Source organism: Reyranella sp. (assembly GCF_004297265.1).
GTDB lineage: Bacteria > Pseudomonadota > Alphaproteobacteria > Reyranellales > Reyranellaceae > Reyranella.
In genome coordinates this window covers 53548-99793 of the sequence record NZ_SCUT01000026.1, presented here as the reverse complement: position 1 = coordinate 99793, position 46246 = coordinate 53548, and the positions used below count along the sequence as shown (strand labels likewise).

Sequence of the window (46246 nt, the reverse complement as noted above, 5' to 3'; positions counted from 1 at the left end):
GGTAGGCGACGGCCTGCTTGGAAAGGTCGTCATACACGATCACGGCATGCATGCCGTTGTCGCGGAAGTACTCGCCCATGGCGCAGCCGGTGTAGGGCGCCAGGAACTGCATCGGGGCCGGATCGGACGCGGTCGCCGCGACGACGATGGAGTATTCCAGCGCGCCGTTGTCCTCGAGCGTCTTCACGATCTGGGCGACGGTCGAGCGCTTCTGGCCGACGGCGACGTAGACGCAGTAGAGCTTGCGGCTCTCGTCGGTACCCTTGTTGATGCCCTTCTGGTTCAGGAAGGTGTCGATGGCGACGGCGGTCTTGCCGGTCTGGCGGTCGCCGATGATCAGCTCGCGCTGGCCGCGGCCGACCGGCACCAGCGAGTCGATCGCCTTGAGGCCGGTCTGCATCGGCTCGTTCACCGACTTGCGCGGAATGATGCCCGGAGCCTTCACCTCGACGAGGCGGCGCTCGGTCGACTGGATCGGCCCCTTGCCGTCGATCGGATTGCCGAGACCGTCGACCACGCGGCCGAGCAGGCCCTTGCCGACCGGAACGTCGACGATGGAGCCGGTGCGCTTGACCGTGTCGCCTTCGCGGATCGTGCGGTCTTCGCCGAAGATGACGACGCCGACATTGTCGCTCTCGAGGTTCAGCGCCATGCCCTTGATGCCGCCGGGGAACTCGACCATCTCGCCGGCCCGGACGCTGTCGAGACCATAGACGCGCGCGATGCCGTCACCGACGGAGAGGACCTGGCCGACCTCGGCCACTTCGGCCTCGGTGCCGAAGTTGGCGATCTGCTGCTTCAGAATGGCCGAGATTTCGGCGGCACGGATATCCATTAGGCAACTCCCTTCATGGCAAGCTGCAAGCGCTGCAGCTTGCTTCGGACGGATGAATCGAACAGGCGCGAACCGACCTTCACGACGAGACCGCCGAGAATGTCGGGTTCGACGCGCGCGTCGATGGAAACCTTGTTACTGCCCAGCACCGAGCGCAGCGCATCGCTGAGCTGCTGCAGCTGGGCGGGCGAAAGCGGAACGGCCGAGGTGACCTCCGCGGTGGTCTCGCCGCGGCGCGCGGCGAGTTCGGCCAGGAACGCCGAGGCCATGGCCGGCAGGTCGCGGGCGCGGCCATTGGCAGCCACAGTACCGACGAAATTGCGGGTCAAACCCGAAATACCGGCGGCATCGAGCACGGCCAGCAGCGCCTTGCCCTGCAGGGCGCGCGGAATGACCGGGCTGGCGATGAGCCGGGCGAGGTCCGTGCTCTCGGCGACCATCTTGCGGAAGGTGGCGAGGTCCTGCGCGACCTGATCGAGGGACTTGGAGCCGTCCGCGAGTTCAAAAAGGGCGCTGGCGTAGCGTCCGGCAACGCCGGTGGTTGCGGTGGTCACGTCGAGAGCCTCTCCCCTGCCGCGGAACGCGGCCGGCAAGCCATTGAATTTACTCGCTTTTCACCAGCAGAACGCCCCGCGTCGCTTGCCGCCCCACCCCGGAAAAGCGCGCGTTGCTACCATGCTGCATTTCCCGGCGCAACGTCGGCAAAGCACTGTTCTACAGCGGTTTTTCGGCGCGGGGGTCTCAGAGGAAGGAATAAGGGTCGACATCGACCTGCAGGCGAACTGATCCCGGAAGGCCAATTCGTTCGAGCCAGGCGTGCAGCAGAGGCTGCACGGCCGTGTCGCGGCCGGCCTTGAGCAGGAAACGCCGCCGGTGCCGTCCGCGCAGCAGGGCCATCGGTGCGACCGACGGCCCCAGGACCGTGATACCCTCCTGCTGCGGCGCACGGCGGGCCAGGGCAGCGCAGACATTGTCGACCGCCGCCGGGTCCGGCCCGGAAATGATCAGCGAGGCCAGCCGTCCGTAGGGCGGCATGCCCGCGGCCGCCCGATCGTGAAGTTCGACCTCGACGAAACGGTCGCGATCCCCGGAAACCAGCGCCTGCATCACCGGATGCTCGGGATTGTGCGTCTGGATCAGCGCCCGGCCGGGGCGCCCGTCGCGGCCGGCGCGGCCTGCGACCTGGTAGAGGAGCTGGAAGGTCCGTTCGGCCGCGCGCAGATCCCCGCCGTTCAGCCCGAGATCCGCATCGATCACGGCCACCAGGGTCAGGTTCGGGAAATGATGGCCCTTCGCCGCCATCTGCGTGCCGATCAGGATGTCGATCTCGCCCTTCTCCATGCGGTCGACGGCGGCCGACGCCTCGTCGCGGTTCATCAGGCTGTCCGAGGTGAAGAGTTCCAGTCGCGCCTCGGGAAAAAGCTCCAGCGCTTCCTCGGCCAGCCGCTCGACGCCGGGACCACAGGCGACGAACTGATCGACCGCGCCGCAGTGCCGGCAGGTGTGGGCCGGCGGCTCCGAGTAACCGCAGTGATGGCAGACCAGGGTGCGGCGAAACCGGTGCTCGACCAGCCAGGCCGAGCATTGCGGACATTCGAGTCCCGAGCCGCAGGCCCGGCACAGCGTGATCGGCGCATAGCCGCGGCGATTGAGGAACAGCAGCGTCTGCTCGCCGGCCGCCAGCGTCTCCTTCATGGCCTCGACGACCGGTGGCGACAGCCAGCGCCCGCGCGGTGGCGGCGTGCGCCGCAGATCGATTGCCGACAGGGTCGCAAGCTGCGCGCCGCCGTGACGACCCGGCAGGTGGACCTCGCTGTAGCGCCCACTCTTCACGTTGACGACGCTTTCGAGCGATGGTGTCGCCGATGCCAGCACGATAGGGGCGGAAGCGAGTCGGGCGCGCACCACCGCCATGTCGCGCGCGTTGTAGACGACGCCCTCGTCCTGCTTGAAGGAACTGTCGTGTTCTTCGTCGACGACGATGAGGCCGAGATTGGCGAAGGGCAGGAACAGCGCGGAGCGTGCCCCGACCACGACGCCCACCCTTCCCTCGGCGATGGCGCGCCAGGTTTCGCGGCGTTCCAGGCTGGTGAGGCCGGAGTGCCAGGGCGAGGGCAGCGCGCCGAAGCGATCCTCGAAGCGCTTCAGCCACTGCGCCGTCAGGGCGATCTCGGGCAGCAGCACCACCACTTGCCGGCCGGCGGCGAGGCAGGCCGCGATCGCCTCGAAATAGACCTCGGTCTTTCCGGCACCCGGAACGCCATCCAGCAGGGTCGCGGAGAAGGCGTGCGCCTTCACTTTCGCGACGAGCCCGTCGGCGGCGATTTTCTGCGCGGGCGACAAGGTCGGCCCCTCGTGCAGCCCGTCCGGCCTCGGAAAAGACCGGCGGACGATGCGCTCCGCAGTTTCCAGCAATCCGAGCGAGGCCATGCTCTTCACGACTGACGTGCCGACGCCCGCGAGGTGCGCCAGTTCAGCGGCGGCCATCGCCGGCCCATCCTTCAACTGCTCCAGCACGCGTCGGCGGGCGGCGGTGAGCTTGAGGGCTGTGTCCCCGGTCGGCGCGGCCGGGCGATAGACCAGTTCGGTCTTGGGCGCCTCGAGCGCCGAGGGCACGCTCATCGCCATGCGCAGCACGGCCCCTGCAGGCATCAGCGTGTAGGCCGACACCCAGTCGACGAAGCGGCGCATCGTATCGGCCATGGGCAATGCCGGAAGGACCGCGATCACGTCACGCAGCTTTTCCGGCGCGACATCGCCCGTGCCTGTGCCCCAGACGACGCCAATGGTTTCGCGCTTGCCCAGTGGCACGACGACGAAATGCCCCGGCATGACCGTCATGCCTTCCGGAACACGATAGTCGTAGGCATCGCCGAGCGGCAGCGGCAGCAGGACCTTGATCGTGTTTTCCACCGGTTCGAGACGCGACGACGCGCTCCCCTTGGCTTGTGGCTCCGAAGGGGAATCGCTAGAAATTGTGGCAACAGGCGAGTCCGAACCACTGGCCATTGGGGTATTTTATATGAAGTTCTTCGTCGATACCGCCGATGTCGCCGATATCAAGGATCTCGCGGCCTCAGGGCTTCTCGACGGGGTAACGACGAATCCCTCGCTGATCGCCAAGTCCGGCCGCCAGATGCTCGACGTGATCAAGGAGATCTGCGCCATCGTCCCGGGTCCGGTCAGCGCCGAAACCGTCGCGACCGACCACAAGACGATGCTCGAGGAAGGCCGCAAGCTCGCCAAGCTGGCAAAGAACGTCACCGTGAAGGTGCCGCTGACACCGGACGGTCTCAAGACCTGCAAGGCGCTGACCTCCGAGGGCACGATGGTGAACGTCACCCTGTGCTTCTCGGCGGCGCAGGCGCTGCTTGCCGCCAAGGCCGGCGCCACCTTCGTCTCGCCCTTCGTCGGTCGTCTCGACGATATCGGCCAGGACGGCATGCACCTGATCGGCGAGATCATGACGATCTACCGCCAGTATCCGCACTTCAAGACCGAGGTCCTCGTGGCCTCGATCCGGCACACCCAGCACGTGATCGCCGCGGCCAAGCTCGGCGCCCATGTCGGCACCCTGCCGCCCAACGTGCTGCGCCAGCTCTTCAAGCACACTCTGACGGACAACGGCCTCAAGGCCTTCCTCGACGACTGGGCCAAGACCGGCCAGTCGATCCTCTGACCCGGAGACGGGCGCATGGCCAATGACGGGACGATTCCGGCGCCCGACGGCTCGGGCCGGCAGGTGAAGCTGATCACCGCCGACGACGTCGTCGCCTATCTCAGGGCCCATCCCGACTTCTTCGACAAGCACGGCGAACTGGCGGCCGAGATGGGCATCACGCCGCGCGTGCAGGGTCCAGGCGTCATCGACATGCAGCAGGCGATCCTGAAGCGCCTGCGCGGCGAGATCGAGAAGCTCAAGGTCGAGCGCACCGAGATCATCGCCAACTCGAAGCAGAACCAGATCGTCCAGAACCGCATCCAGGCAGCGGTCATCAGCATCATCCAGGCGACGACGTTCGAGAAGATGATCCACGTCGTGACGCACGAGCTGCCCGAGCTGCTCGACGTCGACTTCATCACGCTCGCGATCGAGGCCAACGCCGACGCCCCCAAGCGCGTGCCGGTGCGCGGCGTCTACGTACTGGCGCCCGGCGCCATCGACGCGGCCATCGGCCCGGACAAGCATGCCCGCCTGCGCTCCAACATCGTTGGCGAGGAGGCGTTCTTCGGCGACGTGGCGCGCTTCGTGAAGTCCGACGTGCTGATGCGCCTGCAGGTCTCCTCGGGTTCGCCCGACGGCGTCATGTGTTTCGGTGCCCGCGATCCCGAGGCCTTCGGTCCGGAGATGGCGACCGAGCTGCTGTTCTTCCTGTCGAAGGTGCTGGAGAACACGATTCGCGCCTGGCTCGACCTGCCCGAGTAGCACCGCCGTGAGTGTCGCAGACGCACTGGCGGCGTGGCGCGACTGGCTGAAGAGCGAGCGCCGGCTCGCCGTCCACACGCTCATCGCCTACGAGCACGACGTCGCGACCTTCCTCGGTTTCATGGCGACCTATCTCGGCGAGACGCCGACTCTCGACGCCCTCACCCGCCTGAAGCCCGCCGAGTTCCGCGCCTGGCTGGCCGACCGCTCAAACCAGGGACTGGCGCGCGCCTCGACGGCCCGCGCCTTCTCCTCGGTGCGCTCCTTCTTCCGCTTCCTCGACAAGAACAGTCTCGCCCACAATGCGAGCATCGCCACCATCCGGACGCCCAAGCTGCCGCGCTCCGTGCCGAAGGCGCTGAGCGAGCGCGATATGGAGGACGTGCTCGCGGCCGAGCCCGACCAGGAGCGCGCGCCGTGGATCGACCTGCGCGATGCCGCCGTGCTGATCCTGCTCTACGGCGCCGGCCTGCGCATCGGCGAGGCGCTTTCGCTCACCAAGGCCGAGCTCGACGACCTGCTGAAGAGCGGCCGCGACACGCTCGCCGTGACCGGCAAGGGCAACAAGACGCGACGGGTGCCCTTGCTGCCACAGGCGCTGGAGGCGCTCCGGAAATACCGCGACGCGTGCCCGTGGCTCGCGGCGGCGAAGCCTTCGGACCGCGTCTTCATGGGCGCGCGTGGCGGCGCGCTCGATCCTGCCATCGTGCAGAAACGGGTGCGCGAGATCCGGCGCGACCTCGGCCTCGCCGAAAGCGTGACCCCGCACGCGTTGCGCCACTCCTTCGCCACCCACCTGCTGGGGGCCGGCGGCGACCTGCGCACGATCCAGGAGCTGCTGGGGCACGCTTCGCTGTCGACCACCCAGCGCTACACCGACGTCGATGCCGCCCGTCTCGCGGCGGTCTATCGCGCCGCCCATCCGCGCGCCAAGGGATGACCATGACCCAGCATATCGGCATCGTCGCCTGCTCCGCCGAGGGCGCGGCGCTCTGCTACAAGACAATCTGCGTCGAGGGCGCAGGCCTCCTGGGTCCGCACGCCCATCCCGAAGTCTCCCTGCACACCCATTCTCTGGCCGACTATGTCGAACGGCTCGATCGCGGCGACCGCGCGGGCGTCGCCGAGCTGATGCTGTCGTCGGCGCACAAGCTCGCGCGCGCCGGGGCCGATTTCCTGATTTGCCCCGACAATACCATCCATCAGGCGATATCATTCGTACTGCCGCACTCGCCATTGCCCTGGCTGCACATTGCCGAAGTCGTCGCTGCCGAAGCGAAGACGCGCGGCTACCGGAAGCTCGGCATCACCGGCACGCGCTGGCTGATCGACAGCGAGGTGTATCCGGAGAAGATCGAGGCCCAGGGACTCGCCTGGCTGCGCCCGACCGACGCCGAGCGCGACGAGACCGATCGCATCATCATGGACGAGCTGGTGCAGGGCGTGTTCCGGCCGGAGGCCGTCGCCGTCTATCAGCGCGTGATGGCGCGCATGAGGGATGCGGGATGCGACGCGGTCGTGCTGGGCTGCACCGAGATCCCGCTGATCATGAACGACGGCAACTCGCCCCTGCCGACCCTGGACTCGACGCGGCTGCTCGCACGCGCGGCGCTGCGGCGCGCCGTTACAGGGGCTTCCGGAAGATGATCTGTCCGTCTTCCTGGCGGCCCGTCTCTTCCCAGCCATTGAGTCGGTAGAAGCGCTCGGCCCGCGTGCCGGCGCCGGTCGTCAATATCGCCTCGGCGAACCCCGCGGCGCGCAGATCCTCGCAGGCCAGCGGCAGCAGGGCGCGGCCAAGGCCGCGGCCCTCGTAATCGGGATGGATGAAGAGGCCGAAGATCGTGCCGTCGCGCGGATCGGCGACCGAGAAGCCCTGCACTGCACCCGCCTCTTCCCAGACCCAGAAGGTCGCGTTCTCGAAGATCCAGTCGGCGGTCGTCTCGACCTTGCTCACCGAGGCCGCGCTGAGCTGGTTCTCGCGGACGGCGAGACGCACTTCCGAAATACGGGGTCGGTCGGTACTCGTCGCTTTACGAATCATCGAGGCCCCGTAGGTCGCGGAAACGCGCGACCTTACACGGCCCGTTGCAGAACTCTAGCGTCGCGCTCCTGCGGTAGAGATGGCAATTCGCGCTCGAGCCCGGAGATCTGCCGATCGATCTCCGCAACGACCGTCTTCGAGAACGGGCCGAGGTGCAGGTAGAGCATGAGCTGGATCACCACCACCTCCAGGGCGGCGGGATTGTGCCGGGCGATGTCGACGAAGGTCCGCCAGAAGTGCCGGGCGAGCAGGGGCCGGGTGATCGTCATGCGCCACATCAGGCGCAGGAGCGTATTGCGGTCGCGCGGCGAGACGACCGGTCTGGCCGTCACCGGATGGCTGGGCCGTCGCAGGTTGAGCCCCGATCGGCGGACGCGTTCGAAGTAGGCGGCCGGCCGATAGACGGCTTCGAGAATCGCCTTGTAGTCGCGCAGGATATCTATGCGCGGTCGGCGGGTCACGAAATTGAGCCCCGCGGTGCATTGATCACCGAGACCTTGATCGGCAAAGGGCAGCAGGCGGCCCTCCTTCTCGAGACGCCGGGTCAGCTGCGTGGTCGGCAGGGCGGTCAACAGACCGACCATGCAGACCGGGATGCAGGTGGCCTCAATGCACTCGATCATCGTCTCCGCCACGCGAAGCTCCTCGGTGTCGAAGCCGACGATGAAGCCGGCGATCACCATAATCCCCGCCGCATGGATCCTGTGGACGCTCTCGGCCAGGCTGCGGCGCGTGTTCTGCTTCTTGCGCGTCGAGACAAGTGTCGCGGTGTCTGGGCTCTCGATGCCGACGAAGATCGTGAAGAAGTTCGCGCGGCGCATCATGTCGAGCAACTCGGCGTCGTCCGCCAGGTTGATGGACGCCTCGGTCGAGAACATGAAGGGATAGCCGGTGCTCTTCTGCCAGGCCTCGAGCGCGGGAAGGAACTGCTTCAGCGCCTTCTTGTTGCCGATCAGATTGTCGTCGACGAAATCGACATGACCGCGATAGCCGGCGTCGTGTAGCGCCTGCAGCTCGGCCAGCATCTGCGGCACTGTCTTCGAGCGAGGCACGCGGCCGAACAGCTCGATGATGTCGCAGAACTCGCAATTGAAGGGACAGCCGCGCGAGAACTGCACGCCCACGAAGAGGTAATGATCGAAGTTGAGCAGGTCGAAGCGCGGGATCGGGCTCTTCGTGATGTCGGCCTTGAATTTTTCGCCCTCGAAGCGCCCTTTCCTTTCACCGGACTCCCACGCCTCGACGAACCGGTCGATGATGCCCTCCGCCTCGCCGATGACCAGGAAGTCGGCATGCTCGAAGAGTTCGGGACTTGACATGGCGTCCGGCCCGCCGACGACCACCGGCTTGCCCTGCGCCTGCGCCATCCGGATGACCTCGAGCGAATCGACGCGCTGCGGCAGCATCCCGCCGGTCATGACCATGTCGGCCCAGGCGAGATCGGCCGGGTCGAGCGACTCGGCATTGCGGTTCACCAGCTTGATGTTCCAGTCCGGCGGCAGCAACGCCGCCAGGGTGATGAGGCCGAGTGGTGGCGCCGGACACCGCACCCCGTGGAGGTCGCAAGCCGCCTGCAGACTCCAGAACGAGTTCGGATTGAAGCGCGGAAAGATCATGAGAACATTCGGTATCGTCACGGCCGCTCCTTCGCCTGGTATCAGGAAAAAGCATCAGCAATCGTCGATCGAATGGCGGTCCGTCCCCTTCGCTACACAGTGGAAGCGGCGAACTCTTGAAAGAATTTGAACACATGAACGCCACCGGCACAATCGCCGGCGTTCACTCCGTCCCCGCAGTCACGAGATGGTTCTACCTGACTGCTTCGTAGATCACGTGCAGCGCGCCGCCGCTGCGCGGCTCGCAGGACTTCAAGGCGAGCTTCAGTTCCGGCGTGCCCGGCGCGATGAGCGGAATGCCGTCTCCCAGCACGATCGGCACGATCGCCATCTCCAGCACGTCCAGCTTGCCGGCCGCGATCATGCCACGGATCACCTGTGCGCCACCTTCGACCCAGACCCGTGCATAACCGCGCGCCTCAAGCTCGGCCGCCACGACCGCGAGATCGCCCGAACGCGTCTCGACGGCGCTTGGCGCATCGACCAGCGGACGATGGGTCATGACGATCGTCGGCTTTTCGCCGTACGGCCATTCACCGAAGCCGCGCATGACCTCATAGGTGTCGCGTCCCATCAGGATGGCATCGATACTCGCCATCAGCGCGTCGAACCCGAATTCCCGCGGCGGGTAGCTTTCCAGCCAGTCGAAAGAGCCGTCGGCACGCGCGATCCGGCCGTCGAGCGACATCGCGATATGACATTGCCAGATCGTATTTCCCATCTGCCTCACACCGAAGCTAGAACAAGACCGTCACGCGCAGCGAGAAGACCGCCGCCATGGATTGGGTCGGCGTCAGGGCGGGCTGTAGATAGAGCTGCACGTCGGGCGTGATCAAGAGGTGCCTGACCGACCAGGACCAGTAGAGTTCGAACATCCCCTCGCTGGGATTCACATAGGTGTCGCCGTAGAGCGCCTGATTGACCCTGTTCCACGCGAAGCCCAGGCCGATCTGATCGAGCGGCGCGCGACCGAGCGGGTTGTTGTAGACCGCACCGCCGGCGATCGACGACTGGATGTACTGGCTGGAATTCCAGGCGGTGTTGGCGCGGACGAACAGCCCCCAGTGCTTGCCGATCGGCTGCGAGGCGTTGAACGAGAGGCCCGCGCTCGCCTGCGGCTGCATCTCGACGCTCGGCAGGTTGTAGTAGAACAGCGAATAGCTGCCGTTGCGGAGCATTCCCGAAAGGGGCGACCAGGCGCCGTAGACGAACCAGGAATACTGGCCCTGCGCCGCGCTGTTCAACTGGATGTAGTTTGAGGCCAGGACGTTGTTGGCGTCCTGGAAGCCCGCGGCGAGGGTGATCTCCCGGGTCGGATTGACCTGGATATAGGCGCCGAGACTGCCTTGCGAATAGTTTTGGCTGCCGTTCTGCGCCAGCGAATAGCCGATGAAGTTGACCTGCTCGTTGTTGGCATAGGCGTTGCCGTCGAAATTCGAGAAGGGGAACTGTCCCAGGGTCACCGACACGAAATGGCCCGGAAAGTCGTGGGTGTAGCTCACCTGCGCGAAGGTGAGCTGGTTGACCGGATAGTCGTTCACCGGGCTGTTGAGGTTGAGCCGGTTCTGCAGGCTGGCGCCGGTCTGCCCCGACCAGTACTGGGTCGCAAGGTAGGCGAACTGGAAGGAGCCGGCGCCGAACTCGGGATCGTTGTACGCCTTCCAGTTCACCGACGGCGAGAACTGGGCCTGCACGGCCCCATAGTCGCTCCCCGGCGCGCCCCACTGGCTGAGGACCGACGATGTCATCGAATAGAAGATGCCGGTCGACTTCTGGATCTCCTTCTTTGCCAGCGCATAGCGCCGCGAGGCATCGTCGAATTCCGCGTCCAGGAAGTATTCCTGGCGCGCCTCGGCCGCGCGCAATCTGTTGTGGATCTTGCCGACATGGCGCACCCCGTCGCTGCCGCTCGTCTCCTGGGCTTCGACTGCGGCAAACGGCAGGAACAGCGCCGCCAGTCCGCCAACCCATACCGTCGAACGCATGCCGCTCCAGCCGGCCCGGGTCTATGGCTTCAGTGCCTTGTCCAGGAACGCCTTCACGTCGACCACGAACTGCTTCCAGGCCGGTTCGTGGGCACCGTAATGCGCACCACAGCAACCGCCGGGCTTGCTGCGGTTGCCTACCCCTTCGAGATAGCGCACCGGCAGCCCGAGCGCATCGAAGCTGTGATGAGCGTTTTCATAAACTTTCGTTTCAACCAGCTCGCGGCCGCGCACGATCCTCTCCAGTACGGCACGGCACTGCGAGACCGGCGTCCAGTCGTCGAGCGCGCCCATCGCGAAGAAGGTCGGCTGCGGCACCGCGAGGCGCGGCCCCAGCGCGTCGGCCAGTGCACAGTCTGGATAGACCAGCACGACGGCGCGTGCCGCGGCCGGCGCCCGATCCTCGGGCTTGCCCGACAGGGCCCGCAGCATCGCCACGCCGCCGCCGTAGGAATAACCCATGTAGGCCAGCCGCCGCGGATCGATGCCCGGCTGCTTCGCAAGCCAGGCGAGCGTCGCATCGATGTCGCCGGCCCGCGCCTCGGCGGCGGCCTGTGTCGGCCAGTTACGTCCGCAGACATCCTTGAGGCCACGCGCCGAGAAACTGTCGACCACCAGCGCCGTATAGCCCCAGGAGGCGAGCAGCCCCGCCATGCGCGCCGTGTTCTGTCCCGGCCCGCCGCAGCCATGGAACAGCGCGACCGCCGGAACCGCCGCCGTGGCCTTAGCCGGACGAAACAGCTGTGCGGAAAGCTGGACCGTGCGCCCGCCCTGCTCTACGGGAACGCGGACATTCTGCTGGGCCGATGCGGGCATTGCGCAGAGCAGAGCAAGCAGAGCGATCAACCATGCCATCATCGCAGGACCGTAACCGATGCGATGAGGGAGACAACAGGTGGCTTCCCCGTGAACGACACGCTCTACACGATCTCCACCTGGGTGATCCCGGCCATCCTCGCCATCACGCTGCATGAAGCGGCGCACGGCTTCGTCGCCCTGCGTTTCGGGGACAGGACGGCGTGGCAGCAGGGCCGTGTGACCCTCAACCCCTTCAAGCACATCGATCCGGTCGGCACGATCCTCCTGCCGGGCCTGCTGATCTTCCTGCGCGCGCCCTTCCTGTTCGGCTATGCCAAGCCGGTGCCGGTGAACTTCCGGGCGCTGAACAATCCCAAGCGCGACATGGTGTGGGTCGCCGCGGCCGGGCCCGCCACGAACATTCTCATGGCCCTGGCGGCGGGCCTGCTGGCGCATCTTGCCTTCCTCCTGCCGCTGCCTGCCGCGAAATGGGCGATCCTCAACATCGAGAACGCGATCCTCATCAACGTCGTGCTCGCGGTCTTCAACATGATCCCGCTGCCGCCGCTGGACGGCGGGAGGGTCGCCGTCGGCCTGCTGCCCGACAGCCTGGCGCGGCCGTTCGCGCGGCTCGAGCCCTATGGCATGCCGATCCTGCTCGGCCTGATCTTCATCCTGCCCCTGATCGGCCGGCAGGTCGGCATGGACCTGAACGTCCTGGGCTGGGTCCTGGGTCAGCCGGTCGACTGGCTGGTGAACCTCGTCATCCGCCTGACCGGCAACGGCTGACGGCTCAGGTTCGAACGTCTTCCTGCAGGACGGGCGGCTCCTTCGCGTCCGTCCGCGGCGGCGCGAGGTTCATCGCCTGCCGCTCCTCGGCAATGCTGGCGACGGCGGCGCGGACGCCGGGGTGGCGCGCCATGAACTGGTTGAAGTCGCGCCGGTCGAGCACGAGGAACTGGCAGAAGTCGACGGCGATCACGTCGGCAGTGCGCCGCTCGCCGGTCAGCAGCGCCATCTCGCCGAAATAGGCGCCGGGCTCGAGGCGGATGACCCGGTCGGCGACATGGACTTCGACGGCGCCCGACGAGATGAAGTACATTCCGTCGGCCCGGTCGCCGCGACGGATGACGCGGTCGCCCGGCGAGGCCGATTTCGGACGGAACATCAGGAGGAGCGATTCCTGGTCCTGCCGCTCGACGAGCTGCAGCATCGGAAACAGCTCGAGCAGGCTGTTCAGCTTGAGATCCTGGGCCTTCGACCGCTCTTCCTGGCGGGCCTTGATGACGGCGAGCTGACGGCCCAGCGCCTCGTAGTGACGCTGGCCGTAGAAGGAAGCGCCGGCCGGCCGGGCGACGCGTTTCTGCAACAGCCCGACGGCATGGAAGACCAGCGGGTTCAGCATGATCGAGAAGAGCGCGCCTCCGACGACCAGATCCCGGCCTTCGTTCGGCACAAGCCCGGCCGAGATGCCCAGCGCGATCAGGATGAAGGAGAATTCGCCGATCTGTGCCAGGCTGGCCGACACCATGAGGCCGGTGCCGACCGGGTAGCGCAGCAGCATGATGATGGCGAAGGCGATCAGCGACTTGCCGAAGATGATCAGCGCCAGCACCGACAGGACCGCGCCAGGCGAGCGGTAGAGGATGGTCGGATCGAACAGCATGCCGACCGAGACGAAGAACAGCACCGAGAAGGCATCCTGCAGCGGCAGGGAATCGGCCGCCGCCTTGTGGCTGAACGAGGATTCGCTCAGTACAACGCCCGCGAAGAAGGCGCCGAGCGCGAAGGAGACGCCGAATATGTGCGCCGAACCGTAGGCGATGCCGAGTGCCACCGCGAGGACGGAGAGCGTGAACAGTTCGCGCGAGCCGGTGCGGGCGACGCGCGCCAGCATCCAGGGCACCACCTTGGGCCCGATCAGGATGGCGATGACGGCGAAGGCCGCCACCTTGGACAGGGTGACGGCGAGCTCCAGCGCGATCGGCATGCCCGACGGCTCGTGGCCCTGGAGCGGCTTGCCGCCCAGCACCTCGGCGAAGGCCGGCAGCAGCACCAGCGCCAGCACCATCGCGAGATCCTCGACGATCAGCCAGCCCACGGCGACCCGGCCGTTGGCACTGTCGATCAGGTTGCGCTCCTCCAAGGCTTTCAGCAGCACGACCGTGCTGGCAACGGACAGGCTGAGGCCGACCACGAGGCCGGTGCCGAAGCTCCAGCCCCAGAGCGAACACATGCCGATGCCCAGCAGCGTCGCCAGCACGATCTGCCCGATGGCGCCCGGAATGGCGATGCCTTTGACGGCCAGAAGATCGGACGCGGAGAAATGCAGGCCGACGCCGAACATCAGCAGGATCACGCCCACTTCGGCCAGCTGGGCCGAGAGCCCGGCATCGGCCACGAAGCCCGGCGTATAGGGGCCAATCAGGATGCCCGCCACGAGATAGCCGACCAGCGGCGGGAGGCGCAGCCGGTCGGCGACGTAGCCGAAACCGAACGCGAGCACGAAGCCGACGGCGATGGTGGAGATCAGTGCCGCTTCGTGATGCACGCGCAAAGCCCGTCGGTCGTTGAGGAGGAGCTCCGATTCTAAAGGGACGCGACAGGATTTGCACTTCTTGTGAACCACAGGCCCTCGTCGCATCTGCAGGTCGCGTGCGACGTCGTGAGAAATATCCGGACCCGTGTGGAATATTTCCGGCAGCCCGGCGTCTCTCTTCCTGCAGACCAACAGCTGCATGGGAGAAAGAGAATGCTGAAGTCGATCCTCGCCACCGCCGCCGCCCTGGCGCTTCTCGCCGCCGGCAGCGCCTTCGCCGCCGAGCCCGCCTCCGCGACCCCGCCCACGATGAAGAACGGCATGTTCGTCACCGCGAGCGGCATGACGCTCTACACGTTCGACAAGGACGCGACGCCGGGCAAGTCGGTGTGCAACGGCCCGTGCGCCACCAACTGGCCGCCGGCCCTTGTCGCCGACGGCGCCAAGGCCTCGGGTGACTGGACGATCATCACCCGCGACGACGGGCTGAAGCAGTGGGCCTACAAGGGCAAGCCGGTCTACGCCTTCGCCAAGGACACCAAGGCCGGAGACACGACGGGCGACGGCTTCCTGAACGGCGCCTGGCACATCGCCAAGTAGAGACGACTGGGAATGGCGCCGGTCCCGGTTCGGCCGGCGCCACCCTTCCGGTAGAGTGATCCCATGGCCGACGCGGAAGCCCTGCTCGAACCGCTGATCCCTGCGTTGCGCCGCTATGCCTACGCGCTGGTGCGCGACCACGATGCGGCCGACGACCTGGTGCAGGACACGCTGGAGCGCGCGCTGTCGCGCTGGACCTTGCGCCGGCGCGACGGCGATCTCAGGGCCTGGCTCTTCACCATCCAGCGCAATGTCTACATCTCGTCGCTGCGGCAGGACCGGCGGCGCGGACCGCATGTCGAGCTCGACGAATCGACGACGCCCTCGACCAGCGCCCTGCAGGAAAGCGGTATCGAAGCGCAGGACATCCTGGCGGCGCTCGACCAGTTGCCGGAGGAGCAGAAGTCGCTGCTGCTGCTGGTCGGCGTCGAGGATTTTTCATACGACGAAGCGGCGAAGATCATGGGCGTGCCGGCGGGCACGGTGATGTCGCGGCTGTCGCGCGGCCGCCAGCGGCTGCGCGCGCTGCTGGAGACGGGGCGCGCAACGCTCCTGCGGAGAGTGAAATGACGGGCCCGAATACGCCAATGAGCGAGTATCCCATCGGCGAGGACGAGCTGCAGGCGTTCATCGACGAGCGGCTGGATGGCGAACGCCGCGCTGCCGTCGAAGCCCATCTTGCCGCCCGTCCGGACGTTGCCGAGCGCATCGCGCTGGAGCGCCGCCAGCGCGCCATATTGCGCGGCCGCCTCGACGCCAAGTTCGCCGAGCCGATCCCTGGTCGTCTCCGGATCGCCAACCTGCGCGCGGTGCAACGCACCTCCTGGGTGCGCAGCTGGACCGCCGCTGCCGCGAGCGTGATCATCTTCGTGGCCGGCGCGACGGCCGGCTGGTTCGCCAACGAGATCGCGCCCGCGCCGCTGCCGGTCGCACCGACCGCCAGCGTGGCGCAGGGTGCGCACGCCGCCTACCGCACGTTCGTGGTCGAGGTCGCCCATCCGGTCGAGGTCGGCGTCCAGCAGGAAGCGCACCTGCTGCAGTGGCTCTCCAAGCGGCTCGGGCGCAAACTCGCCGCACCCGATCTTTCGGGCTTCGGCTACAGGCTGATGGGCGGTCGCCTGCTGCCCGGCGGCAACGGCGCCGCGGCCCAGCTCATGTACGACGATGCCAGCGGCAGGCGCCTCACCATCTATGTGCGTGCCGCCGACGGCACGGAGACGGCGTTCCGCTTCCAGAAGGAGGGCGAGGCGTCGACCTTCGCCTGGATCGACCAGGGCTTCGGCTTCGCGGTGACCGCAACGGCCAGCCGCGAGGAACTGCTGCCGATCGCCGAGGCGGTCTATCGCGGGTTTGAAGGGAAGAGTTAGCCTTGGAGGTTCGCATTCCTCCCCATTCAAATGGGGAGGTGGCGGCGTCTTACGCCGTCGGAGGGGTCATAGCCCAAAACGCCCATGACCCCATCGCCCCGTATGACGGGGCACTTCCCCATTTGAATGGGCAAGCAATCAAGGACGGGATCACTTCGACGGATCGGTGTGATCTTCGAATTTCTTGAGGTGGCGCGGCGCCCATTTGTGGTCGCGCGCCTTCACGATCCATTCGTCGAGCTTGGGCCAGCGGCGGCGCGCCGCTGTCACCCACCTGCGGCCGGTCTCGAACTCGGTGGCCAGCAGGTAGAGGGCCAGCACGAAGAAGATCCAGCCCTGCAGGATCGGAATGAACCCGCCCACCACCGACATCACGAGGCAGGCGGCGATCGCAAGCGCCATCAGGGTCTGGCGCATGGAGAGGCTACAGATGGATCGGCTTGTCCCAAGCGGCGAGCGCGGCTTCCTTGAGCGCCTCGTTGACCGTGGGATGGGCGTGGCAGACGCGGCCGATATCCTCGGCCGAAGCAGAGAACTCCATCGCCATCGCGGCTTCCGCGATCATCGTCCCGGCCTCGGCGCCGAAGATGTGGACGCCCAGCACCTTGTCGCTCGCCTTGTCGGCCAGAACCTTCACGAAACCCTCCGTGGCGCCGTTCGCGCGGCTGCGCGGGTCGGCGGTGAACGGATACTTGCCGACCTTGTAGGCAACGCCGGCCGCCTTGAGTTGTTCCTCGGTCTTGCCGACCCAGGCCACCTCGGGCTGGGTGTAGATGATCGAGGGCACGAGATCCCAGTTCACATGGCCCTTCTGGCCCGCGAGAGTCTCGACACAGGCGATGCCGTCCTCACTCGCCTTGTGGGCGAGCATCGGTCCGTCGATCACGTCGCCGATGGCATAGATGCCGGGCACCGAGGTCTGGAAATGACCGTCGACGGCGATGCGGCCGCGCTCCGTCATCTTCACGCCGACCTTGTCGAGGCCCAGCCCCTGCACGAACGGCCGGCGGCCGATCGAGACCAGCACGACGTCGGCCTCGAGCGTCTCGGCCGCGCCTCCCTTGGCGGGTTCCACCGTCAGCGTGACGCCCGAATCGGTCGTCTCGGCCTTGGTGACCTTTGCACCGAGCTTGAATTTCAGCCCCTGCTTGGCGAGCGTGCGCTGGAGGAACTTGGTGACCTCGTCGTCGACGCCCGGCGTGATCCGGTCGAGGAATTCGACCACCGTCACCTCGGCGCCGAGGCGGCGCCACACCGAGCCCAGTTCGAGACCGATGATGCCGGCGCCGACCACGACCAGACGCTTCGGCACTTCCGTGAGTTCCAGGGCGCCGGTCGAGGAGACGATCCTCTTCTCGTCGATCGTCACGCCGGGCAGCGGCGTCACTTCCGAGCCGGTGGCGATCAGGATGTTCTTTGCGGCGAGCGTTTCCCTGACCGCGCCGTCGTCGCCCAGCACCGCGACGGAGCCGGGGGCCTCGATGCGGCCCGCGCCGGTGTACGAGGCGATCTTGTTCTTCTTGAACAGGAAGGCGACGCCCTTGGTGGTGGCCTCGATGACCTCGCCCTTGCGCTTCATGAGTTGGGCGAAGTCGAGCTTCGGGGCCGCCACGACGATGCCATGCACGCCGAGATCGTGGCCCGCCTCCTCGAACAGGTGCGAGGACTGCAGCAGCGCCTTCGAGGGAATGCAGCCGACGTTGAGGCAGGTGCCGCCGAGCGTCGCGCGCTTCTCGACGACGGCGACCTTGAGCCCGAGCTGTGACGCGCGGATCGCGGCGACGTAGCCGCCCGGGCCGGCGCCGATCACGACCAGATCGAAGGATTCATTTGCCATGTCATCAACCCTCATGGCCGGGGGCGCGTTCATGACGCGCGACGGGAGTCGCGCGCCCCCGGCAATACCCTACCAATCAGACGCCGAGCAGCAGGCGCTCGGGATCCTCGATGCATTCCTTGACCTTGACCAGGAACAGCACGGCCTCGCGGCCGTCGATGATGCGATGATCGTAGGACAGGGCGAGGTACATCATCGGCCGCGCCTTGATCTCGCCGCCGACCACCATGGGCCGCTGCTGGATCTTGTGCATGCCGAGGATGCCCGACTGCGGCGGGTTCAGGATCGGCGTCGACATCAGCGAGCCGTAGACGCCGCCGTTCGAGATCGTGAAGGTGCCGCCCGTCAGGTCGGCGATCGACAGCTTGCCGTCGCGCGCCTTGCGGCCGAGATCGCCGATGCCCTTTTCGATGCCCGCGAAGTCCAACGCATCGGCATCGCGCAGCACCGGCACGACCAGACCCTGCGGCGAGCCGACGGCGACACCGATGTCGTAGTAGTTCTTGTAGACGATCTCCTCGCCCTCGATCTCGGCATTGACCGCCGGCAGCTCCTTGAGCCCCGCGATACAGGCCTTCACGAAGAACGACATGAAGCCCAGCCGCGCGCCGTGCTTCTTCTCGAAATCGTCCTTCAGCCGCTCCCGCAGCGCCATGACCGCGGTCATGTCCACCTCGTTGAAGGTGGTGAGCATGGCGGCGGTGTTCTGCGCCTCCTTGAGGCGGTTGGCGATGGTGCGCCGCAGCCGCGTCATCTTCACCCGCTCCTCGCGGTCGGCCTTCGCGCGCGGGCCAGCCGGCACGGCGGGCTTTGCGGCGGGCGCCGGGGCAGCGGAGATCGACGAGATCGCGGCCAGCACGTCTTCCTTGGTGGCCCGGCCGTCCTTGCCGGTCGGCTGTATGGCGGTGGCGGGCACGCCCTTCTCCTCGGCGAGCTTGCGCGTCGCGGGACCCGAGGCGGCGAGATTGGCGCCCGCGGGGGCCGCAGCAGCGGCCGGTGCCGGAGCGGCTGCAGGTGCGGGAGCCGGCTTCGGTGCGGCCGGAGCGGCCGGAGCGGCAGCCTTCGGCGCGGCCGCAGCGGCGCCGCCCGCCTCGATGTGGCAGAGCACGCCGCCAACCTGGACGGACGCGCCCTCCTCCACGGCGAGGCCGGCGATGGTGCCTGCGACACTGGCATTCACCTCGACGGTGACCTTGTCCGTTTCGAGCTCGCACAGGGGCTGGTCGACGGCGACCGTGTCGCCCGCCTTCACCAGCCACTTGGCGACGGTCGCCTCGGTGACCGATTCACCCAGAGCCGGAACCTTGATCTCGACGGCCATGACTACACTTCCTCTTCTCTACCCGCGCTCAACCGACAGTGAGAGCGCGGTCGACCAGATCGGCCTGTTCCTTGAGATGGTTGCGTGCCGACCCGGTGGCGGGCGACGCGGCTTCGGCGCGACCGACATAGAGCGGCCGCTTGGCCTTGCCCTCGATGGTCGTCAGCGCGCGTTCGATGCGGCGATCGACGAAATGCCAGGCGCCCATGTTCTCGGGCTCCTCCTGGCACCACACGACCTCGGCATTGGGATACTGCGCGAGCCGCACCCCGAGCCGCGTGAACGGGAACGGGTAGAGCTGCTCGATGCGCAGGATGGCGATGTCGTCGATCTTGCGCTTGCGGCGCTCGGCGACGAGGTCGAAGTAGACCTTGCCCGAGCACAGCACGACGCGGCGCACCTTGGCGCCGTCGACGAGCTGGTCGGTCTCGGCGAGGATGCGTCGGAACGAGCTGCCCGGTCCGAAATCGGCCAGGGTCGAGACGCAATCCTTGTGACGCAGCAGCGACTTCGGCGTCATCACCACCAGCGGCTTGCGGAAGGTGCGGCGCATCTGCCGGCGCAGCGCATGGAAGTAGTTGGCTGGCGTGGTCGGGTTGATGACCTGCCAGTTGTCCTCGGCGGAGAGCTGCAGGTAACGCTCGAGGCGCGCGGAACTGTGCTCCGGTCCCTGGCCCTCGTAGCCGTGCGGCAACAGCATCACGAGGCCCGACATGCGCAACCACTTGCTCTCGCCCGAGCAGATGAACTGGTCGATGATGACCTGCGCGCCGTTGGCGAAATCGCCGAACTGCGCCTCCCACAGGACCAGCGCATTCGGCTCGGCCAGCGAATAGCCGTACTCGAAGCCCAGGACGCCCGCCTCATTCAGCGGGCTGTCGATCACTTCGTAGCGGGCCTGGCCGTCCGCCACGTGATTGAGCGGCACGTACTTGGCTTCGGTCAATTGGTCGACCAGCACCGAATGGCGTTGCGAGAAGGTGCCGCGGCCGGAATCCTGGCCGCTGAGACGCACCGGCGTGCCTTCCGACAGGAGCGTGCCGAAGGCCAGCGCCTCGCCGGTCGCCCAGTCGATGTTCTCGCCCGTGTCGATCGTCTTCCGCTTCTCCTGGAGCTGTCGCACGATCTTGCGGTTCAGCTCGAAGTTCTTCGGCGGCTCGGAGATGGCCCGGCCGACGGCCCGAAGCTTGTCCAGTTCGACGGCGGTGACGCCCTTGCGATCCTCCTCGCCCGGCGCGACCGTGATGCCCGCCCACTTGCCTTCCAGCCAGTCGGCCTTGTTCGGCTTGTAATTGCTCGCCGCCTCGAGCCCCTTGTCGAGCCTCTCGCGCAGCGCATTGTCCATGGCGGCGACTTCGTCGGCCGTCACCACGCCCTCGGCCTCGAGCTTCGCCGCGTAGATCTCCTTCACCGAACGATGCGCGCCGATCTCCTTGTACATCAGCGGCTGGGTGAACATCGGCTCGTCACCCTCGTTGTGACCGTGCCGGCGGTAGCAGAACATGTCGATGACGATGTCGCGCTTGAAGTGCTGGCGGAACTCGGTCGCGATGCGCGAGACATGGACCACCGCTTCCGGGTCGTCGCCGTTCACGTGCAGGATCGGCGCCTGCACGATCTTCGCGACTTCCGTGCAATAGGGACCGGAGCGCGATTCGGTCGGCAAGGTCGTGAAGCCGATCTGGTTGTTCACGACGAAATGGATGGTGCCGCCGATGCGGTAGCCCGCGAGATCGGAGAGGTCGAGGCTCTCTGCCACCAGGCCCTGGCCCGCGAAGGCCGCGTCGCCGTGCATCAGGATGCACATGACCTGGCTGCGGTCGGTATCGCCGCGCTGGTCTTCCTTGGCGCGCGCCTTGCCCAGGATGACCGGGTTCACCGCCTCGAGATGCGACGGGTTGGGCGACAGCGAGAGGTGGATCACGTTGCCGTCGAACTCGCGATCGGCCGAGGCGCCGAGATGGTACTTCACGTCGCCCGAGCCGCGCATCTCCTCGGGTTGCGAGGAGCGGCCCTGGAACTCGGAGAACAGCGCCGTGTAGCTCTTGTGCATGACGTGCACGAGCGTGTTGAGGCGGCCGCGATGCGGCATGCCGAGCATCACTTCCTTCACGCCGAGCTGGCCGCCGCGCTTCAGGATCTGCTCGATGCCGGGGATCAGCGATTCGCCGCCGTCGAGACCGAAGCGCTTGGTGCCGACGAACTTCACGTGCAGGTAGCGCTCGAGACCCTCGGCCTCGCCGACACGCTCGAGGATCATCTTGCGACCGGTGACCGTGAATTCGGTCTGGTTCTCGATGTGCTCGATGCGCTCCTGGATCCACGCCTTCTGGTCGGGATCGGAGATGTGCATGAACTCGACGCCGATCTTGCCGCAATAGGTCTTGCGCAGGCGCTCCATGATCTGGCGCAGCGTCGCGGACTCGCCCAGCGCCAGTGAGCCGAAGATCAGGATCGGACGGTCCCAGTCGGCGTCGGTGAAGCCGTAGGTCGCGGGATCGAGCTCGCGATGCGGCGCCTGGCGCACAAGGCCGAGCGGATCGAGATCGGCTTCGAGATGGCCGCGGATGCGGTAGGCGCGGATCATCATCAGCGCCCGCGCCGTGTCCTGGGCGGCGGCGCGGATCTCTTCCTGGGTCTTGCCGGCGATCGCGGGAGCGGCGGGCGCCGCCTCGGCGGCGGCCTTGCCGACCTTGACGTTGCGGTTGGCCGCGGCCGGGACGGCATCGGGATCGACGGCGCCGATCACCCGGGCGCCGTTGGGCGCCCAGGAGGCGCCGCGCACCTCGGCCAGCACGTCGCCCTTCTGCTCGGCCAGGGCGCCGAAGAAGGTCTGCCATTCCGCGTCGACCGAATTGGGGTCGGCGAGGAAACGTGCGTAGAGTTCCTCGATGAATGGCGCGTTTGCGCCGAACAGGAACGACGTCTGTTCTGCTCTCATGGCCCGATACTCCCTGGCCTGTCTCTGCTGGCCGCCCGGCAGGGGCCGGGCGGCAATACCGCTTGTCAGCCCTTCATGGCCTTAAGCATTTCCTCGCCCAAAGCCGCGGGAGACTCCGCAACCCTGATGCCGGCCTTGCGCATGGCCTCGACCTTGAACTCCGCGGTGTCGTTGCCGCCCGAGATCACCGCGCCGGCATGGCCCATGCGGCGGCCCGGAGGCGCCGTGCGGCCGGCGATGAAACCGACGACCGGCTTCTTCGTTCCGGACGCCTTGAGGAATTCCGCGCCCTTAACCTCGGCGTCGCCGCCGATCTCGCCGATCATCACGATGCCCTCGGTCTCGGGATCGCGGATGAACATATCGAGGCACTCGATGAAGTTCGTGCCGTTCACCGGGTCGCCGCCGATGCCGATGCAGGTCGTCTGGCCGAGGCCGGCGGCGGTGGTCTGCGCCACCGCCTCGTAGGTCAGAGTGCCCGAGCGGGAGACGATGCCGATCTTGCCGCGCTTGTGGATGTGGCCCGGCATGATGCCGATCTTGCACTCGCCCGGCGTGATGACGCCGGGGCAGTTCGGGCCGATCAGGCGCGACTTGGAGGCGGTGAGCGCACGCTTCACCTTGACCATGTCGACCACCGGGATGCCTTCGGTGATGCAGACGATCAGCGGAATCTCCGCGTCGATCGCCTCCAGGATCGAGTCGGCCGCGAAGGGCGGCGGCACGTAGATCACGGACGCGTTGCAGCCGGTCTTCTCGACCGCCTCCGCGACGGTATCGAACACCGGCAGGTCGAGATGCTTGGTGCCGCCTTTGCCGGGCGTCACGCCGCCCACCATCTTGGTGCCGTAGGCAATCGCCTGCTCGGAATGGAAGGTGCCCTGCGAGCCGGTGATGCCCTGGCAGATGACCTTGGTGTTCTTGTCGACCAGGACGGCCATCAGTTGTTCTCCTTGACGGCCTTGACGATCTTCTCGGCGGCGTCCGCGAGGTTCTCCGCCGAGGTGATCTTGAGGCCCGATTCCTTGAGGATCTTCTTGCCGAGTTCGACGTTGGTGCCTTCCAGCCGGACGACCAGCGGCACGTGCAGGTTGACCTCGCGCGCCGCAGCCACGACGCCCTCGGCGATCACGTCGCAGCGCATGATGCCGCCGAAGATGTTGACCAGGATGCCTTCGACGTTGGGATCCTTGAGGATGATCTTGAACGCCGCCGTCACCCGTTCCTTGGTGGCGCCGCCGCCGACGTCGAGGAAGTTGGCGGGCTCCGATCCGTAGAGCTTGATGATGTCCATGGTGGCCATCGCTAGGCCCGCGCCGTTCACCATGCAGCCGATCTGGCCGTCGAGCTTCACGTAGTTCAACGCGTACTTGGCGGCCTCGGTCTCGGCCGGGTCCTCCTCGTCGACGTCGCGCAGTTCTTCGATGTCCTTGTGCCGGTAGAGCGCGTTGTCGTCGAAGTTCATCTTGGCATCGAGGGCCACGATGTCGCCCGCACCGGTCACGACCAGCGGATTGATTTCGATCAGCGAGGCGTCGAGATCGACATAGGCGCGGTAGAGGTTGCCGAGCAGCGTCGTGAAGGCACCGACCTGCTTGCCCGACAGGCCGAGCGCGAACGCGATCTTGCGCCCCTGATAGGCCTGGTAGCCGGCGGCCGGGTCGATCGCCTGCGTGACGATCTTTTCAGGCGTCTCGTGCGCCACGGTCTCGATGTCCATGCCGCCCTCGGTCGAGGCGACGACGGCGATGCGGCCGACGGCACGGTCCACCAGCATCGAGAGGTAAAGCTCGCGTTTGATGTCGCAGCCGTCCTCGATGTAGAGGCGCTGCACGGTGCGGCCGGCCGGGCCGGTCTGCTTCGTCACGAGATCCTGGCCCAGCATCGCGGCCGCCTGCGCGCCGACATCGTCGACCGACTTGGCGATGCGGACGCCGCCCTTGCCACCCGGATCGCTCTTGAAGTGGCCCTTGCCGCGTCCGCCGGCATGGATCTGTGCCTTCACCACCGTGACGGGGCCACCCAGCTTGCGGGCGACATCCATCGCCTCGTCTTTGGTGTAGGCGACGCCGCCCTTCAGGATCGGGATGGCGAATTTGGCCAGGAGGGCCTTGGCCTGATACTCGTGGATATTCATGGGGTCCTATCGTTCGGGACGGCGTGCGAGAAACGCGGCCCCTCAGTTTTCAAACGCAACTGACCAAGGGATGCGGCACTTTATGAGCGCCGCAGCCCCTTGGCAACGATGGACTGATGAACGTTTGGGGTCGCTCGACTAAAGTCGAAAGACCCTACTTTCCTAACGGCCAACGATCTTGTTGGTGGCGTCGATCAGCGACTGCACGGCGGCGACCGACTTGTCGAACATCGCCTTTTCCTCGGCGTTGAATTCGACCTCGACGATGCGCTCGACACCCTTGGCGCCGATCACGACAGGCACGCCGATGTAGAGGCCCTTCACGCCGTACTCGCCGTTCAGCTTCGCCGCGCAGGGGATCATGCGCTTCTTGTCCTTGAGATAGGACTCGGCCATGGCGATGGCCGAAGCGGCCGGGGCGTAGAAGGCCGAACCGGTCTTGAGGTGGGCCACGATCTCGGCACCGCCGTCGCGGGTGCGCTGAACGATCTGCTCGAGCCGCTCTTTGGTGGTCCAGCCCATGTCGACCAGATCGTGCAGCGAAATGCCGCCGACCGTCGAGTAGCGCAGCAGCGGCACCATCGTGTCGCCGTGGCCGCCCAGCACGAAGGCCGTGACGTCCTCGACCGAGACGTTGAACTCCTCTGCCAGGAACAGGCGGAAGCGGGCGCTGTCGAGCACGCCGGCCATGCCGACGACCTTCTCGGGCGCGAAGCCGGTGACTTCCTGCATCAGGCCGACCATGGCGTCGAGCGGGTTGGTGATGACGATGACGAAGGCGTTCGGGGCGTGCTGCTTGATGCCCTTGCCGACCGAGTCGATCACCTTGGCGTTGATGCCGACCAGGTCGTCACGGGTCATGCCGGGCTTGCGCGGCACGCCGGCGGTGACGATCACGACGTCCGCGCCCTCGATGTCCTTGTAGTCCGAGGAGCCGCTGTACTTGGTGTCGAAGCCCTCGACCGGGCTGAGCTGCGCGATGTCGAGCGCCTTGCCCTTGGCAGTGCCCTCGGCTGCGGGAATGTCGAACAGGACGACGTCGCCCAGTTCCTTCTGGCCGGCGAGCAGCGCGAGCGTGCCGCCAATCTGTCCGGCGCCGATCAGCGCGATCTTCTTGCGAGCCATGCGAAAAACTCCCGTTCTTAAAGGCGCCGCGTGGTAGCGCGATTCGCCCGGGGCAGCAAGACAGGCGGGTTCAGACGGGATGTTTCGCCAGGTGCGCCAGCAGGAGATCGGTCGTCCTGGCCGGCGCCTGGTCCATCACGAAATGGCCGACGCCCGGCAGCACTTCCATCGCGAAGGAGCGCACAAACTGCGCCGTGCCATAAGCCGCGTCCGGCCCCACCGTCGCATCGGCGTCGCCCCAGATGTAGAGCGTCGGCACCGTGATGATCCCGATATCGGCCGCCAGCCCCTTGTTCGAGCGATACCAGGCGAGCGCCGCCTCGAGGGCCTCGGGATTGCCCAGCACGGAAAGATGTTCTTCCAGCGCTTCGGACGGCACGCCTTGGCCGAACAGGCCGTCGCGCAGGCGCTTGGCGTTGTCGGCCAGCAGAAGCTTGCCAGTTTCGGGTTCGAGGAAGGCGCGATGGTGGCGCGAGCGATGCTTCTGGTCGCCGTCTTCCCTGAGCAGCGCCTGCCGGAACGATTGCGGATGCGGACGCGACAGGATCGTGAGCGAGGCGAGGCGTTCGGGATGGGCGCCGGCGACGCCCCATGAAACCTGACCGCCCCAATCGTGACCGACGAGATGGAAGCGCTTGCCGTCGTAACCGGCCGTCGCGGCGATCTCGATCGCGTCGGCGATCAGCTTCTCGAAGGCGTAGTTCGAGAGATCGGCCGGATCGGGCCGCGCACCCGGCGAATAGCCGCGCTGGTCGGGGGCGACGGCGCGATAACCGTGCGCCGCCAGCACCGGCAGGGCCGCCCGCCAGCTATGCCGCGATTCGGGAAACCCGTGCAGCATCAGCACCAGTGGCCCGCCGACCGGGCCATCGACATCCGTAGTGAAGGCGAGGCCCGACCGGGTCTTGAGTTCTATCGTTTCGGCCATGAGCCGATCAGACACCGTTGGCTTTGAACCAGGCAAGCGCCTTCTTCCACGCATCTTCCGCCTGCTCCTTGCGGAAGGACGGGCGGTAGTCGGCGTTGAAGCCGTGCGGCGTGTCCGGATAGGTGTCGATCTGCGACTTCTGCGCGGCTGGGCTGCCGGCCTTCAACGCCGCGCGCATCCTGTCGACGCTGTCGTTCGGGATGCCGGTGTCGGCGCCGCCATAGAGGCCGAGCACCGGCGCCTTGAGGTCCTTGGCGATGTCGATCGGATGCTTCGGTGTGAGCGGCGTCGCATCGCCAACGACACGCCCGTACCAGGCGACACCCGCCTTGAGGGCGGAACTGTGGGCGGCATAGAGCCAGACGATGCGGCCGCCCCAACAGAAGCCGGTGATGCCGAGCTTCGCCATGTCGGCCTTGCCTTCGCCCTTGGCGAAATCGGCGGTCGCGTCGAGGTCGCCCAAGACCTGTTCGTCCGGCACTTTCGAGACGATCTCGCGCAGCAGCGCCTGCATGTCGCTGACGGCCTTGGCATCGCCCTGGCGGAAGTAGAGTTCCGGCGCGATGGCATAGTAACCGGCCTTGGCGAAGCGGCGGCATAGATCGGCGATGTGCGCGTGCACGCCGAAGATCTCCTGCACGACGAGGATCGTGCCGAAGCCCTGGCCGGTCGCCGGCATGGCGCGATAGGCGTCCATCTCCTTGCCGTCCCGGGTCTTCACCTTGACGACGCCGGCCGTGAGCCCGTCCGCCGGCGTGGTGATCATCGTCTGCGCCTGGATGGGCTGCACCGACAAGGCGAAGGTGGTGCCGAGCGCCGCGCCGGTCGCCGTCGCCTTCAACGCATTGCGCCGCGACAGTCCCTGCTCGTTCAGGGAAATCATGCGATCGCCGTCCATGTCCTGCCTCCCGAATGACTTCTGAAAAACGGTGCAGAGCCTATGCTGCAGGCGGAGAGGCCAACAATCACAATTAGGCGATATGCTCCAGGGTCAGATACTCGGGGCTCTGCATTTCCATGAGCCGCGAGACCGTGCGCTGGAACTCGAAGGAGCCGTCGCCTTCGGGATAGAGACCGCCCGGATTTGCGGCCGCGGAACAGATGAACTTCACCTTCTTCTCGTAGAAAGTGTCGATCATCGTCACGAAGCGTACCGCCTTGTCCTTGCTGTCCGGCCCCATCCTGGGAATCTCGGCCACAATGACGGTGTGGAAATTGTCGGCAATGCAGAGGAAGTCGGCCGCCCCCATCGGCTTGGCGCACCAGTCGAGGAAATGCGCCATGGCGACACCGGGCGCCGCGCGCGGCACATCGACGTCGCGGCCCTGCGTGCGCAACACGCGCGGCTCGCCGTCGGAGCCGTTGCTCAAGGCGCGGAACGCCTCGTCGAGTTTCTTGGTCGCCCAGGCGCCGAGCGGCGTCAGGTAGAGGTCGAGTTCGCGCAGCCGGCCCATCCGGTAATCCTGCGCGCCGCCCAGTTCCAGCACCTCGAGCCGCTGCTTCACCAGCTCGATGAACGGCAGGAAGCGGTCGCGCTGCAGGCCGTTCTTGTAGAGATCGTCGGGCGCGCGGTTGGAGGTGGCGATCACCGTGATCCCCTCCTCGAACAGCGTCTCGAACAGGCGGCCGAGGATCATCGCATCGGCGATGTTGGTGACCTGGAACTCGTCGAAGCAGAGCAGCCGCGTCTCGGCTGCGATCTCCCGGGCGATCGGCACGATCGTGTCGGATTCCGGCGGCGCGCCTTTGGCCGCGAGTTCCTCGCGGCGACGATGCAGCCGGGCCTGCACTTCGAGCATGAATTCGTGGAAGTGCACGCGGCGCTTCTTCGCCACCGGCGCGTCGGCGAAGAACAGGTCCATCAGCATGGACTTGCCCCGACCGACCGAGCCCCAGATGTAGAGGCCGTGCGGCCCTTCCGGCGGCTTGGGCGCGTGACCAAGACCGAGACGGGCCAGGAAGCTGGGCTTCGCGGGCTGCTGCACCGCCATCGCCGCGAGCTGGTCATGGATCGCCTGCAATCGCAGAACGACTTTTTCCTGCACGGGATCGGCGTGGATCTCGCCCGCGGCGCGGCGCGCGGTGAGGTTGGCGAGCGGACCCTTGCCGGTCGAGGGGGGACTGGACTCCATTGCGGCGGCATACCTAGCTCACCACCGCGCGGCTGCCTATAAGGTGCGGCGATGAAGATTGCGTTCCTCGGCACTTCCGCCTTCGCCGTACCGGCCCTCCGCGCGCTGGTCGAGGCCGGGCATGATGTGGCTTTCGTCTACACACGGGCGCCCAAGCCCGCCGGCCGCGGCCAGCAGGAGCGCAAGACGCCGGTGCATCAACTGGCCGACGAGCTGGGCCTGCCGGTCCGCACGCCGCGTACCCTGAAAAGTGACGAGGAGGCCCAGGCCTTCAAGGCGCTGGACCTCGATGCCGCCGTGGTCGTCTCCTACGGGCATATCCTGCCCAAGAGCTTCCTCGATGCGCCGGTGCTGGGCTGCATCAACATCCACGGCTCGCTGCTGCCGCGCTGGCGCGGCGCCGCGCCGATCCCTCGCGCCATCCTGGCCGGCGACGCCGAGACGGGCGTCACCACCATGCGCATGGACGAAGGCCTCGACACCGGCCCGATGCTGCTGGCCGAGAGCACGCCGATCTCCGCCGCCGACACCGCCGAGAGCGTCCATGACCGGCTCGCCGATCTTGGCGCGCGGCTGATCGTGTCGACCCTCGACGGGCTGCTGCGGCAGAGCATCGAGCCGGTCGCCCAGCCCGCGGAGGGCGTCACCTATGCCCACAAGCTCGGCAAGGAAGAAGGCGTGCTCGACTGGCGCCGGCCGGCCGCCGAGCTGGAGCGCAAGGTGCGTGCTTTCCATCCCTGGCCCGGCACCTCCTTCGAGGCGCCCAGGGACGGCGCCGTCGAGCGCATCAAGGTGCTGGCCGCGGCGCTCACTTTGGCGGGCGGCGCACCGGGCAGCGTGACCATCGCGCGCGACGGGTTTCCGGTCGTGACCTGCGGCGTCGGTGGCCTGAAGCTGCTCAGGCTGCAGCGGCCCGGCAAGTCGGCCCAGGCGGCCGACGCCTTTCTGCGCGGCTTCGCCCTGGAGGCGGGCACGGTGCTGGCGCCCCCCGCCGCGGCGTCCCTGCCGACCTGACATCGTGCCGCGCTACAAGCTCACCATCGAATATGACGGCGAGCCGTTCGTCGGCTGGCAGCGCCAGCCGAACGGGCCGTCCGTCCAGGCTGCGCTCGAAGAGGCGGTGTTCGCCTTCACCGGGGAGCGCCCGCCCGTGCAGGCCGCCGGCCGCACCGATACCGGCGTGCATGCGCGCGGCCAGGTCGTGCATCTCGACCTGTCGCGCGAGCGGCCGGTCGAGACCATCCGCTCGGCGATCAACTTCCACCTGAAGCCGCAGCCGGTGTCGGTGCTCGTCGCGGAGCTCGCACCGCCGGGTTTCCATGCGCGCTTTTCCGCGACATGGCGGCGCTACCGCTACCGGATCATCAACCGGCGCGCGCCGCCCGCGCTCGATCGTGGCCAGCTCTGGCACGTGCCGGGCTCGCTCGACGTCGACCTGATGGCGGATGCGGCGACCGCGCTGGTCGGCCGGCACGACTTCAACAGCTTCCGCTCGACCTCCTGCCAGTCGCCCTCGGCCCTGAAGACACTCGACCTGCTCGAGGTCACGCGCCACGGCGAGGAGATCCACGTCGATGTCGGCTCGCGCTCCTTCCTGCACAACCAGGTGCGCATCATGGTCGGCACGCTGCATCTCGTCGGACGCGGCCAGTGGACCCGCAGCGATGTCGAAGCGGCGCTCGCCGCCCGCGATCGTGCGCGGGCCGGTCCGACGGCGCCGCCGCACGGGCTGTGCCTGATGGAAGTGCGTTACGAACTAGGCGCCGACCGCGGCGGCGACGCCGAGGAAGCGATCGACGATCAGTGAGAGGAACAGCGACGGCACCCAGTTGACGATCAGCAGGAGCCCCGCGATCGGCCAGGTGGCGCCAAGCACCATCCTCGTCGTCACCAGGAACCAGTAGAAGAAGAGCGCCTGCAACCCGATGCGTATCAGCTCGCCAGGCAACGGCGGCAGCAGCGAGGCCAGCACCACGCCGATCACCGCCACGATCATCGCCGGCAGGTTGACCCAGTTCAGTGCCGATATGTAGCGCGGAAACCGGTCGAGCCAGTTCCGCCGCCGCGCGATCTCGTAGAACAGGACAGGAAACAGGGTCCATTCGACGACATAGCGCAGCACTTCGACCAGTACGATCTCGAGGTCGTCGGCCGTCGACGTCACGCCCGCATACCGCAGCAGCATCAGGGCCGCGTGCAGCGGTGCGACCAGGATCATCACCTGGAACGACCGCACGCAGGCTTCCCGCGTATTGTCAAAGTAGGACGGCGCGGCCGGATCGCGCTTCAGGAGCCCGAGCGCGCCCTGCATTCCCCGGGCGATTTCGCCAGTACCGAGCACGTCCTCAGGCCGCGAAGTAACGGTCGAGCACCGTTTCGTAGACGCGGGCCAGCGTCTTGAGATCGGCAACGGCGCTCTTCTCGTCGACCTTGTGCATGCTCTCGCCGACCAGCCCGAATTCGAGCACCGGGCAGTAGCTGCGGATGAACCGCGCATCCGACGTGCCGCCGGTGGTCGAGAGCTCGACTTCCACGCCGGCGATGTCTCGGATGGCGCCGGCGACGAGGTCGCTGAGCGGTCCCGGCGGCGTGTAGAAGGATTCGCCCGAGACCTGGACGCTGTATTCGACGGTGCCGTTGCCGCCCAGTGCCTCGTTGGCGCGCTCGATGCGCTCCTTCAGGTGAGCGAGCAGCGTCTTCGAGGTCCAGAGGTCGTTGAACCGGGTGTTGAAGCGTGCCCTGGCAACGCCCGGCGCGATGTTGGTCGCCGCATTCCCGACATCGACGGTGGTGAACTGCAGCGAGGTCGGCTGGAAATGCGTGCTGCCCTTGTCGATCGGCTCGCGCACCAGTGCCTCGATGATCGCCGAGAGGCGATGAACGGCATTGTCGAGCCGCTCGGGGTACGCCACATGGCCCTGCACGCCGCGCACGACCAGGTCGACGTTCATGCTGCCACGCCGGCCGATCTTCATCATGTCGCCGAAGCGCTTCGAACTGGTGGGCTCGCCGACGACACAGGCGTCGATCGTCTCGCCACGCTCGGCCAGCCGTTGCAGCATCTTCACGGTGCCGTTGACCGCAGGGCCTTCCTCGTCGCCGGTGATCAGCAGGCTGATCGAGCCGCCGAAGTCCCGGCCGCGCTTGCTGAGGAAGCGGGCCGCAGCGTCGGTGAAGGCGGCGATGGCGCCCTTCATGTCGGCCGCGCCACGGCCGAACAGATAGCCGCCGGACAGTTCGGCCGCGAAAGGCCCGATCGTCCAGGAGGAGAGATCGCCCACCGGCACCACGTCGGAATGGCCGGCGAAGCAGAAATGCTTACCCCTGGTGCCGATGCGGGCATAGAGGTTGGCGACGTCGTCGGTCCCGGCCTCGGTGAAATCCATGCGCTCGCATTTGAAGCCGAGCGGCGACAGCGTCTGTTCCAGCAGTTGCAGGGCACCGGCTTCGCGCGGTGTCACGCTCTCGCAGCGGACGAGCGTGCGCGTCAGTTCGATGACATCCGTGATGGTGGAGCTGAGCGTATCGGGCATGGGCCGGACACTACAGGCCCGCTCCTGCCCTGAGAAGGGCGGCCTCGGAAAGCAGGGCAAAGAAAAGGGCGCCGTCAGGCCAGCCGGCGCCCAGTTTTTTTTGAGAGGAAGATAGTCTTGCTTGTTTAGGCTGAACCTTGTTGGGCGGCCCTAGGCCACCATGCGATCGGCCTCCTGCAGGTTGACCGAGACGAGCTGGGAAACGCCCCGCTCGGCCATGGTCACGCCGTAGAGGCGGTCCATGCGCGCCATCGTGACGCGATGGTGGGTGATGATCAGGAAGCGCGTATCGGTGCGGCCGGCAATGTCGTTCACCAGGCCGCAGAAACGCTCCACGTTGAGGTCGTCCAGCGGTGCGTCCACCTCGTCCAGCACACAGATCGGCGCCGGGTTCGTCATGAACACCGCGAACAGCAGCGACAGCGCCGTTAGCGCCTGCTCGCCACCCGACAGCAGCGACATGACCTGCAGCTTCTTGCCCGGCGGGCTGGCATGGATCTCGAGGCCTGCCTCGAGTGGATCCTCCGACTCGGTGAGCCGCAGCTCGGCCTTGCCGCCGCCGAACAGCTTGGTGAAGAGCTGCTGGAAGTGGCCGCTCACCTGCTCGAAGGCGGCGAGGAAGCGCTCGCGGCCCTCGCGATTGAGGCTCTGGATGCCCTGACGCAGGCGGCCGATGGCGGCGATCAGGTCGTCGCGCTCGGTCGTCATGCCGGTGATCTGCTGCTCGAGTTCGTTGGCCTCTTCCTCGGCCCGCAGGTTGACCGCACCCATCGTCTCGCGCTCGTGCACCAGGCGCTCGAGCTTGTGCTCGGCCTTGTCGAGTTCCGGCAGCTCTTCCAGCGACTGGACCTCGGCCAGCGCCATCACGCCGTCGGGCTCGCAGCGCAGGCGCTCGACGATGCGCTCGACCACCGCCTCGCGATCCTTCGTGGCCTGTTCGACCTGGCCTTCGCGGCGGACGCGCATCTCGCGCGCATTGCCCATCTCGGTCTCGGCCTGGCGCAGCGCCTTGTCGGCCTCGGACAGACGCGTCTCGCCGATCGCCAAACGGTCGGCGGCTTCCTGGCGGCTGAACTCGGCCTTCTCGATCTCCTCGCCGAGCACCATGCGCTTCTCTTCGATCTCGGCCGGTTTGGCGGCGAGTTCGGCGATCGCGGCCGCGGTCTGCTCGCGCCGTGCGTCGAGTTCGACGATCTGACCGTCCGCCTCGCGCAGCCGCTTGCTCCAGCCTTCATGGTCCTGTGCGATCTGCGCCAGACGCTCGACCCGCATCTTCGATTCGCGGGCGAGACGGTCGCACTGGCCCTCGGCCTCGACCAGCGCCGCCCGCAGCTCGGCGATGCGCACGCGCAGCGCGCCGGCCTCGGCGCGGTCGGCCTGCGTGTCGGAGATCGACGACAGGCGCGCCTCGCGGAAGGTGCGGCGCATCTCGACCTCGGCGATGTCGCCCAGCACTTCGGCCACCACCGTCTCGATACCGGCAAGGCGGGTGCGCAGCTGGTCGGTGCGACGGGCAATCTCGACGTGACGGTCGCGGGCCTGCGTGGCCAGGCGCTCGGCGGTGCCGATGGCCGACTGGGCGGCGCGCTCGGCGGCCCGGGTCGCTTCGCCGGCTTCCTGCGTCTTGCGGCGCGCGGCGTCGGCCACGCTGCGCTCATGGGCGCGGGCCTGGTCGACGCAGGTCTTCTCGGCATCACGGGCCGCGGCGAGCCAGGTCTTCTCGGCATCGACGCGGGCCTGCTCGATCGCCTGCTCGGCGACGATACCGTCGATCTGATGGCGGATCTCGGCCAGGCGGTTGCGCTGGCTCAGCCGCACCGCAGCGGTCGACGGCGCACCGGCCCGCATCGTGTAGCCGTCCCAGCGCCAGACGGCGCCCTCGCGGGTGACCAGCTGCTGGCCGGGCTTGAGAGCAGCCTGCAGGGCCGCACCGGTCTCGTCGTTGGCCACGATGCCGATGAAGGCGAGGCGCCGGGCCAGTTCCGGCAGGGCGCCGACATGCGCGCCCAGCGGTGTCGCTCCCTCGGGCAGGGCCGGCGTCTCGGTCAGCGTCTCGAGCGGCAACCAGTGAACCGGCGCGCCGCGATCCGAAGAAGCCTCGAGCTCGTCGCCGAAGGCGGCGCCCAACGCCTTTTCGAAGCCCGGCTCGACGGTGAGCGCGTCGAGCAGTGGCGGCCACAATGAATCGGCCGCCGACTTCAGCGCGGCGGCGACGCCCGCTTCCTCGGCGCGCAGCTTGGTCAGCCGCGCATTGGTCTTCTGCAGCGCCTCGACGGCGGTGGCGTGGCTTGCTTCCGCCGCCTGGCGCTCCGCCGCACGGGCCTTTTCCATGTCGAGGCGCTCCGCCTCGGCCCTGGCGACCGCCTGACGCGCGGCGTCCGATTCATAGCGCTCGGCCTCGCGTGCGGCTTCGATCGCCTCCTGGCCGCTGAAACGCGCTTCTTCCAGCGCGGCGCGGGCGGCTTCGAGTTCTGCCTCGACTTCCGGCAACGCCGGCAGGTTGGACAGTTCGGCCTCGAGCTGTTGCTGTTGCGCCGTGACCTCATCGCGACGCGACGACAGGCGGCGCAGGCGGTCCTGCAACTCCGCGATCTCGCGCGAGACGCTCTGGCGCAACGCCTCGTCGTCGGCGATCTGGCGGGTCAGGCGATCGAGCTCGATCTCGGCCACGCTGGTCTCGCTGCGCGCCGTGTCGCGCGCTTCCTCGGCCGCGGCGGCACGATCCTCTTCGCCGAAACGCTCCTCTTCCAGACGCTCGCGCTGGCCGGCGAGGTCGGAGATGGCGGCCTCGGCGTCGTTCTTGCGGCCCTGCTCGCGCGCCAGATCCTGCTCGGTCTGCTGCAGCCGCCTCTCGGCCTCGAACTGCGCGGCGGCGACGCGCTCGGCCTCCGCGGTCAGCGCATCGTGGGCCACGCGCAGGCGCTGCAGGCCCGCGGCGGCGGCGGCTTCGTCATTGCGCAACGGCGGCAGCGCCGTCGCGGCTTCAGCCTGCGCGGTGGTGGCGAGGCCGACCAGGCGCGTCAGGTCGGCGACCTGGGCCTCGGCTTCCTTCAGGCGCTCGGCCGACTCGGCCAGATCGCGCTCGGCATTGGCGAGCTTCAGCGCCAGCACGGCAGCTTCGGCGCGGCGGATATGGTCGGACAGGTTGCGATAGCGGCTGGCCTGGCGGGCCTGGCGCTTCAGCCCCTTGTGCTGCTCTTCCAGCGCGACGAGCACGTCCTGCACGCGGGCGAGGTTCTGCTCGGCGGCGCGCAACCGCAGCTCGGCCTCGTGACGGCGGGAATAGAGACCGGTGATGCCGGCTGCCTCGTCGATGACCGAGCGGCGATCGGCCGGCTTGGCGTTGATGAGCGTGCCGATGCGGCCCTGGCTGACCAGCGCCGTGGAACGCGAACCGGTCGCGGCGTCGGCGAACAGCGTCTGCACGTCGCGGGCGCGGATTTCCTTGCCGTTCACCGAATAGGCCGAGCCGTGGCCGCGCTCGATGCGGCGCACGACGTCGAGCTGGTCGGTGTCGTTCACCATGGCCGGCGCGGTGCGGGTCTTGTTGTCCAGCGACAGCATCACCTCGGCGATGTTGCGCGCCGGCCGCTGGCCTGAGCCCGCGAAGATGACGTCCTCCATCTCCGAGCCGCGCATCTGCTTGGCGGAGGTCTCGCCCATCACCCACTTCAGCGCCTCGACCAGGTTCGACTTGCCGCAGCCGTTCGGCCCCACGATCCCGGTCATGCCGGGCTCGATCACGAGCTCGGTCGGGTCGACGAAGGACTTGAAGCCGGAGAGCCGGAGCTTGTCGAACTGGACCATTACACCACGCCTGTCTGGGTTCTTGCCGGTTTGCCTACTTGGCGAGCTTGGAGAACACGCCGTCGAGTTCGTCGACCGAGCGGGACCCGCGATAGAGCTGGCCATTGATGAACAGGGTCGGCGTGGAGTTGACGCCCATCGCCTCGCCACCCTGGTAGTCCTTGATCACCGCATTGCTCATCGCGTCGTTGGCGAGGCATGCCTTGATCTCGTTCTCGCCCATGCCGGCGATGCGCAGCGGCTTGGCGAGTTCGGCCAGCGGATCGGTCGCCGTGGCCCACTGCGGCTGGCCGCGGAAGATGATGTCGATCACGCCGAAATACTTGTCGTTGCCGGCGCATTCGGCGATCTGCGCGGCCTTGGCCGCGACCTGGTCGAGCGGGAAGTCGCGATAGACCAGCTTCACCTTGCCGGTATCGATCCACTTCTTCTTGATCTCGGGCAGGATCTGCGTGTGGAAATGCGCACAGTGCGAGCAGGTAAGGGAGGCGTACTCGATGACCGTGATCGGCGCCTTCGGATCGCCCAGCACGTGATCGCCCGCCTGCACACTCTCGAGGGCGGCCTTGTTGGGCGCCGAAACGGCCGCCACCGGCGGCGGGGACGAGGGCGCGCGGGCGCCGAAGTAGACGCCGGCCGCAATCGCTGCCACCGCCACGGCTCCGCCGGCGACGATCAAGATATTCCGCATTTTAATCTGCCCTCTCCACTACATCTTGGGAATTCCGCCTGTGGGGAGTCAAACGTTAACGGCCCACCTGACGTAAAATCGCCGCGATGGCGTCGATCCCGCCCGGATTGCCGTATCCCTGCTCGTTGATGAACACGGTCGGGGTGGAATTCACGCCCAGCGCCTGCCCGGACTGCACGTCGGCGATGACTTTGTCCAAAAGCCGGTCGTTCGCGACGCAGGCCTGCGCCTCGGCCTCGCTCACCCCCTGCCCCACCAGCACGGTCATCAGTTCCGCCGCCGGATCGGCGGCGGTCATCCACTGGACCTGCGTCCGGAACAGCGTGTCGACGGCGGCGAAGAACCCCTCCGGCCCGGCGCATTCCGCCAGCAGGCTGGCGCGCGTGGCGAGCGCGTCCGACGGGAAGTGGCGGTGCACCAGCTTCAGCTTGCCGGTATCGATCCAGTCGCGCTTCAGGGCCGGCATGACCGCATTGTTGAAGGTGGCGCAGTGCGGACAGGTGAAGGAGGCATAGTCGATCAGCACGTTGGGGGCGTCGGGACGGCCCAGAACGTGATCGCCGGGCTGCGGATCGAGGAACTTTGCCGCCGAAGACTGTGCCCGCAGGTCGTCCGCGACGCACAGCGCTCCCAGGCCACCCAGCAGGAAACCACGGCGCCCGGCGGTGATGCGGGCGCCCAGCCGCGTCAGCGCCGCGCGCAGGCCTGGATCCTCGACCGCCGCCGTGCGGCTGGCCACCGCCTGCTCGACCGCGGGATCCCGGCGCTGGACCCGGGGTGCCGGTCGCGGCGCCGGGATGACGCCCTGCACGATCCGCACGTCGTCGATCACCTTGTGCCCGAAATAGGCATTCACCCGTTCCACGATCTGGCCACTCCTGTGCTGGACCTCGAGGGCAGCGGCGCCGGCAACCTTCAGCCGCAAGGCCTTGCCGGCGCGCGCGCCGCGCCCGGCCAGCAGCGCGTCGGGCCGCGTGGTGCGCGCCAGCTCCGGCCCGACGACCGCCGGCCAGTCGGCCTTCAGTCGCACGAGGGAAGCGCCGCGGCCTTTCGCCATGCCGGACGTGAGCTTCTGGGCCAGACCGCCGATCGCACGGAAGCCGTTTTCGCGCATGGACCCTTTCAAACTCCGCCCCGTATGGTAGGCCACGCCCCTTCGAGTGACCATGACTCACGCCGACCGACTGCTCGCCTGGTATGATCGACATCGTCGCACCCTCCCCTGGCGCGCAGCCCCGGGAGAGCGCACGCCGCCTTACCGTGTCTGGCTGTCCGAGATCATGCTGCAGCAGACCACCGTCGCCACGGTGGGCGAATATTTCCGCCGCTTCGTCGAACGCTGGCCCACCGTCGAGGCGCTGGCCGAAGCGCCGCTCGACGAGGTGCTCTCGGCGTGGGCGGGCCTCGGCTACTACGCCCGGGCCCGCAACCTGCATGCCTGCGCCCAGGCCGTCGCCAACGACCATGGCGGGCGGTTCCCCGAGGACGAGGCGGGCCTCCTCGCGCTGCCCGGCATCGGCCGCTACACAGCGGCGGCCATCCAGGCCATCGCCTTCGACCAACCGGCTTCGGCGGTCGACGGCAATGTCGAGCGGGTGATCGTCCGCCTCTACGCCATCGAGACTCCGCTACCCGACGCCAAGCCCGACATCCAGGTCCGCGCCGCGCGGCTGGTGCCGCAGCAGCGCGCCGGCGACTATGCCCAGGCGATGATGGATCTCGGCGCCACCATCTGCAGCCCGCGCAACCCGCGCTGCGTCATCTGCCCGCTGATGCAGGGCTGCAAGGGCCGCAAGCAGGGCATCGCCGAGGAACTGCCGCGCCGCGCGCCGAAGGCCGGGAAGCCGACCCGCCGCGGCCTCGCCTTCGTGCTGCTGCGCAAGGACGGGGCCGTCCTGCTGCGCAAACGGCCGGCCAAGGGCCTGCTGGGCGGGATGGACGAGGTGCCTTCAAGTGCCTGGCGGGAAGGCCCGTTCGTCGAGGCCAGCGCGCTCACCGAAGCGCCGGTCCCGGCGCGCTGGACGGTGATGAACGGTCTGGTGCGTCACACCTTCACGCACTTCCACCTGGAACTCACCGTCGCGCGCGCCATCGCCACGACCGGCCGGCTCGCCGCGCTGGCCCCCGGCACGAGCTGGTCGGCGCTCGACAAACTGGACGAACGCGCCCTGCCGACGGTCATGCGCAAGGTCATCGAGCACGCCGTGAAGGCCTGACAGGCTGCTGAACCAGGCTTCCGAGGGGTCCCGGCGACCAACCTTGATGCGGTACCGGACTACCGCAACACGGGAATCGCCTTTTTCCGATTCGTTCGTTTCGTTTATTTCACTTGTTTCGTTTGATCGCCGGCAATCCGGCTTTTCGACAGCCTGCTAAAGCCCCGCCCTCACCTGCTGGCGGAGATGGTCGATCGGGCGGCGGGCACCGGCGACGTCGATGTGCCAAAAGGTCCAGCCGTTGCAGGCCGGCGCGCCCTGCACCGCCGCCCCCACCTTGTGGATCGAGCCGCGATGCTCGCCCAGCGCGTTGGCGGCCGACAGCGAACCGTCGGCGCGCACGCGGGCGTGCAGGCGGCCGCTGGGATCGCTCAGCAGGGCGCCGGGTTGCAGCAGCCCCGCCTCGATCAGGACGCCGAACGGAATGCGCGGCTCGGCCCGCTTGCTGGGCTTGGGCGTCACGTCCTCGCGCGCCAGCGGCTCGATCTCGGCGATGCGCTTGCGGGCGATGGCGGCATAGTCGGGATCACGCTCGAGACCGATGAAGCGCCGGCCGAGGCGGCGCGCGACCGCGCCGGTCGTGCCGGTGCCGAAGAACGGATCGAGGATGACGTCGCCCGGATTGGACGCCGCCATGATGCAGCGGAACAGCAGCGCCTCCGGCTTCTGCGTCGGATGGGCCTTCTTGCCGTCCTCGCCCTTCAGCCGCTCGCCGCCGGTGCAGAGCGGCAGCAGCCAGTCGGAGCGCATCTGGGTGCCCTCGTTCAGCTCCTTCATCGAATCGTAGTTGAAGGTGTACTTCTTGTTGGCGCGGTCGCGCGCCGCCCAGATCAGCGTCTCGTGGGCGTTGGTGAAGCGCTTGCCGCGGAAGTTCGGCATCGGGTTCGACTTGCGCCACACGATGTCGTTCAGCAGCCAGAAGCCCTGGTCCTGCAGAGCCGTGCCGATGCGGAAGATGTTGTGGTAGCTGCCGATCACCCACAGCGTGCCGCCGGGCTTCAGCGCCCGCCGCGCCGCCTTCAGCCAGGCGTTGGTGAACTGGTCGTAGAGCGCGAAGCTCGTCCCGGCGGAATCGGAGGCCCCTCCGAACTTGTCCCAGTCGTCGTCGACCGCATCGACCTTGCTGTTGTCGGGCCGCAGCAGATCGCCGCCCAGCTGGAGATTGTAGGGCGGGTCGGCGAAGATCATGTCGACGGACGCTTCGGGGAGGCTCAGCATCAGGTCGATGCAATCGCCGACGAGCACGCGATCAAGTTTATCCACAGGCATCGGTGGAAGATGAGTCCACAGCGATTCGCGGTCAAGAAGTCAATTGAATCAATCGCTTAGGCACAATATCGAGTCGCAATATCGATACCGACCCACCATAACTGGGGGCGATCCCATGCCCCCGCCCCTCATCCCGTGGCCGTCCCGCCGATTGCGTCCAGCCGCCGGACCGTTTCGTCCGGAAGCTCGAGCGTCGCGGCCCGCAGATTCTCGTGCAGATGCGCGACGGAAGAGGTGCCGGGGATCAGGAGAATGTTGGGTGTGCGACGCAGCAGCCAGGCGAGCGCAACCTGCATCGGCGTGGCCGCCAGCTCCCCCGCCACCTCCGACAGGATCGAAGACTGCAGCGGCGTGAAGCCGCCCAGCGGGAAGAAGGGCACGTAGGCGATGCCCAGCCTCGCGAGCTCGTCGATCAGGGCATCGTCGGCACGATGGGCGATGTTGTACTGATTCTGCACGCAGACGATCTCGGCGATGCCGCGCGCCTCGGCGACCTGCGCGGGGGTGGCGTTGCTGACGCCGAGATGGCGGATCAGCCCCTGCCGCTGAAGCTCCGCCAGCGCGGTGAAGGGCGCCTCGATCGACCCTTCGGCCGGCCCGTGTTCGCTGCCCATGATCACGCGGAAATTGACGACGTCGAGCACCGGAACGCCGAGATTGCGCAGATTGTCGTGGACCGCGCGCGTGAGATCGGCCGCGGTGAAGGCCGGGTTCCACGAGGCGTCGTCGCCGCGCACGGCGCCGACCTTGGTCACGATCACCAGGCCGTCCGGATAGGGATGCAGCGCCTCGCGGATGAGCTGGTTGGTGATGTGGGGACCGTAGAAGTCGCTGGTGTCGATGTGATCGACGCCGCTCGCCACCGCCTCGCGCAGCACGGCGAGCGCGGCGTCGCGATCCCGCGGCGGACCGAAGACTCCTGGCCCGGCGAGCTGCATCGCCCCATATCCTAGGCGGTTTACGGATCGACTGCCGAGGCGGAAGGTGCCGGCGGTGGCTTGAGTCATGGGAAATCTCCTGTGGGACCGTCGAGATATGGCCCCTGCTGCCCTGCGCGATAATCCTGCCCAATCGCAACGGGCTGTGCGAAATTACGCACAATGGTGATGGACGACCTGAACGATCTCGCTGCCTTCGCTTCCGTCGCCCAGGCCGGCGGATTCCGGGAGGCGGCGCGGCTGGGCCGCGTGTCGGCGTCCAGCCTGAGCGAGGCGGTGCGGCGGCTGGAGGCCAGACTCGGCGTGCGCCTCCTCAATCGGACGACGCGCAGCGTCGCCCCGACCGAAGCGGGCGCCCGACTCCTCGAGAGGCTGACGCCGGCCCTGGGCGAAGTCGAGGCGGCCCTCGACGTCGTGAACAGTTTTCGCGACCGGCCGGTCGGGACGCTGCGCCTCAACGTGCCGGGCGTGGCGGCGCATCTGGTGCTGCCCTCGATCGTGGCGCCCTTTCTGAAGGCCTATCCGGACATCCGGCTGGAGGTCGTCGTCGAGGACAGCTTCGTCGATATCCTGGCCGCGGGCTGCGACGCCGGGATCCGCTACGATGAACGCCTGGAGCAAGACATGATCGCGGTCCCGATCGGTCCGCGCGTCCAGCGGTTCGCCACTGCCGCTTCCCCCGAGTATCTGCAGGCGCGCGGCCGGCCGATGCACCCCCGCGATCTGCTCGAACACGCCTGCCTGCGCGGACAGTTCGCCAGCGGCGCCATGCCACCCTGGGAATTCGAGCGCGACGGCGAAGTCGTGCGGGTCGATCCCACCGGCCCGCTGGTGGTGCGGCTCGCCTCGGCGGCCGACCTTGCGGTCAGTGCCGCCGTCGCCGGCCTCGGCATCGTCCACATCTTCGAGGAATGGCTGCGCCCCCATCTCGACAGCGGCGCCCTGGAGCCGGTGCTGGTGCCCTGGTGGCAGAGCTTCCCCGGCCCCTTCCTCTACTATCCCGGCCGCCGCCATCTGCCCGCACCGCTGCGCGCCTTCGTCGATTTCATCAGGACCTGAGGTCGAGGCGACCCTCGAAAACCGGCGGGACACATGCTAGGTAATACCAACCGAGAACGTCTCCTTACCCGAGGGTTTACATGGGCACGACCGTTACCAGCAAAGGCCAGGTCACCATCCCGAAGCGGGTTCGCGATCTGCTGGGAATCCGCCCCGGAAGCGTGATCGATTTCGAACGTGCGCAGGACGGCCGTATCGTTCTGGTCAAGATCGAGAAGAAGGCCTCTCCCAACCGCTTCGCGCGTCTGCGCGGCCATGCCGGCAAGGGCCTGAGCACGGCCGAGATCATGGCGATGACGCGCGGTGAACGCTGACGTGACGCTGGTCGACACCAACGTCCTGCTCGATCTCGTGACCGACGATCCCGATTGGTCGGAGTGGTCCCTGGCGCGTCTCGAAGAGGCCGCCTTGGCGGGCCCGATCCTCATCAACGATATCGTCTATGCCGAGACGTCGATCCGCTACGCCCGGATCGAAGATCTCGATGCGATGCTCGCCCAGGCGATGATCGAGATCGCGCCGACGCCGCGATCCGCCCTGTTCCTCGCCGGGAAGGCCTTTCAGCGATATCGCGCGGCCGGGGGCACACGAACCGGCGTTCTGCCAGACTTCTTCATCGGGGCTCACGCAGCCGTGGAAAGTTTGCCGCTGCTCACGCGTGACGCCGCCCGCTATCGCACCTACTTTCCGAAGATCGCGCTGATCGCGCCACCAGCATGAGCGGGACACCATCGTTCGCCGACAATGACGGCAGAGGCGGGCTGAAGCGCCGCGAGGCGCTGGGCGCCGCCATGGCGGGCGGGATCGCGCTCTCCGGTCTTTCCTCTCCCGCGAAGGCGGCCAGCGGCATTCGCACTCTGACATCGCCCGCGCAGCTTCGCACAACCTATGACCACGTCATCGTTGGCGCGGGATCTGCGGGCTGCGTGCTGGCGCATCGGCTTGGGCAGGCCGGACGGCGCATCCTGCTGATCGAAGCGGGCGGGCGGGCCGATCTTCCTTCCGTCACGACACCGCCGGCCTGGCCGACCCTCCAGGAGAGCGCGCTGGACTGGCGGTACATGACCACGCCGCAGCCCGGGCTGGGCGGCCGCGCGATCACCTGTCCGCGCGGCAAGGCGGTGGGCGGATCGAGCATCATCAATGCGCTGGCCTACCAGCGCGGCCATGCGGCGGCCTACGATCGCTGGCCTGCGGGTTGGCGTCATGCCGACCTGCTGCCCTACTTCAGGCGCGCCGAGACCTTCTCGAGCGGCGCCAATGCCTGGCGGGGCGGCGACGGCCCGCTGCATGTCCTGTCGCTCGCCGACGTCACCGATCGCACGCCGGTCGCCGAAGCCTTCATGGCGGCCGCGCAGCAAGCCGGCTTCCCGGTGACGCCCGACCTCGGCGGCGAAGTCACGACCGGCGTCGGTTGGAACCAGCTCAGCATCAAGGGTCACCGCCGCGACGATGCCGCGACCGCCTATCTCGACAGTCTGGAGAGCATCGACGGCGAGACACGGGTCGATCTGCTCACTGGTACCGAGGTGCTCGGCCTCGAGATCGAGCGCGGCCGGTGTCTCGGCGTTCGCCTGGCCGGAGGGATCATCCGGCCCGAGAAGGAAGTCCTGCTGTGCGCGGGGGCAATCGATTCGCCGCGCCTGCTGATGCTGTCGGGCATCGGCCCGGCCGACGAGCTGCGCGCACTGGGGATCGAGAGCGCAGCCAACCTGCCCGATGTCGGCCGCCATCTGGAGGACCACCCGCTGCTGGCCGGCGTAGCCTATCAGGCGCGCCGCCCGGTCCCGGCGTCGCACTACAATCACTGCGATTCGCTCCTCTATGTACCGCACGCGACCGCCGGCCAGAGTCCCGACATTCTCGTCATGTGCCTGTCGGTGCCGTTCGTGCGGCCGACCGTCGGACCTCTTTCCGCGCCGGCCTATGTCCTGGTGCCCTGCCACCTGCAGCCGCGCAGCCGCGGCAGTGTCAGGCTCGGCTCCAGCGATCCGCGGGTCGCGGCGATCATCGATCCGAACTACCTGGGCGAGCCCGACGATCTCGCGGTGCTGGCGAAGGGCGTCGAGATCGCGCGCGAGATCGGCGCGGCCAAGGCGTTCGACGACTGGCGGGCGAAGGAGATCTATCCCGGACCGGCCTGGACGACGGAAGCCGGCCGCACCGACTTCATCCGCCGGGCGACGGATTCCTTCCACCATCCCGTCGGCACCTGCCGCATCGGCGCCGTCGTCGACGAGGCCCTGCGCGTGAAGGGGATCGCGGGATTGCGCGTGATCGACGCCTCGGTCCTGCCGGGCCTGCCCGCTTCGATGTGCAATGCCGCCGTGACGGCGGTCGCCGAGAAGGCCAGCGACCTGGTGCTGGCGGGTTAGGTTCTTCCGGGCGAACAAGGATCACTTTCCTCCCCATTCAAAATGGGGAGGTGGCGCGCTCTTAGCGCGACGGAGGGGTCATGGCCTTTGCGATATCCATGACCCCATCGCCCCGTATGACGGGGCACTTCCCCATTTGAATGGGGAGCAATTGATCCCTGCAGCCCGATCCATGTCGGAAAGACCCTACGCGCGGTTGCGCCGGAACAGCAGCGCCACGATCACCCCGCCCAATACGGAGGCCAGCACCATCAGCGCGAAGAAGCCCACGGCGCCCCAGATCGCAACGGTCATCGCCTTGCGGCCGGCTTCATCGACCTTCCGGTCGACCATCGTCCGCAGCTCACCGACCTGCGCCGTCATCTCGTCGCGCAGCGCCTTCAGCTCCGGCCCCATCGCGCGGGCCCGCTCCGCCGCGGACTCCTTGCTCTTCTCGATCGTCTCTCGTGCCGTCGGCGGCGTCTGCTGAGCGCCGACCGGCGCGGTCCCCGCCGCCATGAGGCCGAGAACGAGGATCAGGGAAGCGAGAAGTCTGGACATGCGCGGCCTCATCGAGTTGATCCCGGCATCAACGCAGGCCGGGAGGCATCCCGCAAGGCCAGGCCAGAGACGACGGTCCTACGGCAGCAGACGAGTCCAGCGAGCGAGGGTGAAGGCGATACCGGCCAGATACAGTGTGCCGAAGACGGACTTGTTGTGCCGGGCCAGCCATTGCGGAAGATAGATGTCGAAGTTGTCGCGACGATCGTCCGTGTGGCGCGCGGCAACGGCGGTGAGCGGACACTTCCAGCCATTGACGGCCAGCACCACGCACTCGACGAAGACGAGACCGATCGACACCGCCGCACCGAGATAGTCGCCGCGCGCGGCGAAGACCCAGATCGCCGCGATGCACGCCACGAAGAACAGCCAGACGATCGTGTGCGCGGCCCTTATGAAAGTCAGCACCGGGCCGCGCCGGTCAGGCGGTTTCCTCGGCGATCGCCTTCTTCACGCCTGGCCGCTCCGACATGCGGCGGCGATGATCGATCACGCGGGGAATGCGCGCGGGGTCGACACCGTCCTTCTCCAGCCACTGGGCAAGCGTGAAGAGATAGGGATCGCAGATCGTGTACTGGTCGCCCATCACCCAGGGGCCCTTCAGCATCTCGCGCTCGATCATCTCGAAGCCGGCGCCGACCGATTCCGGCACCTTGCGCTGCATGGCGGCGATCGAATGCGCATCGTCGGCATCGACCCAGCGATGGCCGCGCATGCGATGGGCATGCGCCACGTGGACGTGCGAGCAGAGATAGGAATTGAACGACTGGATCTGCGCGAAGAAGAACGGGTCCTCCATCGGCGCGAGCCGCGCCTGCGGGAAGCGCTGCGCGACATAGACCAGCATCGCCGGTGTCTCGGTGAGGATGCCCTCGTCGGTCACCAGCGCCGGCACGCGCGCCTTGGGATTGATCTTCAGGTACTCGGCCGACTTCTGCTGCTCCGTGGCAAAGTCGATGCGCACCGTCGAATAGTCGGCGCCGACCTCCTCCAGCACGATGTGCGTGGCGAGCGAGCAGGTACTGGCGGTGTAGTAGAGCTTGAGCACGTTGGATCTCCTGCCGTCAGACTTCGGCGTAGATTTCGATGACGTTGCCGTCGGGGTCGCGGAAGAAAAGCGCGCGATGGCCCCAGGCCGGGATGTCGCGCGGCGGGCCCATCAGAGTGACGCCGGCGGCCGCCAACTCGGC

44 protein-coding genes and 1 pseudogene (1 of these 45 cut by a window edge) are annotated in these 46246 nt (G+C 67.4%); 15 read left to right on the top strand and 30 right to left on the bottom strand.

The window, feature by feature from the left end; translation table 11 throughout:
* The 3 genes and pseudogenes from EPO41_RS12220 to EPO41_RS12210 all read right to left on the bottom strand — a co-directional run.
* Nucleotides 1-835: pseudogene (locus tag EPO41_RS12220) on the bottom strand (F0F1 ATP synthase subunit alpha); the annotation flags it as partial.
* Nucleotides 835-1428, bottom strand: a complete 594-nt coding sequence (locus tag EPO41_RS12215; protein ID WP_296325274.1) for a F0F1 ATP synthase subunit delta — start codon at nucleotides 1426-1428, stop codon at nucleotides 835-837. The pseudogene EPO41_RS12220 and the gene EPO41_RS12215, both read right to left, overlap by 1 nt.
* Before the next feature lie 148 nt (nucleotides 1429-1576).
* Entirely contained in the window at nucleotides 1577-3748 is a 2172-nt protein-coding gene (locus EPO41_RS12210) for a primosomal protein N' (RefSeq protein ID WP_296325271.1), read from the bottom strand.
* Nucleotides 3749-3857: 109 nt separating this feature from the next.
* On the opposite strand from EPO41_RS12210, the gene fsa reads away from it, so the two are divergent.
* Genes fsa through EPO41_RS12190 form a run of 4 tightly spaced genes read left to right on the top strand, consistent with a single transcriptional unit; the run spans nucleotide 3858 to nucleotide 6908 of the window.
* Entirely contained in the window at nucleotides 3858-4514 is a 657-nt protein-coding gene (gene fsa, locus EPO41_RS12205) for a fructose-6-phosphate aldolase (protein WP_295144231.1), read from the top strand.
* A 15-nt stretch (nucleotides 4515-4529) separates the two neighbouring features.
* Nucleotides 4530-5261 carry a DUF484 family protein gene (locus EPO41_RS12200; RefSeq protein ID WP_296325269.1) on the top strand — a complete coding sequence of 244 codons (732 nt, stop codon included), beginning with the start codon at nucleotides 4530-4532 and terminating at the stop codon, nucleotides 5259-5261.
* 7 nt (nucleotides 5262-5268) lie between these two features.
* Entirely contained in the window at nucleotides 5269-6201 is a 933-nt protein-coding gene (locus EPO41_RS12195; protein WP_296325264.1) for a tyrosine recombinase XerC, read from the top strand.
* Between the two features lie 2 nt (nucleotides 6202-6203).
* Nucleotides 6204-6908, top strand: a complete 705-nt coding sequence (locus EPO41_RS12190) for an amino acid racemase (RefSeq protein ID WP_296325262.1) — start codon at nucleotides 6204-6206, stop codon at nucleotides 6906-6908.
* Here the strand turns inward: EPO41_RS12190 and EPO41_RS12185 are convergent.
* The 5 genes from EPO41_RS12185 to EPO41_RS12165 all read right to left on the bottom strand — a co-directional run bounded on the left by EPO41_RS12185 (nucleotide 6886) and on the right by EPO41_RS12165 (nucleotide 11719).
* Entirely contained in the window at nucleotides 6886-7257 is a 372-nt protein-coding gene (locus tag EPO41_RS12185) for a GNAT family N-acetyltransferase (RefSeq protein WP_296325260.1), read from the bottom strand. The genes EPO41_RS12190 and EPO41_RS12185 overlap by 23 nt on opposite strands.
* A 77-nt stretch (nucleotides 7258-7334) precedes the next feature.
* Nucleotides 7335-8918, bottom strand: a complete 1584-nt coding sequence (locus EPO41_RS12180; RefSeq protein ID WP_296325284.1) for a radical SAM protein — start codon at nucleotides 8916-8918, stop codon at nucleotides 7335-7337.
* A gap of 193 nt (nucleotides 8919-9111) precedes the next feature.
* A complete protein-coding gene (locus tag EPO41_RS12175) occupies nucleotides 9112-9639 on the bottom strand; it encodes a dihydrofolate reductase family protein (protein ID WP_296325258.1) in 528 nt (175 codons plus the stop codon).
* Nucleotides 9640-9655: 16 nt separating this feature from the next.
* The gene (locus EPO41_RS12170; protein ID WP_296325256.1) at nucleotides 9656-10903 is read right to left on the bottom strand and encodes a carbohydrate porin; all 1248 of its coding nucleotides are present in this window, start codon (nucleotides 10901-10903) and stop codon (nucleotides 9656-9658) included.
* A gap of 21 nt (nucleotides 10904-10924) precedes the next feature.
* Nucleotides 10925-11719, bottom strand: coding sequence for a dienelactone hydrolase family protein (locus tag EPO41_RS12165; RefSeq protein WP_296325255.1), 795 nt, complete (start codon nucleotides 11717-11719; stop codon nucleotides 10925-10927).
* A gap of 90 nt (nucleotides 11720-11809) precedes the next feature.
* On the opposite strand from EPO41_RS12165, the gene EPO41_RS12160 reads away from it, so the two are divergent.
* Nucleotides 11810-12490 carry a site-2 protease family protein gene (locus EPO41_RS12160; protein WP_296325252.1) on the top strand — a complete coding sequence of 227 codons (681 nt, stop codon included), beginning with the start codon at nucleotides 11810-11812 and terminating at the stop codon, nucleotides 12488-12490.
* Nucleotides 12491-12494: 4 nt separating this feature from the next.
* Here EPO41_RS12160 and EPO41_RS12155 read toward each other — a convergent pair whose 3' ends face one another.
* Nucleotides 12495-14252 carry a cation:proton antiporter gene (locus tag EPO41_RS12155; RefSeq protein WP_296325249.1) on the bottom strand — a complete coding sequence of 586 codons (1758 nt, stop codon included), beginning with the start codon at nucleotides 14250-14252 and terminating at the stop codon, nucleotides 12495-12497.
* A 201-nt stretch (nucleotides 14253-14453) separates the two neighbouring features.
* On the opposite strand from EPO41_RS12155, the gene EPO41_RS12150 reads away from it, so the two are divergent.
* From EPO41_RS12150 to EPO41_RS12140, 3 genes are all read left to right on the top strand, one after another.
* Nucleotides 14454-14840 (top strand): hypothetical protein, encoded by a 387-nt coding sequence (locus EPO41_RS12150; protein WP_296325246.1) that lies wholly within the window; start codon nucleotides 14454-14456, stop codon nucleotides 14838-14840.
* 63 nt (nucleotides 14841-14903) lie between these two features.
* Entirely contained in the window at nucleotides 14904-15410 is a 507-nt protein-coding gene (locus tag EPO41_RS12145) for a sigma-70 family RNA polymerase sigma factor (protein WP_296325243.1), read from the top strand.
* Nucleotides 15407-16207, top strand: a complete 801-nt coding sequence (locus EPO41_RS12140; protein WP_296325240.1) for an anti-sigma factor — start codon at nucleotides 15407-15409, stop codon at nucleotides 16205-16207. Before EPO41_RS12145 ends, EPO41_RS12140 begins: the two co-directional genes overlap by 4 nt.
* A 150-nt stretch (nucleotides 16208-16357) precedes the next feature.
* On the opposite strand, the gene EPO41_RS12135 is transcribed toward EPO41_RS12140, so the two are convergent.
* The 10 genes from EPO41_RS12135 to zapE form a co-directional block, all read right to left on the bottom strand.
* The gene (locus EPO41_RS12135) at nucleotides 16358-16624 is read right to left on the bottom strand and encodes a hypothetical protein (protein WP_296325237.1); all 267 of its coding nucleotides are present in this window, start codon (nucleotides 16622-16624) and stop codon (nucleotides 16358-16360) included.
* A 7-nt stretch (nucleotides 16625-16631) separates the two neighbouring features.
* Complete coding sequence (gene lpdA / locus EPO41_RS12130; protein WP_296325234.1) at nucleotides 16632-18044, bottom strand: dihydrolipoyl dehydrogenase; 1413 nt, start codon at nucleotides 18042-18044, stop codon at nucleotides 16632-16634.
* Nucleotides 18045-18120: 76 nt separating this feature from the next.
* Nucleotides 18121-19365, bottom strand: coding sequence for a 2-oxoglutarate dehydrogenase complex dihydrolipoyllysine-residue succinyltransferase (gene odhB / locus EPO41_RS12125; RefSeq protein WP_296325232.1), 1245 nt, complete (start codon nucleotides 19363-19365; stop codon nucleotides 18121-18123).
* Between the two features lie 28 nt (nucleotides 19366-19393).
* Complete coding sequence (locus EPO41_RS12120; RefSeq protein WP_296325230.1) at nucleotides 19394-22306, bottom strand: 2-oxoglutarate dehydrogenase E1 component; 2913 nt, start codon at nucleotides 22304-22306, stop codon at nucleotides 19394-19396.
* Nucleotides 22307-22371: 65 nt separating this feature from the next.
* Nucleotides 22372-23247 (bottom strand): succinate--CoA ligase subunit alpha, encoded by an 876-nt coding sequence (gene sucD / locus EPO41_RS12115; RefSeq protein WP_296325227.1) that lies wholly within the window; start codon nucleotides 23245-23247, stop codon nucleotides 22372-22374.
* Complete coding sequence (sucC, locus tag EPO41_RS12110) at nucleotides 23247-24443, bottom strand: ADP-forming succinate--CoA ligase subunit beta (RefSeq protein WP_296325226.1); 1197 nt, start codon at nucleotides 24441-24443, stop codon at nucleotides 23247-23249. Before sucC ends, sucD begins: the two co-directional genes overlap by 1 nt.
* Nucleotides 24444-24605: 162 nt before the next feature.
* Nucleotides 24606-25568, bottom strand: coding sequence for a malate dehydrogenase (gene mdh / locus EPO41_RS12105; protein WP_296325224.1), 963 nt, complete (start codon nucleotides 25566-25568; stop codon nucleotides 24606-24608).
* Between the two features lie 70 nt (nucleotides 25569-25638).
* Nucleotides 25639-26496, bottom strand: a complete 858-nt coding sequence (locus tag EPO41_RS12100; RefSeq protein WP_296325223.1) for an alpha/beta hydrolase — start codon at nucleotides 26494-26496, stop codon at nucleotides 25639-25641.
* A 7-nt stretch (nucleotides 26497-26503) separates the two neighbouring features.
* The gene (locus tag EPO41_RS12095) at nucleotides 26504-27394 is read right to left on the bottom strand and encodes a dienelactone hydrolase family protein (RefSeq protein WP_296325221.1); all 891 of its coding nucleotides are present in this window, start codon (nucleotides 27392-27394) and stop codon (nucleotides 26504-26506) included.
* A 73-nt stretch (nucleotides 27395-27467) separates the two neighbouring features.
* Nucleotides 27468-28628: a cell division protein ZapE gene (gene zapE / locus EPO41_RS12090; protein ID WP_296325219.1), complete on the bottom strand. Its 1161-nt coding sequence runs from the start codon at nucleotides 28626-28628 to the stop codon at nucleotides 27468-27470.
* A gap of 51 nt (nucleotides 28629-28679) precedes the next feature.
* Between zapE and fmt the strand changes: the two genes are divergently transcribed.
* Nucleotides 28680-29642: a methionyl-tRNA formyltransferase gene (gene fmt, locus EPO41_RS12085; RefSeq protein WP_296325217.1), complete on the top strand. Its 963-nt coding sequence runs from the start codon at nucleotides 28680-28682 to the stop codon at nucleotides 29640-29642.
* Nucleotides 29643-29646: 4 nt separating this feature from the next.
* Nucleotides 29647-30435 carry a tRNA pseudouridine(38-40) synthase TruA gene (gene truA / locus EPO41_RS12080; RefSeq protein WP_296325214.1) on the top strand — a complete coding sequence of 263 codons (789 nt, stop codon included), beginning with the start codon at nucleotides 29647-29649 and terminating at the stop codon, nucleotides 30433-30435.
* Here truA and EPO41_RS12075 read toward each other — a convergent pair.
* The 5 genes from EPO41_RS12075 to EPO41_RS12055 form a co-directional block, all read right to left on the bottom strand.
* Nucleotides 30385-30939, bottom strand: coding sequence for a hypothetical protein (locus tag EPO41_RS12075; protein ID WP_296325211.1), 555 nt, complete (start codon nucleotides 30937-30939; stop codon nucleotides 30385-30387). The genes truA and EPO41_RS12075 overlap by 51 nt on opposite strands.
* A 34-nt stretch (nucleotides 30940-30973) precedes the next feature.
* Nucleotides 30974-32161: a succinyl-diaminopimelate desuccinylase gene (dapE, locus tag EPO41_RS12070; protein WP_296325209.1), complete on the bottom strand. Its 1188-nt coding sequence runs from the start codon at nucleotides 32159-32161 to the stop codon at nucleotides 30974-30976.
* A gap of 150 nt (nucleotides 32162-32311) precedes the next feature.
* Nucleotides 32312-35968, bottom strand: a complete 3657-nt coding sequence (locus tag EPO41_RS12065; protein WP_296325206.1) for an AAA family ATPase — start codon at nucleotides 35966-35968, stop codon at nucleotides 32312-32314.
* A 34-nt stretch (nucleotides 35969-36002) separates the two neighbouring features.
* On the bottom strand, nucleotides 36003-36659 hold the full coding sequence (locus EPO41_RS12060) for a DsbA family protein (RefSeq protein ID WP_296325202.1): 657 nt from the start codon (nucleotides 36657-36659) through the stop codon (nucleotides 36003-36005).
* Between the two features lie 55 nt (nucleotides 36660-36714).
* Nucleotides 36715-37773, bottom strand: a complete 1059-nt coding sequence (locus EPO41_RS12055; RefSeq protein ID WP_296325199.1) for a DciA family protein — start codon at nucleotides 37771-37773, stop codon at nucleotides 36715-36717.
* Between the two features lie 52 nt (nucleotides 37774-37825).
* Between EPO41_RS12055 and mutY the strand changes: the two genes are divergently transcribed.
* Nucleotides 37826-38875, top strand: coding sequence for an A/G-specific adenine glycosylase (gene mutY, locus EPO41_RS12050; RefSeq protein WP_296325196.1), 1050 nt, complete (start codon nucleotides 37826-37828; stop codon nucleotides 38873-38875).
* 156 nt (nucleotides 38876-39031) lie between these two features.
* Here mutY and EPO41_RS12045 read toward each other — a convergent pair whose 3' ends face one another.
* Nucleotides 39032-40144, bottom strand: a complete 1113-nt coding sequence (locus EPO41_RS12045) for a site-specific DNA-methyltransferase (RefSeq protein ID WP_296325192.1) — start codon at nucleotides 40142-40144, stop codon at nucleotides 39032-39034.
* Nucleotides 40145-40272: 128 nt separating this feature from the next.
* Nucleotides 40273-41151, bottom strand: a complete 879-nt coding sequence (locus EPO41_RS12040; RefSeq protein WP_296325189.1) for an aldo/keto reductase family oxidoreductase — start codon at nucleotides 41149-41151, stop codon at nucleotides 40273-40275.
* Nucleotides 41152-41244: 93 nt separating this feature from the next.
* Here EPO41_RS12040 and EPO41_RS12035 point away from each other — a divergent pair, with 93 nt between their 5' ends.
* The 4 genes from EPO41_RS12035 to EPO41_RS12020 all read left to right on the top strand — a co-directional run bounded on the left by EPO41_RS12035 (nucleotide 41245) and on the right by EPO41_RS12020 (nucleotide 44516).
* On the top strand, nucleotides 41245-42141 hold the full coding sequence (locus EPO41_RS12035; RefSeq protein ID WP_296325186.1) for a LysR family transcriptional regulator: 897 nt from the start codon (nucleotides 41245-41247) through the stop codon (nucleotides 42139-42141).
* Nucleotides 42142-42221: 80 nt separating this feature from the next.
* Nucleotides 42222-42455, top strand: a complete 234-nt coding sequence (locus EPO41_RS12030) for an AbrB/MazE/SpoVT family DNA-binding domain-containing protein (protein WP_296325184.1) — start codon at nucleotides 42222-42224, stop codon at nucleotides 42453-42455.
* Between the two features lies 1 nt (nucleotide 42456).
* On the top strand, nucleotides 42457-42861 hold the full coding sequence (locus EPO41_RS12025) for a type II toxin-antitoxin system VapC family toxin (protein WP_296325181.1): 405 nt from the start codon (nucleotides 42457-42459) through the stop codon (nucleotides 42859-42861).
* Nucleotides 42858-44516: a GMC family oxidoreductase N-terminal domain-containing protein gene (locus EPO41_RS12020; protein ID WP_296325180.1), complete on the top strand. Its 1659-nt coding sequence runs from the start codon at nucleotides 42858-42860 to the stop codon at nucleotides 44514-44516. The genes EPO41_RS12025 and EPO41_RS12020 overlap by 4 nt, the downstream gene beginning before the upstream one ends.
* Nucleotides 44517-44702: 186 nt before the next feature.
* On the opposite strand, the gene EPO41_RS12015 is transcribed toward EPO41_RS12020, so the two are convergent.
* The 4 genes from EPO41_RS12015 to EPO41_RS12000 all read right to left on the bottom strand — a co-directional run.
* Entirely contained in the window at nucleotides 44703-45056 is a 354-nt protein-coding gene (locus EPO41_RS12015; RefSeq protein ID WP_296325178.1) for a hypothetical protein, read from the bottom strand.
* A gap of 78 nt (nucleotides 45057-45134) precedes the next feature.
* Nucleotides 45135-45464 (bottom strand): hypothetical protein, encoded by a 330-nt coding sequence (locus EPO41_RS12010; protein ID WP_296325176.1) that lies wholly within the window; start codon nucleotides 45462-45464, stop codon nucleotides 45135-45137.
* A 13-nt stretch (nucleotides 45465-45477) separates the two neighbouring features.
* Nucleotides 45478-46104 carry a glutathione S-transferase family protein gene (locus tag EPO41_RS12005; RefSeq protein WP_296325174.1) on the bottom strand — a complete coding sequence of 209 codons (627 nt, stop codon included), beginning with the start codon at nucleotides 46102-46104 and terminating at the stop codon, nucleotides 45478-45480.
* Between the two features lie 16 nt (nucleotides 46105-46120).
* Nucleotides 46121-46246 carry the end of a VOC family protein gene (locus EPO41_RS12000; protein ID WP_296325172.1) on the bottom strand. Its footprint extends 270 nt past the window's final position, so the window shows 126 of its 396 coding nt (coding positions 271-396); its start codon lies beyond the right edge, outside the window; its stop codon occupies nucleotides 46121-46123.

Excerpts from the sequence above, each read along its gene's own strand:
- lpdA (WP_296325234.1), bottom strand. The coding sequence starts at position 18,044 with ATGGCAAATGAATCCTTCGATCTGGTCGTGATCGGCGCCGGCCCGGGC.
- EPO41_RS12140 (WP_296325240.1), top strand. The coding sequence starts at position 15,407 with ATGACGGGCCCGAATACGCCAATGAGCGAGTATCCCATCGGCGAGGAC.
- EPO41_RS12075 (WP_296325211.1), bottom strand. The coding sequence starts at position 30,939 with ATGCAGGGCGCGCTCGGGCTCCTGAAGCGCGATCCGGCCGCGCCGTCC.
- fmt (WP_296325217.1), top strand. The coding sequence starts at position 28,680 with ATGAAGATTGCGTTCCTCGGCACTTCCGCCTTCGCCGTACCGGCCCTC.
- EPO41_RS12180 (WP_296325284.1), bottom strand. The coding sequence starts at position 8,918 with ATGATCTTTCCGCGCTTCAATCCGAACTCGTTCTGGAGTCTGCAGGCG.
- EPO41_RS12060 (WP_296325202.1), bottom strand. The coding sequence starts at position 36,659 with ATGCGGAATATCTTGATCGTCGCCGGCGGAGCCGTGGCGGTGGCAGCG.
- EPO41_RS12035 (WP_296325186.1), top strand. The coding sequence starts at position 41,245 with ATGGTGATGGACGACCTGAACGATCTCGCTGCCTTCGCTTCCGTCGCC.
- EPO41_RS12045 (WP_296325192.1), bottom strand. The coding sequence starts at position 40,144 with ATGCCTGTGGATAAACTTGATCGCGTGCTCGTCGGCGATTGCATCGAC.
- EPO41_RS12150 (WP_296325246.1), top strand. The coding sequence starts at position 14,454 with ATGCTGAAGTCGATCCTCGCCACCGCCGCCGCCCTGGCGCTTCTCGCC.
- EPO41_RS12065 (WP_296325206.1), bottom strand. The coding sequence starts at position 35,968 with ATGGTCCAGTTCGACAAGCTCCGGCTCTCCGGCTTCAAGTCCTTCGTC.
- EPO41_RS12200 (WP_296325269.1), top strand. The coding sequence starts at position 4,530 with ATGGCCAATGACGGGACGATTCCGGCGCCCGACGGCTCGGGCCGGCAG.
- EPO41_RS12015 (WP_296325178.1), bottom strand. The coding sequence starts at position 45,056 with ATGTCCAGACTTCTCGCTTCCCTGATCCTCGTTCTCGGCCTCATGGCG.
- EPO41_RS12165 (WP_296325255.1), bottom strand. The coding sequence starts at position 11,719 with ATGCCCGCATCGGCCCAGCAGAATGTCCGCGTTCCCGTAGAGCAGGGC.
- EPO41_RS12120 (WP_296325230.1), bottom strand. The coding sequence starts at position 22,306 with ATGAGAGCAGAACAGACGTCGTTCCTGTTCGGCGCAAACGCGCCATTC.
- EPO41_RS12100 (WP_296325223.1), bottom strand. The coding sequence starts at position 26,496 with ATGGCCGAAACGATAGAACTCAAGACCCGGTCGGGCCTCGCCTTCACT.
- EPO41_RS12135 (WP_296325237.1), bottom strand. The coding sequence starts at position 16,624 with ATGCGCCAGACCCTGATGGCGCTTGCGATCGCCGCCTGCCTCGTGATG.
- dapE (WP_296325209.1), bottom strand. The coding sequence starts at position 32,161 with ATGCCCGATACGCTCAGCTCCACCATCACGGATGTCATCGAACTGACG.
- sucD (WP_296325227.1), bottom strand. The coding sequence starts at position 23,247 with ATGGCCGTCCTGGTCGACAAGAACACCAAGGTCATCTGCCAGGGCATC.
- zapE (WP_296325219.1), bottom strand. The coding sequence starts at position 28,628 with ATGGAGTCCAGTCCCCCCTCGACCGGCAAGGGTCCGCTCGCCAACCTC.
- EPO41_RS12145 (WP_296325243.1), top strand. The coding sequence starts at position 14,904 with ATGGCCGACGCGGAAGCCCTGCTCGAACCGCTGATCCCTGCGTTGCGC.
- EPO41_RS12030 (WP_296325184.1), top strand. The coding sequence starts at position 42,222 with ATGGGCACGACCGTTACCAGCAAAGGCCAGGTCACCATCCCGAAGCGG.
- EPO41_RS12020 (WP_296325180.1), top strand. The coding sequence starts at position 42,858 with ATGAGCGGGACACCATCGTTCGCCGACAATGACGGCAGAGGCGGGCTG.
- mdh (WP_296325224.1), bottom strand. The coding sequence starts at position 25,568 with ATGGCTCGCAAGAAGATCGCGCTGATCGGCGCCGGACAGATTGGCGGC.
- EPO41_RS12170 (WP_296325256.1), bottom strand. The coding sequence starts at position 10,903 with ATGCGTTCGACGGTATGGGTTGGCGGACTGGCGGCGCTGTTCCTGCCG.
- EPO41_RS12190 (WP_296325262.1), top strand. The coding sequence starts at position 6,204 with ATGACCCAGCATATCGGCATCGTCGCCTGCTCCGCCGAGGGCGCGGCG.
- EPO41_RS12055 (WP_296325199.1), bottom strand. The coding sequence starts at position 37,773 with ATGCGCGAAAACGGCTTCCGTGCGATCGGCGGTCTGGCCCAGAAGCTC.
- mutY (WP_296325196.1), top strand. The coding sequence starts at position 37,826 with ATGACTCACGCCGACCGACTGCTCGCCTGGTATGATCGACATCGTCGC.
- fsa (WP_295144231.1), top strand. The coding sequence starts at position 3,858 with ATGAAGTTCTTCGTCGATACCGCCGATGTCGCCGATATCAAGGATCTC.
- EPO41_RS12040 (WP_296325189.1), bottom strand. The coding sequence starts at position 41,151 with ATGACTCAAGCCACCGCCGGCACCTTCCGCCTCGGCAGTCGATCCGTA.
- sucC (WP_296325226.1), bottom strand. The coding sequence starts at position 24,443 with ATGAATATCCACGAGTATCAGGCCAAGGCCCTCCTGGCCAAATTCGCC.
- EPO41_RS12095 (WP_296325221.1), bottom strand. The coding sequence starts at position 27,394 with ATGGACGGCGATCGCATGATTTCCCTGAACGAGCAGGGACTGTCGCGG.
- odhB (WP_296325232.1), bottom strand. The coding sequence starts at position 19,365 with ATGGCCGTCGAGATCAAGGTTCCGGCTCTGGGTGAATCGGTCACCGAG.
- EPO41_RS12175 (WP_296325258.1), bottom strand. The coding sequence starts at position 9,639 with ATGGGAAATACGATCTGGCAATGTCATATCGCGATGTCGCTCGACGGC.